Origin of the sequence: Streptomyces mutomycini (assembly GCF_001700505.1) — a bacterium.
GTDB classification, from domain to species: domain Bacteria; phylum Actinomycetota; class Actinomycetes; order Streptomycetales; family Streptomycetaceae; genus Streptomyces; species Streptomyces mutomycini.
Map to the genome: position 1 here is coordinate 1 of NZ_MAPV01000129.1, position 56,135 is coordinate 56,135.

The window sequence follows — 56,135 nt, forward strand, 5'->3', positions numbered from 1 at the left end:
CGGCGTTCACGCAGGGGCGGGCCGCGTTTCCGTTGTGCATATGTTCGGACGCGGCCGCCGGGCACCGTGCGGCTCCCGATAGGCTGGGCGGATGACGCGAGCCGAGCAGCCACCGGTCGTGAGCCCCACCTCCGACACACTTGCCGCAGACTCACGCGAGCGCGCCGTACGAGCCCTGTTGCGTGTTCCCCCGCTCAGGCGGTTGTGGAGCGCCCAGCTCGTCGGCAGTATCGGCGATTCACTCGCCCTTCTCGTGCTTGTGCTGTTGTCGCTGCAGGCGGCGGTCCTCGAGGGCTCCTTCGGAGCCGGATACCGCGGGGCGGCCTTTGCCGTCGCCGCCGTGTTCGGTGCCCGGATTCTTTCCACCGTGCTCTTCGGAGCCGTACTCCTGGGGCCTCTGACGGCACTCATGGCGCCCGCCGGTCCGGTCGACCGGCGCTGGCTGATGATCGGGGCGGACGGGCTGCGGCTCGCTCTGCTGGTCGTCGCACCCCTGTGGATCGACTGGATGCCGGACAAGGCACTCATGATGATCCTGATCACCGTCTTCGTAGCCGGTACCGGCGAACGGATCTGGTCGGTGGCCAAGGAGAGCGCGGCTCCCGCGCTGCTTCCCGCCCCGCCCCCCGAAGGCGCCGCCGTGCGCCCGCTGCCGGACCACCTCGACGCCCTGCGCAGGCTCTCCCTGCGGACCAACTTCCTTGCCGTTCCCGCGGCCGCCGCCGTGCTTGTGGTCGCCGCACTGGTCGGTGAACTGCTCGGCACCGGCTTCGACTGGTTCTCCTTCCACCAGGCCGCCCTGGGCTCCTACATCGCGGCGGGACTCTTCTCCGCCTCGGTCTCGACCCTCTACTTCCTCAAGATTCCGGCCATCCGGACGCCCCGCCCCCGCTCGCCCCTGGAGGGCCTGCGCCGGCCTGCCGCCGGGACCGGCTCCCCCAAGGGCCGCACCGGCAGCATCCCGCTGGTCGTCGCGGCATGCTCCGCGGTCGCGGGAGCCATCGCCGCCGCAGCAGCCGTCTCCGTCCTGCACGCGGCCGACCTCGACGGCGGGCCCGCCACCTTCGCTCTGCTGATCCTGGCCCTGACCGGCGGCACCGCGCTCGGTATCCGTACCGCGCCCAAGGTGCTGCCCACCCTGTCGCGGCGTCGGCTGCTGGCACTGGCGGTCGCTGTCACGGGCGTCGCGCTCCTCGCGCTCGGCCTGGTGCCCGACACCGCCACCGGCCTGCTGATCGCGCTGCTCGCCGGTTACGCGGCGGGGGTCGCCGCGCACATCGGGCACGCGGTCATCGATCAGGAGACCGAGCCCTCCCGGCAGGCCAAGACCACCGAGCACCTCCAGGCCGTCGTCCGGGTGCTGGTCGCGCTCGGCGCGGTGGGCGGTCCGCTGCTCGCCGCCGCCATCGGCCGGCACCGCCTCGGGTCCGGGGACTTCGTCTTCGCGCACGGTGGTGCGGCCTTCGCGCTGATGCTCATCGGCGCGCTGCTGCTGCCCATCGCCGTGATCGTCCTCGCGAAGACCGACGACCGCGCCGGTGTGCCGCTGCGCCGTGACCTGCGTGAGGCGCTGCGTGGCGGCGACCCCGCGGTCGCTCCTGCGGCGAACGGTTTCTTCCTTGTCCTGGAGGGCGGCGACGGAGCCGGCAAGTCCACCCAGGTCGAGGCACTCGCCGAATGGATCCGGGCCAAGGGCCACGAGGTCGTGGTGACCCGCGAGCCGGGTGCCACCCCGGTCGGCAAGCGGCTGCGCTCGATCCTGCTGGACGTCTCTTCGGCCGGCCTGTCGAACCGTGCCGAAGCACTGCTTTACGCCGCCGACCGCGCCGAGCACGTCGACTCCGTCGTCCGCCCGGCTCTGGAGCGCGGCGCGATCGTCATCTCGGACCGCTACATCGACTCGTCCGTCGCCTATCAGGGCGCGGGCCGGGACCTCGCACCGACCGAGATCGCCCGGATCTCGCGCTGGGCGACCGGCGGGCTCGTTCCGCATCTGACGGTGCTGCTGGACGTCGACCCGGAGACGGCACGTGAACGCTTCACCGAGGCGCCCGACCGGCTGGAGTCCGAGCCGGCCGAATTCCACAACCGTGTGCGGTCCGGCTTCCTGACCCTTGCCGCGGCCGACCCGGGGCGCTACCTGGTGGTGGACGCCGGGCAGGAGCCCGACGCGATCACCACGGTCGTACGCCACCGGCTCGACCGGCTCCTTCCGCTCTCCGAAGCCGAGATCAAGGCCCAGGAGGAGGCGCGCAGGGCGGCCGAGGAGGAGGCCCGGCGCAAGGCCGAAGAAGAGGCGGCCCGCAAGGCCGAGGAGGAGCGGCTGGAGGCCGAGCGGCAGGCTCAGCTCGCGAAGCTCCGTGCCGAGGAGGAGGCGCGCAGGCGCCGCGAGGAGGAAGAGGCCCGGCAGCGCGAGGCCGAACGCCAGGCGGAGGAAGCCCGGCAGCGCGCCGAGGAGGCCCGCCGCCGTGCTGAGGAGGAGCGGGCCCGTCTCGAGGCCGAGGACCGGGTGCGCGAGGCCGAGCAGGAGCGGCTGCGCCGGCAGGCCCAGGAGGAGGCGCGGCTGCGCAAGGAGGCCGAGGAACTGCGCCTGGAGAAGCAGCGCAAGGCGGAGGAGGCGCTGGTGAGGTCCGAGGAGGCGCGCCGCCGCGCCGAGGCCGAGGCAGCAGCCGCCGCCGCGCAGCGTTCCCGGGAGCAGGGCAGGTCCGAGTCCTGGGAGACCGGGCCGTCCGTGCAGGACAACGAGCTCACCGTCCCGACGCCGGTCGTCAGTCCGAACGAGATCACGCAGCCCGTGCCGGTCGCCCGGCCGGACCGCCCGGAGCGCGACGCGGACGAGACCGCTGTGACGCCGCCCGTGCGCGATGCGGACGAGACGGCTGTGACGCCGCCCGTGCGCGGTGCGGACGAGACGGCTGTGATGCGGCCCGTGCGGGACGCGGACGAGACCGCCGTACTGCGGCCCGTGCGGGACGAGGACCCGTCGGACCGTGTGCCGCCGGGCGTCTTCCGTGACGAGCGACGGGCTTCGGGTGCCGAGAGCGAGAACGAGCGCACGCGTGAACTGCCCCAGGTCGGCGATCACCCGCAGGCCGGGCGTGCGGCACAGGACGCCGCGGCCCGGGACGGCCGCCGCAAGCGGCCGCGTTCGGACTGGGCCGAGGAGACCCCGCTGGACGATCTGCCGTCCCTGGCCGACGAGCTTCTCGGCGGGCAGGACGACGACCAGGGCGGCTCCGGACGGGGCGGTCGCAAGCCGCGTCGCTGACGGGCGGACGGTGGGCCGTGCGGAGCGCCGGGACTGTCAGACCCTTCCCGCACAATAGGGAAGCGCTGGGACACCGGCGTTGCCGCACCACACCACCGGAAGGGCGGTGACCATGACCGTATGGGACGACCTGGTCGGGCAGGACCGGGTGCAGGAGCAGCTCGGCGCCGCCGCCCGGGACGCCGACGCGCTGGTCACCGCCCAGTCCGAGGGCCGGCCGGTGCCCCCGGGGTCGAAGATGACCCATGCCTGGCTGTTCACCGGCCCGCCCGGCTCCGGCCGGTCCACCGCCGCGCGTGCCTTTGCCGCGGCGCTCCAGTGCACCAGCCCCGACCGGGCCCTGGGCGGGGCTCCCGGCTGCGGCTTCTGCGACGGCTGTCACACGGCGCTGATCGGCACCCACGCCGATGTCGACGTGATCCGGACGGATCTGCTCTCCATCGGTGTGAAGGAGACCCGTGAGCTCGTCCGCCGTGCCCAGCTCTCCCCTGCCGTGGGCCGCTGGCAGGTCATCGTCATGGAGGACGCCGACCGCCTCACCGAGGGCGCGGGAAACGTCCTGCTGAAGGCCGTGGAGGAGCCGGCGCCCCGAACGGTGTGGCTGCTCTGCGCCCCGTCCCTGGAGGACGTTCTGCCGACGATCCGCTCCCGCTGCCGCCATCTCATCCTGCGTACGCCTCCGGTGGCCGCGGTGGCCGATGTGCTGATCAGGCGCGACGGCATCGACCCGGAGCGTGCCGCGTCCGCCGCCCGCGCAACCCAGGGGCACATCGGCAGGGCGCGCCGTCTGGCCACGGACGAGCGGGCGCGTGCCCGCCGTGCCGCGGTGCTCAAGCTCCCGCTCCGCGTCCATGATGTCGGCGGCTGCCTCAAGGCGGCCCAGGAGCTGATCGATACGGCGACGGACGACGCCAAGCAGGTCGCCGAGGAGGTCGACGTCAAGGAGACGGACGACCTGAAGGCGGCGCTCGGAGGTGTGGCCGGTGGCCGGATGCCACGCGGGACCGCGGGTGCGATGAAGGAGCTGGAGGACAGGCAGAAGCGCCGCAGGACGCGTACGCAGCGAGACAGCCTCGATCTCGCGCTCAGCGAGCTCACCGGCTTCTACCGCGATGTGCTGGCACTGCAGCTCGGTTCCCGGATCGCCCTCGCCAACACCGACGTGCAGGACGCGCTCGACCGGGTCGCCGAGTCGTCCACCCCCGAGCGCACCTTGCGGCGGATCGAGGCCGTGATCGCCTGCCGCCGTGCCCTCGACCGCAACGTGGCGCCCCTGCTCGCCGTGGAGGCGATGACGGTGGCGCTCCGGGCGGGCTGAACAAGGGCCGAGCGCCGGCATCGTGAAGATGCAATGGGGCCGCTGCCCCGTGTGGTCCGCAGGACCGAGTGAATTCACCCGTATGAGTAGGGAATCGGTTGGGTCGTCACGCGGCGGCTACGCTCCGGGGATGGACACCAGGCGCCTGCTCCGTACGTTCGCCATCGCGCTCGGCACTGCCGGCCTTCTCGTCTCCGGCTGCAGCAGCGGAGGGTCGGCCCCGAGTGCGTCGGCGACGGGCTCGCCCGTCAGCGAGGAGCTCGAGCCGTACTACGGGCAGAAGCTGAAGTGGCGCGACTGCGGCGTGGAGGGCTTCCAGTGCACGACGATGAAGGCCCCCCTGGACTACGCGAAGCCCGACGACGGGGACGTCAAGCTGGCCGTCTCCCGCAAGAAGGCCACCGGGCCGGGCAAGCGGATCGGCTCGCTCCTGGTGAATCCCGGTGGCCCCGGCGGGTCGGCGGTCGACTATCTCGAGCGGTATGCGGCCATCGGCTACCCCGCCCCGGTCCGCGCCCGGTACGACATGGTGTCCATCGATCCGCGTGGAGTGGCCCGCAGCGAACCGGTCGAGTGCCTCACGGGCAAGGAGATGGACGCCTACACGCAGGTGGACCAGACCCCGGACGACAAGGGGGAGATCGCCGCGCTGAACAAGTCGTTCGCGAAGTTCGCCGACGGCTGCGAGAAGCGTTCCGGCACGATCCTCCCGCATGTCTCCACGGTGGAGACGGCACGCGACATGGATGTCCTGCGCTCCCTGCTCGGCGACGAGAAGCTGCACTACGTCGGCGCCTCGTACGGCACGTTCCTCGGCGCGACCTATGCGGAACTGTTCCCCGAGCGGGCAGGCCGTCTCGTCCTGGACGGAGCGATGGACCCGTCGCTCCCCGCGATCGACATCAACCGCGATCAGACCGCCGGCTTCGAGGCGGCGTTCCAGTCCTTCGCCGCGGACTGTGTGAAGCAGGCCGACTGCCCGCTCGGCAGCACGTCCACCGCCGATGCGGCGACCGCGCTGAAGAAGCTCTTCAGGGACCTGGACTCCGAGCCCGTAGCGACGGGGGAGACCCGGCAGCTGACCGAATCCCTGGCGACGACGGGTGTGATCGCCGCGATGTACGACGAGGCCGCCTGGCCCCAGCTCCGCGAAGCCGTAGCCGCGGCGCAGCGCGGTGACGGTTCCGGCCTCCTCGCCCTGGCCGACGGCTATTACGAGCGCGGTCCGAACGGCAAGTACGCCAATCTGATGTTCGCCAACGCCGCCGTGAACTGCCTCGACCTGACCCCCGCCTTCCCCGGCCCCGCAGAGGTGGAGAAGGCGCTCCCGGAGTTCGAGGAGGCCTCTCCCGTCTTCGGCAGGGGCTTCGCCTGGGCCGCTCTGAACTGCGGTTCCTGGCCTGTGGAAGCCACCGGCACCCCGCACCGCACCGAGGCTGAGGGCGCCGCCCCGATCGTCGTCGTCGGCACCACCCGTGACCCGGCGACCCCCTACAAGTGGGCCGAGTCCCTCGCGGACCAGCTTTCCTCCGGCACCCTGCTCACCTACGAGGGCGACGGGCACACGGCGTACGGCCGCGGCAGCGACTGCATCGACACGGCGATCAACACCTACCTGCTGGACGGTACGCCGCCCAAGGACGGCAAGAAGTGCAGCTGACCTGCGGATAAGGCAGCGGCGGCGGGCGGTGCGGAGCACCCCCGGAAACTGTGTAGACTTGGCGTCGCTGCTGACCGCACCATGGTGCGACAGAGCGTGCCGCCTTAGCTCAGTTGGCCAGAGCAACGCACTCGTAATGCGTAGGTCTCGGGTTCGAATCCCGAAGGCGGCTCTGTGGAAGCCTCAGGACTCACTCGCCGTGACCTGGGGCTTTTGCTTTTGCCGGATACGGCGCCGCCCTCGGGTGCGGGCCCAGGAGTGCAGCGGTCCCAGTTCTGGTCCCAGCGGGGCCTGGGCTCTGTCTCGTGGGCGAGGCAGCGAAGAACCCGGGGGGCGAGGAACCCGCCCATGCGGCGCACGGTGCCCTCTGTGGCCGTACCGTTCGCCCTGTGGACGGATTGAAACCCGGCGACAACAACGGAGCAGTCGGCCCCCGCACTTCGTCCGGAACGAGTCGGCGCCACAGATCGCCATACGATGCCGCATCAGCGACCTGTCACGCGAGCCATCCTCGTAGTCCCGGGTCGTCGAGTGCGGCGTCGAGCTCCTCACTCAACAGCACGTGAGCCTCGTGTGTTGCGGACGCCGACTCCCGTTCGATCAGTGGCCGCTCCGGGAGAGCCCACGCATTTCTCAAGGAAATGATCTACTGCCGCACCCGAGAGGTTTCAGCCCGGGGCCTATGTTTCGGACAACTTTGCCATCCCTTTAGGTCCAAAAATGGCAATCCGCTGTGGGCCGACAAGGCGTTTTTCGGACGCGACGCAAAGATAAGTGGAATCTTAAGTACCTGTTGCGCGGCAGGAGTTGTTCGTGTTCAGCTCCATACGGTCCAGCTATCTCAACGGGACTGGCCCTTCCGGGTCTCACGATTGATTCGATTAGCGGGAAGGTTGAAGCATGTCTGAAACCACGACAGCAGCTCAGGTGGACGAGGTCGCGTTCAGCGACCTGGTCAGCAAAATCAAGGAAGCCGAACTGGCGATGACGGACGAGCAGCGCGCCGTTATCGACCCGGCCGCCGGCGAGAAGGCCCTGGAGGAGCTGGCGGGAGTCAGCCCCGAGGACCTGCAGGCATTCCTGGAGGAGAAGGCCGGCATATCGCCGGACGAGGAGGCGCAAGGCAGCGTCATGGCCGCCATCGCCACCGTGGCTTACCACTGCTGAGTTAGACAATGGCAAGCAGCGCTTCCGAGCAGAAGGCCGGTCCGGTGCACCGTCGGCCTGATCGAGTGGGTCGTGCACCATCCTCGCCCTTGACCGGAGCGCTGCCGGACGGGTCCGGTGTCAGTCGGCGCCGGATCCGTTCCTGGTTGGCCTCGCTCGGCGTGGATCACGGGCGAATCATTGACGCCCAGGAATTCGTCGCACGCAGTCGCGCGGTGATGCTGCGTTTCGAGGACGGCACCTCCTTGTTCCTGAAGGAAATGGATAATGCCGCAGGGGTTGCGATTGATGCGGCATTTCGGAATGAGGAGGCGATGTTGCGTCTGGTGCCTGTCGCCGGACTCCCCGTCGTCTCCGAACGTGCTATTCCGCGGCTCGTCGCGACCGACCCAGAGAGTGGAACCCTCGTCATGGAGGGGAAGGTCGGTTTCGCCTCACTTCGGGAGCTGGTGCAGAGTTCGCCGGATATTCCGGTGTCCGTGCTCGTGGCGATGGCCAGCGTGGTTGCCGGTATTCACCGGACACCCGTACCGGACACGCACGGACGGGACGCCTCCGGCCTGCGGAGTTTCGGTTTCCCCTTCGCCTCATTCGCCGTGCTGACCCCTGAGCAGCTGGTGGGGGGGCCAGGCATGGACTACCCGGCGTACGTTGCGGCGATGCAGGCCGTCGACACCGAGGTCGACATGCTGCGGCGCTCCTGGCAGCCCTCCTCCTTGGTCCACTTCGACCTGCGGGACGACAACATCCTCGTACGGGAGAACGCTGACGATCGTCCCGAGGTCGCCCTGGTCGACTGGGAGATGGCCGGGTACGGCGATCCCCTGCTCGATGTCGGCACGGTGGTGGGGCAATTGCTCGTGCAGTGGCTCCAGACCGTGCGCGACACCCCGGAACAGCTCGCTTCCGCAGCCGCATGGACGACCGTGAGACGTAACGCCGGTCTCTTCATCACCGCCTACGAACACGTGGCTCCGCTCTCCGAGGAGCAGCACATCGCTGTGTTCCGCTACGCCGGGCTGTTCGCCCTGATGCACGCGGCCGGACGCCTGGAACAGATCGGCTCGCTGGGCAGGATCGGGCACCTGTGTCTGTTCGTCGGGCGCCAGCTGCTGAAGAACCCGCAGGGCATCGCCGAACTATTCCTGCCGTCGAAGGGGCGGAGCAGCCGCGCATGAGCAGATACGACGCAGTGTTCGCCAGCATGGCGGAGGACATAGAGGTCCTGGACCAGGCAACTTTCCGTCACCGGGAGTGGGGTGACCTGTCCCCTGCTGCTGGGGTGGAGACAGAGCCGGGCACCCTGCCCGTGCTCGCCCACCTGTGGCGCTTCCTGTACCTGAGCTACTACGCCGGCGATGCCCGGGCCGCCCGCTGGCTGATCGACGGGGCCCCCGTGGTCCTCGGCACCACCCGGCGGGAAAATCCTGAGGTGGGCGCGCTGCTCTCCGCCGCCAACCAGGCCGTTGGTTACCCCGAGCCCGGCTGGGTGGTCACCGGGCGGGCTGACGGGAGCGTAACCGTCCTGAAGGACGGCGTGACCCTGACGGCGACCGAGGAGCAGATCGTGCCGTCCCAGGAAGGCACATTGCTCTCCCCCGGGCAGCAGGTGTCGGTGGTCATGCCCTCCGGACGTCCTTACCTGTACCCGGGCTGGTATCTGGCCGTATCCGATCACGGCATGCCGAGCCACGGGGAACTTCCCGTCGTCCGGCTGTACTTCGCGCCTCGCGACCCGCGGAGCGGGGCGACCCTGCTGAGGTCCCTGACCGGGCTGCTGTGCGGGCTGGGTGTCCCCTACCAGATCAAATCGGCCAACAACCCGGAAGGGTACGAGCGCTGCGACCCGCTTGTGCTCTATGTCTACCGGCACGACTGGGAGCGGCACCGGGCCGCGCTCGCGGCAGTCCATCGCGATCACGAGTCCCGACTCCGGGACGCCGGACCGTGCTTCGCACTCGAACTGGCCCGGGGCTGGTGGATCGCCGACGAACCCGACCAGTACGGGGGCCGCCTCATGAGTTTCGGACAGCACCGTTGTCTGCTCGCGGCCGAGGGCCTGGTGACCGCCTGGCAGGAGGGCCGCACCGGGACTGCCGGCCGCCTCGGTGCCATCCGGGAGCGGTACCGCGCGGAGGGCATCGAGCCTGCGCGCCCCTATCTCAACGCCCGCCCCTCGACCTCCATATGAGCACCCAGGAGACCGGGGGAACTTCCGGGAGCGACCGCAGCGGAAAGGGAGCGGCCAAGAGGCAGGTGGTCCGTCATCTGCCGGGACCGTTCCTGACCAGGGTCTGCATCCGGACCGACGACGGTTTTCGTTGGGGCGAGTCCTTACGTGCGGCCTCGCCGGCCTATCTGGACGCAGAGGCACTCGGCGCGGTCGCACGGTCGGTGGCCGTCACCCCGGCTGCCCCGTACGCGGTCATGCCCACCCTCGCCGACGCGTGCACATCTGTGCACGCCGAGGTGCCGACGCCCGCACTGCTCAGCGACGTCGTGTTCACCGGGGACGGGTGTGCGCGATCCTGGGTGCAGGGGGCGTTCCGTCATCTGGGCGCGTTCCTCGCCCATCTGCACGCCGTGTCGACGGAGGGCGCGGCGCTGCCCGTACGCCGGCGCGCGGCCTGGCTCGACGCGGAACCTGCGGTGGCATCCGGCATCCAGGAAGCCCGTTCGTTGCTGGCACGCACCGTACCGCCGGGTGCTGCTCTCTCCGGCCGTCCGGACAGCTCTCCGCCGTGCACCGGCCCCGGTACCACGCCTGCGCCGGCCTCGACGCTGGTGCACGGGCGGCTTTCGACGGCGTCATGCGTCCCAGGGCCCGTGCCCCGCGTGCTCGGCTGGCGTGAGGCAGGCGTCGGAGACCCCATGGGCGACTTGGCCTATCTGCTCCGCGACCTCGTCCAGTCGGCGGCCGGTACCGGCGATACGGGTGCGAAGGCAGGCTGCGCGAAGGTCGCCGTGGCCGGATACGAGGAAGCACGCGACGCCTCACTGACGCCGTGTGAGCTGGCGCGGCTGGCCTCGGCAACGGCCTCCTGCGTCCTGGACCATGCCGCACTGCGTGCATGGGCGGCATCCGACCAGCCAGGCGCACTCGCACTCCTCCGTCGTGCCGACCGGGTATTGCCCGAAATCCTCGCCGCCGTCGGGTACCGAAGGGTGACCACTGCATGAAAGAGACCGCTGAGGTACCGGAGATACAGCAGGCGCTGTCCAGGGTGAAGCTCCTGTGGGGCGTGTGCGGTTCGTTCTCCGCCATCGCCGTACCGCATGTGAACGCATGGCTGCGTGGCGTCGTGGGGGTGCGGGAGGTCCGCACCATCATGACGCGCCAGGCCCAGGACCTCATGGGACCTCGCATGATCGAGACGGTCACCGGCCATCGACCGGTCACGGACTGGGAGGACCATCGGGGCATCGGCGCCGCCCATGTCGCCCTGGGAGCGTGGGCGGACGTGTTGGTCGTGCTCCCGGCGACCGCGAACTTCCTGGCCAAGGCCGCCCACGGCATCGCGGACGACGTGCTGACCTCCACACTCCTGGCCGCTGACTGCCCCGTGGTCATCGCGCCCGTCATGAACGCCGCGATGTGGTCCAAGCCCGCGGTGCGTCGAAACGCCGAGCAGCTCCGGATCGACGGATACCACCTGGTCGAGCCCCAGGACGGTGTCTCCCTGACGGAAGGACACCAGGAAACCGGTTCCCTCGGCGACTTCAGACCCGTCATCTCTGCGGCCCTGGTCAAGGCAGCCGCCCACGCCGCGCGAGCAGAAGGACAGTGATCCCAGACATGACCAAGCTCTCACCACAGACGGTTCTCTACCGGGCGCCGTCCTTTGTCGCCGAGGTCGACACCAGTAACGAGGTGAAGATCCACTTCGAAGGCCGGGTGCTCAAGCTGGGCCAGTCCGCGCTCGGGCTGCTCGACCTCTTCCACACTCCACGCACCATCGGTCAGGCCCTGACGCTGCTCTCCGCGCGTCTCAAGGGGCCGCGCGCCACCGAGCAGGCCCTGGCCACCGTACTGGCCCTCCACCAAGCCGGCGTGCTCTGTTCCGATCCGGTGGAGGGCTTCAGCAGTCAGCCCTTCCCGAAAGGCGGCTACGACGCCGCGCTCGTCCACATTGCGATGCTGGATGATCCCGTGCGCAAGACCGCCTTCCAGCAAGGCGTGCGGGAGACCGTCCGCGAGGGCGACGTCGTACTCGATCTGGGTACAGGATCCGGGATCCTTGCCATCACCGCCGCACAGGCCGGTGCCCGCAAGGTCTACGCGGTGGAACCCGCCGGCATGGTGCACCTCGCACGCAGTATCGCCGAGCGCAACGGCGTCGCAGACCGCATCGAATTCATCCGCGGTTGGTCGCCGCAACTGGAGCTGCCCGAGCCCGCCGACGTGCTGCTCACCGACATCGTCGGCAACGAGGCACTCGATATGCAGATCTGGGAGACGCTGCACGATGCCCGCCGCCGCCTGCTGACCGACTCGCCCCGGCTGGTACCCGGCGCCCTGACGGCCTATGCGACGCTCACCCGCATCCCGGACGCCCTGCTGGACCAGCACCGTGTCTCCGACGAGCATGTCACCCGCTGGAAGGACATGTACGGCATCGACTTCGGGCCGATGGCCGAGAGTGAGTCAAGGCGTTCGATCGGCTTCTACGAGCGGCCGGAGACGGTGCAGGAGTGGGAGTTCCTGTCCGCGCCGGGCGAGTTGTACGAGGTCGACCTGTTGGGTGACGCACCCCGGCAGCTGGAGACCGCGTGCACCCTCACCGCCAATGGCGAGGGTGTGGCCAATGGCGTCACCGTTCACTTCACCGCGCGACTCGGCCCCACCACCCAGCTGTCCACCGCCCCCTGGATGGGCTGCTCCCGCAGTCACTGGTACACGGCGGTATGGGCGTTTCCCGAGCCGGTCCCCGTACGGGCGGGGCAGCAAGTCAACCTTGACTACCGGTACTTCGGGGACGGGACTTCGCACGTCGCACCCTCCGCCGCGGCCTGATTCCGATACCACCACGCAAGGAGCACCAGTGAAACTGCGCCAGAGCGTCCCGAAGATCACCGGGAACGGACCGCACCGGGAATACACGTCCGAGACCACCTACCGCCGCATCGCGCCGCACCTGCGGAGGGTGGGTGTCACCCGGGTCGCCAACATCACCGGCCTGGACCGCGTCGGCATCCCCGTCTACAACGCGATCTCCCCACGCTCCTTCGACATCATCTCCGTCTACAACGGCAAGGGCGCCACCGAGATCGACGCCAAGACCTCGGCGGTCATGGAAGCCGTCGAACGATTCGCAGCCGGACTGCCCATGCGTCCGGTCGCGGTCGCCTCGTACACGGAGCTGGAGGCTTCCGGCCGCCGGGTGCTGGACCCGCGCAGCTGCAACTTCGAGTTTCATCGCGCCTACACACTGGACACCCCGATCTGCTGGGTCGAGGGCTTCGACCTGCTGAACGAGTGCGCCGTACTCGTCCCCCAGTTTCTCGCCGGGTACTACCTGAACTTTCATGAGGTGCCCTGCTACCCCGTGTCCACCACCAATGGCATCGCATCCGGCAACTCGCTGGAGGAGGCCATCTGTCACGCCCTGTGCGAGGTCATCGAGCGCGACGACTGGACGATGGCCGACCTGGTCTCCAACCGGCTGGCCGGCTTCGCCGCCCAGGAGGACGGCACGCCCATCGGCGCGGCCATCAGCGCCTGGGCACAGGACCTCCACCCCAGCGTCGACCCGGACTCACTGCCGGAGCGCGCCCAGTTCTTCATGGACAAGTTCCATGCGGCCGAGATCGACATCGAGGTCAAGAACATCACCTCGGCCACCGGCATCCCCAGCTTCCAGGCGGTCGTCTCCGAGTTCATCAGCGACTCGTTCTCCCGCTCACACCACGGAATCGGTACCCATCCGGATGCCGAGGTCGCCGTCGTTCGCGCCATAGCCGAGGTCGCGCAGTCGCGTGTGGTGGATATCCAGGCCATGCGTGAGGACATCACCGCTGCCGGCGAGCCGGTGGAGAAGGCGCTCTACCACGTGCGGCGCAGCAACCGGGCCAATCCGGATGCATGGGCGATCAAGCCGTCCTCCCGGCCGGTCCGGCTCCAGGACGTGCCCACGCACCCCAGCTCCGACGTCATGGACGATGTCCGCACTCTGCTGGACCGGCTTCGCGCCCGCGGTCTGGACCAGGCCATCGTCGTGGACCTGTCGCCGCCGGCCGTCCCCGCGACCGTCGTGCGCGTCATCGTGCCGGGCGCGGAGTCCTGGACCGTCGACCGCAACAAGATCGGTCCCCGGGCAAGGGAAGCGTGGGACGGCACCCTGAACACCATCCGCTCCGCCTATGCGAAGCGGCAGCAGCGCACCACGGGCGAGCAGGAGAGCAACGCATGAGCATCCCCACCACCGGCGGTGTGAACGCACCACGCCTATCCGTCTTCCTCGGCCCCAGCCTGCCTGTCGAGCAGGCACGGGAGCACCTGCCCGGCGCCGAGTTCCTGCCGCCCGTCGAGCGTGGTGACATCGATGCCCTCATGGCGCGCGCCGACCCGCCCACTCATATCGGCATCGTCGACGGGAAGTTCCTCCAAAGCTTCAGCATCTCCCCCAAGGAGATCCTGAAGGCAATGGACCGCGGGGTACGGATGTACGGCTCCTCCAGCATGGGCGCCCTGCGCGCCGCGGAGCTGGACGTCTTCGGCATGACAGGCATCGGCACCGTCTACGACATGTACGCGTCCGGCGAGATCGAGGACGACGACGAGGTGGCGATCACTTTCGATTCCGAGGTCATGCGGCTGATCTGCGAACCCATGGTCAACATCAGGGTCGCCACAGCCGAGGCTGTACGCCGGGAAATCGTCGAACCCAAGTACGCGGATCTCTTCCTCGAGACGGCCAAGGCGCTGTACTTCCCCCAGCGCACTCGTGCCGCCGCCCTGCACGAGGTGAAGGGCCGGATGCCCGAGGAGCAGCGGATGGCGCTGGCCTCGTTCCTCCGGTCCCCCGAGGCGCCGGACGCCAAGGGCGAGGACGCGGCCCGGCTGCTCGACGTCATGCGGCGTGCTGCCGAGGATGTGCCACCTCCCGCTGACAGTCGAGGAGCGGCATGAGGACGGCGGTGAACAACCTGCGGGATCGCTTCCGGACTGACGGCTACGCCTTTCCCCTCGACGCGCTCACCCCTGAGGAAGCCGCACGGGCGCTGACCGACTGCCGCACCTACTTACGCGCGGTCAGCAGCGTCGGTGGGGCGATGGCCCAGTACGCGATGTTCCCCAAGATTCATCTGGTCGCGACCTGGGCCGACCGCCTCGTCCACCATCCGGCACTCCTCGGCCTGGCGGAGTCGCTGCTGGGTCCCGACCTCATGGTGTGGTCCACGAACCTGTTCACCAGGCCCGCGCACAGCGGAGGTTCGCTCGCCTGGCACCAGGACGCGGTCTACCTCGGGCTGAACGGTTACCAGGAGCATGCCGTACGGGTATGGGTAGCGCTCACCGACACCACCGCAGCCAACGGGACGATGCGCTATTCCCGCGGTTCCCATGCCCAGGGCGCCCTGGCCCACCGCTGGGGCGGCACCCACATCGAGGACATCATGCGCGGCGAGGAAGTGGCTGTGGAGGTCGACGAATCGTCGTCCGTCGCCGTGGTGCTGACCGCCGGACAGTGCTCGGCGCACCACCTGGCGATGGTCCACTGTTCGGGTGCCAACACCACCGACCACAGCCGGTACAACTTCGCCATCGACTACATCAGCCCGAAGGTGCGTCCCACTGAGGGTGAGGACAGCGCGCTGACGGTCCGAGGCGAGGGAGGCAGCGGGTTCCTGCCCGAGGCCCGTCCCCTCTCGGACTTCCACCCGGACGCGGTACGGCAGTTCTACGCCGCGACCGCCCGCAGGCAGGCCCGGATCGACCACACCGTGCGGCACCGGAGCACGACATGAGCACGAGCACGGCCGATCCCGGCACAGTGGACCGTGACTACCTCACACGGCTGCGCCCGCCCTGGTGGACGAGCGGCGGGCCGGCTCCCGCGCGCATCGACCTCGCTGCGTGGATGCCGCCGGTGGTCAATCAGGGACCCGTCGCACTCTGCACCGCCGCTGTCACCACCGCCATCGCCGGGTACTACGTGCGGCGCACGTCGCGCGAGGAGTTCACCCCGTCCGTCCTGTTCAATTACCGCGCCAGCCGTGCCCTTCGGGGTAACCCCGACAGCAACGGCTCACGCCTCGAGCACAGCTTCCGCGCCTGGGCCGAATCAGGGCTGTGCGCCGAGGAGCTCTGGCCCTTCGACCCGGCCCAGCCCGATCGCGTCAACCGAAACCCGCCGCAGCGTTGCCATGACGCGGCCCGGCACTCGTCGCCCGTGGGGCGCAGGGTGGCTGCCTCCGACGGCGCGGAACTGCACCGGACCGTCCGCCGCGCCCTGGCACTGGGCATCCCGGTGGGAGTGGAGATCCGGCTGTGCCCGTCACTGTCCATGTCGCTGATCAACGGCGGCATCATGCCCGTCCAGACCGAGGGGGAGGCATCCGTCGGCCCTCACGTGATCCTCCTGACGGGCTACGACGACGACGTCGACACCGAACCCTGGGGGCGCGGCAGTGGGCCCGGCGCCTTCCGGGTGCGCAACAGCTGGGGGGCCGACTGGGGGCAGGAAGGATATGGCCTGCTGCCCTACGCCTTTCTGACGCGCCGGCTCGTCGGGGAGACCTGGATAGTGATCGAAGAGGACTGGGAGCAGACGGCATGACGGCAGAAGCTGCATCTTCAGCGATCCCTGTGCCGCCCGCGCACCTCCGTACCCGTGTGACGGGGGTGGAGGACGAGGGCATGTTCCAGTTCTTCGGCCGACGTATCAGTGGCGAGATCCGGGCACTGTTCGACACGGCTGGGCTGCCGTTCGGTGCACCTGGTCAGAAAATTCTGGACTTCGGCTGCGGCTGTGCCCGCGTTCTCCGCCATGTGATGCCCGAGGCGGATCAGGCTCGCTTCCACGGCGTTGACGTCGACGTTCAGGCCATCGACTGGTGTCGCGTGCATCTGGCCGACAGTGCTGAGTTCACCGTCACCGGGCGCCGCCCACCGTTGCCGTTCGATGACGCGAGCATCGATGTGGTGTACGGCGTCTCGGTGTTCTCGCATATCCCGGAGGACGACCAGCGGGCGTGGCTGGCGGAGTTCACCCGCGTCCTCACCCCCGGAGGGATCCTGCTGCTGAGTGTCAATGGCGCCGCCGTCGCGCGGATGGCCACCACACCCGTACGCGAACAACTCGGCACCGAAGGTATCGCCTACGTCCACGACGGTGGCATCCCGGGCTTGCCGGACTGGTATCAGATGTGTTTTCACACCCGTGAACACGTCGAACAAAACTGGCCTACAGCGCGCTTGCGGATCATGTCGTACACGGAAAACGCGATAATGATGTGCCAAGATGCCGTCTTGCTTCGCAAAGCAGGGGGAGACCGTGAAGAAATACGCTAAGGCGGCGGCACGTTGGGCCGCCCCGGCAGTGATTCTCTTACAGGTTGTGCTGGTGTGGTCCGAGGTGCTGTCCGTCGGCCAGGCCGTCGTTGTCGGAGTGACTCTTGAAGTGCTGCTTCTCGGCGTCGTCCTGGCTGAGATCGCGCTCGCCCGTCGCACTTACCGGGTATCCCGAGCCGAGGGCGCCGACGGGCAGCAGGCCGTCGACGAGGCGCTACGGGCGGTTCTGCCGGGTCCCGTCGCCAAGGCCGTGGGCATGGAACTGGGCCTGTTGCGGTCGATGTGGACATGGCTTCGCCGCAGACGCGACATTGCGCCGGGCCAGGAACCGCTGTCGTACGGGAGCCAGATCCGGCCGGTCATGTGGGTGATGATTTGCCTGACCCCGCTGGAAATTCTTGCGATCGAACTACTCCTGCCCTGGGCAGCCGTCCGAATCACCCTGCTCGTCCTGGCGCTCTACGGCACGGTGTGGGTCCTCGGCTTCCTCGGGGCGCTCAGCAGCCGACCTCACGTCGTAGGAAACGGCGTCCTCACGCTGAGGTTCGTGCATTTCGTCAGTGTCTCCGTCCCGCTGCGGGGCGAGGTGTCGGTGCAGGAGGTACGGCACAGTGGATACAAGAAGGCCGTCAATATCAAAGACGGAATCCTCGCCATGCCGATCGGCGACTCAACGAATGTCGCGGTCACGCTGAGTGCCCCGGTCCCGGTGCGCCCGAAACCTGGTGCACCCGAGCAGGAGGTCAGCGAGATCCGGTTCAGTGCCGATGATCCAGGTGCGGCTTTGACGCTTCTCCAGGGATGTAGCCTGCAGGTCCCGAGCGAAGGACGCACCTCGGAGTAGCCCGCAGTGTTCCGGGCGCACCGTTGCCGGAAACTGAAGCACCACCGGGCGCCACTCCTCGAGCCGGCACCTGATAAATAATTGAATGGGAAGCTCTTGAGAAACCGTCAGGACGCTTCTAAAATTCTGCCATGAATATTCCCTTCTCCGTGCTCGACCTGGCACCAGTGGGATCCGGGTCGAATTCAGCGCAGGCCTTGAGAAACACGATTGCGCTCGCCGAGCATGTCGACCGCCTCGGGTATGCCAGGTACTGGATGGCGGAGCACCACGCCATGCCAGGTATTGCCAGTTCTGCACCTGCGGTCATGGTGGGGGAAATCGCTAGTCGCACCTCACGCTTACAGGTCGGTTCCGGCGGCGTGATGCTGCAGAATCATCCGCCGTTCGTCGTCGCCGAACAGTTCGGCACGCTGGAGGCGTTGCACCCGGGGCGGATCGACCTGGGCGTGGGGAAGAACTCCGGGATCGATCCGGCGGCGGTCAAGGCGCTGGGCCTGTCCGAAGGTAATTCGTCCACAGAGGATTTCGTCCGCGCGGTCGACGAGCTGCGGCAGTATTTCAACGACGAAAGTATCGCCGTTCCTGCCGCAGGCAACCGACCCCGTATGTGGATGCTGGGATCGAGCATGCGCAGCGCGAAAGTAGCCGGACTCCTGGGCCTGCGGTTCGCCTACGCCCACCACATCAACCCGACGGGGACGGCTGCCGCGCTGGCTGCCTACCGCGAGGCTTTCCGTCCCTCACGTGCGTGTACGCAACCGTATGCGCTCATCACTGCGCCCGTTATCTGCGCGGAAAGCGACGAGAGGGCCAGGCTCCTTGCGGAGCCCGGTGCGCTTGCCTTTCTGAGATTGCGGAATGCCGCACCAGGTGACAAGCCGCAACATTTTCTCCCCACTCCCCGTGAAGTGGACAGTCACGCCTACAGTCGCGAAGAGAGGGAACTGGTCGAGCAATATTTCGCTGCCCAGGTGATAGGAGGGCCGGATCAGGTTCGGGAAAGGCTGGAGGCGCTCATCAAGGCGACGCTGGCCGATGAAGTGATGGTGACATCGATGGTGCACGACCACCGGGACCTCATGCGGTCATACGAAATTCTGGCCAGTCTCCTTCCGATGCAGGTCGTGGCGGCGGATTGATCCGGCCCGGCCGACCGCCCGATCCCATCCCTGCGAGCACTCCGTTCTGCTGACATTGGCAACAGCGCGGACAGCCGGTCGGCAGCGCGACGCGGATCGCGGACGCGATGATGGGCCCGTCGACCGCGACCGATGACCTGTCTCCGCGGGCCGGGTCCGCCCGTGTCGGGGGCGTGCGGTCGTACTCCGACAGCGTGACCGGAGCGGGAGGGTGTGGGTGTTCATGACCGGTGGTACGACGACGGACGAGCGGAAGGGTACGGGGCGGTTGGCCGCCGTGGCCCAGTGGTGGCGGCGCGCCTTCTCCTACAACGGGGACGAGCGCGACACCCTGCTGGTGATCGGGAAGAGTGCTCTCGCCGCCGGTCTGGCCTGGCTGACGGCCCACGACGTCCTCGATGCCCGCTCACCCGCCTTCGCCCCGTTCTCGGCGGTGCTGATCATGCAGGTGACCGTCTACCGCTCGGTCGTGCAGTCACTGCGCTACGTCGGAGCCGTCGTCGCGGGGGTGCTGGTGCAGGCCGGCCTCGGGTTCCTCGCGGGGCCGGACCTGCTGACCTTCGTGCTCGTCGCCCTCATCGCCCTCACGATCGGGCGCTGGCACGTCCTGGGCGCCCAGGGACCGCAGGTCGCGACCGCCGCCTTCTTCGCCTTCGCGACCTACACCTCGTCGTCGGGGGACTCCCAGCGGCTGCGCGCTCTGGGGGAGATCGTGCTGCTCGTCCTCATCGGCTGTGCCATCGGCACGGCCGTCAACGTCCTCGTGTCGCCGCCACTGCGCTACCGCAGCGCCGAGTACGGCATCCACAGCCTCGCCCGGACCCTCCACGACCTGCTCGCCGAGATGTCCCCCGTGCTCGCCGAAGGGGTGCCCGACCAGGACACCACGGGTGGCTGGCGGATCCGTGCGGCACGCACCGGAGAGATGATCGCGCAGGCGAGGGCGGGACTGGTGGCCTCCAAGGAGAGTCTCCAGCTCAACCCCCGGCGTCTTCCGCGCCGTTACCGGGGACACCCCGGCTTCCAGGGTTACGAGTCCGTGCTCGGCGCCCTGGAACGCACGCTCTACCAGGTGGCCGCGGTCACCCGCGGCCTCGACCGGTCCCGCGACGAGGACGAGGCCCGCCGGCCGTTCCTGCGCCGTTACGCGGCTTTCCTGGAGTCCGCCGCCGCGGTCGCCGAGGTGCTGACGACGCTGGACGAGACGACCCTGCTCGCGCAGGCGAAACGGCTGGAGCGGCTCACCGGTGAGGCGGAGGCGCGCCGGGACGAGGTGGTGGAGGAGACCCGCCGGCTGTCTCTGCCCCTGGCCGACCCTTCGGCTCCGTACGGCATCCTCGTCACCGAGGCGACGCGGCTCCAGGAGGAGTTCCGGTACACCTGTCAGGTCCTCCTCGACGTCGCGCAGAACGCCGACGGGGCGCCGGGGGCGTCGCGGCGGTAGCCGCCGTGCCGGTCCACCGCGTGCCCTTGAACCACGGGGTGAGGGCATGTTCCCTGTCTATGCTGGGCGCGTCGCGTCGGCCGGGTACCCGCCTGGTGGGCGTGCCGGATGCGGTTCGGGCACGTGGAGCGATGCGACGCGGGGAGATGTCTTTCATGACCGTCGAGCACGAGGGCATGGCTGTGGACGCCGGGGCGGGGGACCTGCCCGGCCCGCTCGTAGATGTGGACTGGCTCTCGGGGCGTCTCGAGAGGCCGGGGACCGTGGTGCTCGACGCCTCGGTGGGTGCGCACCGCTCGGCCGCGCGGCGCATTCCGGGTGCCCGGCGCTTCGACATCGACGGGGCCATGTCCGACCACGCAGTACCGCTGCCGCACACGATGCCTCGGGCGGCGAGGTTCGCCGAGGAGATGCGGGCCCTCGGGGTGGACGGCACGGACACCGTCGTCGTGTACGACACCGCCGGGATCTACTCCGGCCCCCGGGCCTGGTGGATGATCCGCGCCATGGGTTTCGACCGAGTCGCGGTGCTCGACGGGGGGTTGCCCGCCTGGGAATCGGCCGGGCTCCCGGTCGAGGACCTCGCGCCGGGAGGCGCCGACCGTGCCGGTGACTTCACCGCCCGTCCGCGCCCCGGAGCGCTGGTCGGCAGCGACGCGGTCGTGCGCGCGCTGGCCGACCCGCACACGGCGGTCCTCGACGCGAGGTCGCGGGAGCGGTTCGCCGGTACGGCCGCCGAGCCCCGGGCCGGGCTGCGGGGAGGCCATATGCCGGGGGCGGCGAATCTCCCCTTCGGCGCGGTCCAGCGTGACGGACGGATGCTCCCCGCAGAGGAACTCCGTGCCGTGTTCGGTGAGTCGGCCGGGGGCAGGGAGCGGCTGGTCGTCAGCTGCGGGTCGGGCGTCACGGCGTGCGTCCTGGCGCTCGGGGCCGAACTCGCCGGATACGGCGAGGTGTCGGTGTACGACGGGTCGTGGAGCGAATGGGGCCTGCCGTCGGAACTGCCGGTCGTGACGGGCGCCTGACCGGCAGCCCCTCCTGCCAGCCCCTCCTGCCCGACGGCCTCCGACCGGACGCGTCCGCCGGGCCGGCTCATCGCACCGGCGCGACGCACCGTCTTGTCCTCGCCGTGCCGGTCTAACTGCGGAAACGAGCGGAGCGCCGGTCCGTCAGCGAGGAGACCAGCTCCGCCGCATCGTCCAGCACCTCCGTCTCGTGCGCGGTGAGCCGCGGGTCCGCCGCGCGCAGGGCGCTGGCCCGCGCGAGTGCGTCGGCCGGCACGCCGTCGTCGTCGTCGAACCGGGAGAGCAGTTCCGTCAGCAGGTCCCCGACCTGCGCACCGGCGGTGGACGACGGGTCGAGGGCCATCTGGGCCAGGATCAGTGAGGCCATGGCGCGGTCCAGCGCGGGCGGCCCCTCGCCGGCCACCGACCAGCCGGTCACCGTGGCGCCCTCGGGGGCCAGGATCACGTTCTCGGGGCGCAGGTCCAGGTGCAGGATCCGGTCCTCCGGCTCCTGGGAGATCCGGGGCGGGATCGTGTGCAGCTCCCGCAGGAGCCGCGCCAGCAGGCCCGCGCCCTCGGTTCCGGTGACCGTGCCGGCCAGCAGTGCCTCGGCCAGCGTCGGGCCGGTCAGCCGCTGCACCACCAGGTCCGTGGGAAGCGCGTCCTCTACCGGCGGGCCGATACGCGGGACCGGGAAGCCCGAGGCCGAGAGGTAGGACATCACGGCCAGCTCGCCGGCGGTGTCGATGCCGGGGCGGTAACGGCGCAGGACCCAGGGGCCTTCGAGTGCGTACACGTCGGCGGTGCGTCCCGAGCCCAGGAGCGGGCCTATATGCATGGGGGAAACCTACCCGCGCGGTCCCTCCCGGGGGAGTCACCAGCGCATGTGAACATCCTCCGCCCAGCCCAGCAGGTGCTCCACGGCGATCTCCGCGCCGTCGTCGGTGCGGATCCTGCCGTCGTAGTGCCCGAAGCGCTGGTCGGTGCGGTTGGCGATGAGGCCGACGTCCGTGTGCACGGACCGGTTGTGGAACGGGGTGAACGTCAGATCCACCTGTCCGGACGAGGGCGTACGAAGGGTCCAGGGGGCGAGCGGGTCGGTGACGGACCACTGCCAGTCCAGCTCCTCACCGATCTTGGTGAGACGGCCGTCCACGCACAGGCCGTTCTCGGTGGAGCCGGTGCCCTCCGTCCAGCGTCCGCCGAACTGGAGGCCGACCGTGTGCCCGTCGGTACGGCCGGATGCGGCGCCCCAGTTCCAGTCGACCGTACGCGGCCAGCGCCCGCGGCCGTGGTCCAGAACGGCCCAGGTCTCGTTGCCCTCCCCGCCGAACTTCGCGATCTCGCCGCCGATGCGCAGCCTGCCGGAGGCGGGGAGCGCGGTGTGCTTGGAGGTGTACTGGAAGCGCTGCTCGCTCCACGGCACGACCACGGAGAGGGACTCGTGGCCTTCCGGCCGGGACACCAGCAGGCCGACCTCCAGCGGCAGCCGCTCCGGGGTCAGGCAGCGGGCCCGCAGTCTCGTTCCGGCGTTCTCGTCACGGATCTCGATGCGCACCTTGCCACCGGTCGGCCGGGCGGGGCCGACGACCACGTCCTCGGAGCCGGGCGCCCCGGCGAGGGTGTCGGGGAGCCGGACGCCCCGGCCGGCGGGGACGATCGACGAACATTCGAACTCGCGTCCGCCGGGGCCGAATTCGAGCACGTAGACCGAGTTCAGCGCCAGGAAGTCGAGGTCGCTGACGGTCAGCGCCACCAGATGGGTGGGTGTGGCCACGCACCAGTGCTCCCAGCGCTTCGTCCGGCCCCAGCCCCGCAGATTGGCCCGGTGCAGCGGCTTCCTGGACCAGCCGACGGCCGCCGGATTCAGACTGCCGTCGGGCAGGCAGAGGTCGACGGGCTCGGTGATCTCGTGCTCGTGCGTCGCCATGGCCGGAGCCTATAGCGGTGTGGCGTCCAGCCCAGGCACGGCTCCGGGGCGCGCCGGGGGCGTGCCCCGGCCTCGGGAAGAGCGGCCGGGACCTTCCCGGCCTCGGGAAGAGCGGACCGCGCCCAGGCCCCGGCCTCGGCGGCGGCTGCACGGGTGCTCGGCCGATGCCCTTGGGGGCGGCTCACTTGGCGTCCGAATAGCGCTCGACGACCGCCGTGCTGAAGGGGAACCGCACCGGCGTCTCCCCGAACGCGACCCTGCCGGCCAGCTCCCCGGCCTCGCGGATCGCCTCCACGGCGGCGGGGGCCTCGTCGGCCGGGCAGTGCACGATCACCTCGTCGTGCTGGAAGAACACGAGTTCGGCCCGCATCCCCCCGGCGGCGAGCGTCCGCCGCAGCGCCGCCAGGAGCAGCAGCGCCCAGTCCGCGGCGCTGCCCTGGACCACGAAGTTGCGGGTGAAACGGCCCCGGGCCCGGGCGTTCGACGAGGCGTAGCCCGGGGTGAACCCGTACGTGCCGGTACTCTCCCCGGCCGACGGCTCCTCGCTCTCCTGCGGGATGCCCGCCTCCCCGTCCTCGCCCGCCCCCGCGGCGGGCGGGCTCGTGCGTCCGAGCCAGGTGCGGACGAGGCGGCCCTCCTCGCCGGCCCTGGCCGCGTCGTCGACGTAGGCGACGGCATCCGGGAACCGCCGCCGCAGCGCCGCCAGGTTCTTCAGGCCGTCGCCCGAGGTCTGCCCGTAGATCGCGCCCAGCAGCGCCAGCTTGGCGTGGTCGCGGTCGCCGTGGAACGCCCGGTCGGACAGGGCCTTGTAGAGGTCGCCCTCGTGTCCGGCCACCTCCATCAGCCCCCGGTCGCGGGAGATCGCGGCCAGCACACGCGGCTCCATCTGGTCGGCGTCCGCCACGACGAGCCGCCAGCCCTCGTCGGCGACGACCGCCTGGCGTATCACCTTGGGGATCTGCAGTGCCCCGCCGCCGTTGGTCGTCCATCGCCCGCTGACCGTGCCTCCCGGCTGGTACTCGGGGCGGAAACGGCCCTCGCGCACCCAGTCCTGGAGCCAGCTCCAGCCGTGTGCCGTCCAGACGCGGTACAGCTTCTTGTAGCGGACCAGCGGCTCCACCGCCGGGTGGTCGAGCTCCTCCAGCTCCCACCGCCGGGTCGACTTCACCTTGATCCCGGCCTGCGCGAACGCCTTCACCACATCGGCAGGCAGATCGGGACGCACCCGTCTCCCGAAAGCCGCCGACACCTCGTCCGCGGCCTCGGCCAGTCTGCGGGGTTCGCCGCCGCCCGCGTAGCGCTCGCCGAGGAGGTCGTTCAGCACCTCACGGTGCACGTCCGCCCGCCAGGGGAGCCCGGATCCGTTCATCTCGGCGGCGACCAGCATGCCGGCGGACTCGGCGGCCGTGAGCAGCCGCATCCTGCCCGGGTGCTCAGCCGCCTCGTGGCGGCGCAGCTGTTCCGCGTAGACCTGGAGCAGCGCCTCGAAGGGCAGGTCGGTGCCGGAGCGCGGCTCGAAGAGGGAGGACTGGGACCCGGGCTCCGCGGACCGGGGCGGCGGATCGGGCGGCACGGGCGCGTGGCGCAGCCGTGCCCAGGCCGCCGCGGCGGAGCGGGGCTCCCCGAGCCGCCCCTCGTGGCCGAGCAGCAGCAGCTCGGCCACTTCGATGTCGTAGCACCGCTCGACTCGCACGCCCGCCGTGAGCAGGCGGGGGTAGATCGCCCCGGTCGAACGCCAGACCCAGCGGACCACCTCGGGGCGTGAGCGGACGGACTCGACGAGGTCGGGCTCGGCCAGGACGGGACCGGCGGGCAGGCCATCGCGAGTCAGCGGCACGAGGAGCGCGCCGCCCCCTTCCGCGAGGGACAGAGCCCAACGTTCGGTCATGGGCCGAGTCTTGCACCCGGGACTGACAGCGGACACCTCCCGCCGGGCGGGCGCGCCCGACTGCCGCGAGGATCGGAGTGAGGTGCGCGCGGAACGCACCGGGAACGCGGCGGCGGAGGAGGAGACGGTGATGGAAGCGATCGTGTACGAGGAGTTCGGCGGCCCCGAGGTCCTGCGTCCCGCCCAGGTCGAGGACGTCCATGCGGGACCCGGCCAGATCCGGGTGGAGGTCAGGGCCGCCGGGGTCAATCCGGTCGACTACAAGATCCGCAACGGCTGGATGGAGGCGGCGTTCCCCACCCCGCTGCCCGCCACACCCGGCAGCGAGTTCGCCGGAGTCGTCGACGAGACGGGAGCGGGCGTCACGGAGTTCGCGGTCGGCGACGAGGTCCTCGGCCGGAGCGCGACCGGTGCGTATGCGGCGTACGTCCTGGCCGACGTGGGAGCCGTCGCGCCCAAGCCGGAGGGCCTGGGCTGGGCGGAGGCCGCCGCGCTGCCGGTCGCGACCGCGACCGCCGCCCGGGTGCTCGACGAACTCGCGGTGTCCGCGGGCGAGACGCTGCTGGTGCACGGGGCGTCCGGCGCGGTCGGGTCCGCCGCCGTCCAGCTGGCCGCGGCCCGGGGCGCCACGGTCGTCGGGACCGCCTCCCCGTCCAACCACGACTATCTGCGGGTCCTCGGGGCTGTTCCGGTGGCGTACGGGGAGGGGTTGGTGGACCGGGTGCGGGAGGCCGCGCCGCAGGGCGTGGCCGCGGTGTTCGACGTGGCGGGGAAGAGCGCGCTGGCGGACTCGGTGGAGCTGCGAGGCGGCACGGCCGAGCGGATCGCCACCATCGCGGACCCGGACGCGGCGCACCACGGGGTGGCCTTCTCGGCCGGCGGCGGGAGCCGTCCTGACGAGGGCAGGCGGCTCGCGGAGTACGCGGAAGCGGCGGCGGCCGGCGGTCTCCGGATCCCCGTCGAACGGACCTTCCCGCTGCGTGAGGCGGCGCGGGCCCAGGAGCTGAGCGAAGCCGGGCATGTGCGCGGCAAGCTCGTCCTGATCCCCGGGGAGCGGTGAACACCCTGCCGCCGCCTACCCTGGCCCGATGGAATCGGTGACCGACCGGGCGTGTGCCGCGGCCCTGTACGCGGACGGCGACGCGGGCCTGGACACCGGCGCGTCCCTCCTCGCCGCGGACCCGTCCGCCGACGAGGAGCTGCACCGCCGGGGTGAGGAGTTCCTCCGGCGGGCCTGGGCACGGGGCTGGCAGCCCGCCGATGTCGTACGGACCGTCCGGCGCGAGCTGGACGAGGCGGGGGCCGCGCTCGTCTCCGCCCTGATCACGGCGGAGACGGCGGGGTACGCCCGGCTGCCCGCGCGGTGGGCGGACCAGCTCGCCGCGATGCCCGCCCCGGCGCCGCGCAACCGGCCCGACCGCTTCACGTACGCGTCCGCGCTCCTGGAGCTGTACCGGCTGCTGCTGCGGCTCCCGGTCATCGAGCCCGTGGGACCGCCGCCCGGTACGGCGGGCGGTGCCGCCCACCTGCCGCCGGTCCATGGGGAACCCCGCATGCTCACCAGGATCCGGGCACTGCTCGCCAAGGCGGAGGCCACCGGTTTCCCGGAGGAGGCAGAGGCGCTCACCACCAAGGCGCAGGAGCTGATGGCCCGGCACAGCATCGACGAGGCGCTCCTCGCCGCCCGGACGCGCAGTGCCGATACGCCGGGGGCCGTCCGGATCGGTGTCGACGCCCCGTACGAGAGCGCGAAGGCCGTCCTGCTCGACTCCGTCGCCTCGGCGAACCGCTGCCGCGCCGTGTGGAACAGCGACCTCGGCTTCACCACGGTCGTGGGCTTCGAGCCGGATCTGGAGGCCGTGGAGCTCCTCTTCACCTCCCTGCTGGTGCAGGGCACCGCCGCGATGACACGGGCGGAGGCGGGGCAGCGCGCGGGCGGGCGCAAGCGGACCAAGACCTTCCGTCAGTCCTTCCTGATGGCGTACGCCCAGCGGCTCGGCAGCCGTCTCGCGGCGGACACCGCACGGGTGACCGCGGCGGCCGGTTCGGAGGGCGGTCCCGCAGGCCGGGAGGCTGACGCCGGGGCCCTGCTGCCGGTCCTGGCGGCCCGGGACGTGGCCGTCACCGGGACCGCGGAGCGGATGTTCCCGAGGACGACCACGACGCGGCTGCGCGGGGCGACGGACGCCGAGGGCTGGAACCACGGCACGGCCGCGGCCGACCGGGCCAGGATGAGTGGAGGAGGGCCGGAAATCCGCCGTTAGGTCAGCAGAGCGGCGTAAGTCGGAGTTGTCGGGGAATCCGGCTAGGCTCGGCCCATGAGCTGGCTCCGGGCGCTTAGGGAGACGGCCCGCTCGGGACTGACGATCGAGCGGCGGCGTCTCGAACCGCTCATCGCGGTGCGCGGCGCCGCCGGCCTCGCACTCGTCGTCGGCGTGAGTCTGGCGTTCTTCGGCCCGGTGATCGCCGCCGGCTCGGCGTTCGGTGCCTTCCAGGCCGCCATCGCCACCTTCCAGCGCAGCTGGCGCCCCCGGCCCGTGCTCGCCCTGGTCTCCGGAGCCAGCCTGGCCGTGTCGACGTTCGTCGGCTACGTCACGGTGTCCCACACCCTGCTGTTCCTGGCCCTGCTCATCCTCTGGACCTTCGCCGCAGGGATGAGCTGGGCGGCGGGCCCGACGGGCGGGATCATCGCGGGCTCCAACGTCTCGATCATGCTGGTGACGATCACTCTGCCCACCTCCGTAGCCGACGCCGCCGCGCACGCCGCGATGATGGCGTTCGGCGGGTTCGTCCAGGCGGCGCTGATCGTGCTGTTCCCGGTCCGCCGATGGGGCGCCCAGCGTGACGCGCTCGCCGACGCGCTGGCCGCCGAGGCCGACTACGCCCGCAGACTGCGGGACGACCCGGTCGCACCCTTCGACCCCGTACCGCTGATGACCGCGCGCAACGCCGCCGCCGTCACCCCCCGCCAGGCGCGTCGCCGCCCCGCCGACCTGCACGGTGCGCGCGGGGTCGCCGAACGGCTCAGGCCGGTCCTCGCCTCGCTGGCGGATCCGGCCCTGGGGGTCCCGGCCGAGGGGCCGGAACGCTACTGGGCGCGGGAGATCCTCGGTGCCGCCGGATCCCTGCTCGACTCGGCGGCCCGGGCGGTACGCCACGGCGATCCGGTGCGGCTCGACGAGACGGCGCTCTCCGTGCTGAAGTCCCCCGACACCGAGGTGATCCTCACCGGCCCGCCCCGCCGGGCCGCAGACCGGCTCACCTCACTGCTCGCCGACGTCATCGAGATCGCCGAGGGGACGGGTACGGACGACCGGACGCCCGGTGAGCCGCTCGTCCCGCACCGCCGCCGGCCCACACTGCTGGGGCTGGTCCCCGTCGTCCTGCGTTCCATGCGCCGCGAACTGCGCCGGGGGTCGACGATCCTGCGCCACGCGGTCCGGGTGTCGGCGGTGGCGGCGGCGGGCTATCTCGTGGGGGCCGCGCTGCCGTTCGGCCACGGCTACTGGGCACCGATGACCGCCGTCATGGTGATGCGCCCGGAGTTCGACCAGACGTACTCCAGGTCCACGGCCCGATTCCTGGGCACCGTGGTCGGCGTCGCCGTCGCCACCGGCATCGTGCAGGCCGCACACCCGAACGCGGAGTTCTCCGCCCTGCTCGCCGTCGTCAGCGCGGGCCTGATGTACCTCCTGATGCGCACCGGATACGCGGTCAGCCAGGTCTGTGTCTCCGCCTACGTCGTCTTCCTGCTCGGCATGGCGGGCGACGACTGGTCGCAGACCGTGCCCGAACGGGTCGTGCTGACCCTCATCGGCGGGCTCCTCGCGATGGCCGCGTACGCCCTCTACCCGGCCTGGGAGACCCCGCGTCTGCGTGACCGGCTCGCCAACTGGGTGGTCACGGACGGGCGCTACGCCGCCACGGTCCTCGAGCGGTACGCCGACCCGGCGTCCAGGACGCTGGACGAGGTGCGCACCGCGCTGCTCACCACCCGGGAGGCCCGCGTGGCGTGGCAGGAGGCCCTGGAGACGGCCCGGCACGAGCCCGTGCGTCACCGGGGCATCTCCCGGACCTCGGCCGCGGACGCCCAGGAGGCGCTCGCCCAGTTCGGCAGGGTTGCCATGCTCATGGAGGCCCACCTGCCCGCCACCTCCGCCACCCCGGTCCCCGAGGCCGCCGGGCTGGCGGACGTGCTGCGCCGGGCCACCGAGGAGGGGGCGAAGGCGGTGCGGGAGCGCCGGTTGCCGGACTGGACGCCGGTCAGGGAGGCGCTGGAGACCGGGGATCATCCCCCGGGGCCGTCGCCCGACCCATTCGTACGCAACGGAGCCACCCTGCTGCTCCGCGCTCTTGAGGACTTCTCGCAGGCGCTGAAGATCAGCAGCGGGCGGGCGTAGGGCGGGAGGGACGCCGGGCGTTCGGGCAGACCGGTCGACACCGCCGATCAACCAGAGGCGCAGAGAACAACTCGTAGGAGTGGGAGCCAAATTGGCGCGCTGTTCGTCTCTCCCCCATAGGAGTGTAAGAGAGTGGGCGGATCAGCGAAAAGCTGTAATCGCGTGCGCACCCCGCGTGCACGTGCATCTGCTCATGCATTGGCATATGAACACAGCTATGATCCGAGCTAGTTGACACTTGCACCTTGCAACTCGGGGAGCGTCCTGTGCACCACGTGTACAACGGCATCGCGGCCACAGAGCTTCGCGGGGTCGTCTGGCAGAAGAGCAGACACAGTAACTCTCAAGGATCATGCGTGGAGTTCGCAAAACTGCCCGGTGGGAATGTGGCGATGCGGAACTCGCGCCACCCCGACGGGCCGGCGCTGGTGTACACGCCGGCCGAGATCGAGGCACTGCTGCTGGGCGTGAAGGACGGGGAGTTCGACCACCTGGCCGCGGGCGGCTGACCGCACCGCAAGGGCTCGCGGTCCACCGCTACCCGCCCGGCTCGCGCCCCGTGGCGCGGCGCGAGCCGTACTACAGGCCGTCAGGGAGCGCGTCGACCGGCGCGGGGCGTTCCTTTGCTGTGTGGTCGGTCAGCCGGAACAGCGCCCAGACGACCTTGCCGAGCCCTCCGCCGGGCGGTGTGTCCCCGGCCGGTACGGGGGAGGGGTGCCAGCCCCAGCAGTCACTGAACGACTCGACCAGGAAAAGACCCCGGCCGGACTCGGCCGAATCCGGTGCCGCGCCCGTGACAGGGCCCCTTTCGCTGGGGTCGCGCACCGCGCACACCAGGCGTGAACTCCAGCGCATCAGATGCAGCCGTACGGAGGAGTCCTGGCGCTCACGGGCCGCGTCGGCCGGAAGGGCGTGCCGCAGCGCGTTGGTGACCAGCTCCGAAACGACCAGGGCCACGTCGTCGAAGTGGTCGCCCAGTTCCCAGGAGTTGAGCGTCGTACGGGTGAATCTCCTCGCCCCGCCCACCGCTTCGTACCTGGCCGGCAGTTTGCAGGTGGCCGAACCCGAGACCGCCGAGGGGTCGATTGGGGGAAGCCCCTGCCGTAACGGCTCGAGCGTCGTCGATCCATTCGTCCCCATACGAGGCACTCCCGGGAGTCGCGGCTGTAGCGGCACTGCTTCCTGCGGGCACTGCGGGTACAGCGGCACAACACGAACGAGCACGCAGGTGCGCGAAGGCCATGGTTCCGAATGCGCAGAGCAGATGCAAGGGCAGATGCACGTGCACGTGGCTGATCTGCCCGACAGCATGCCGGTTCGGACTCATTTCTTCCACTTCACAGTTTCGGCGCTTTGGAAAAGTCTTCTCATCTCTGTAATCGAATGAGTACGGGCTGAAGCGTTTTGGTGGCAGAATCCGGCACCGGGGTTCGGGGGAACCCCGGTGCAAGGGAAGCGATGGGGAGGGTTGGGAAGCCGGTGTCGGCAGGCGAGTCGAGTGGTTCCGTGGTGCGGCGCATCCTGCTGGGCTCACAGCTCAGGCGTCTGCGCGAGTCGCGCGGCATCACCCGTGAGGCGGCCGGCTACTCCATCCGCGCCTCCGAATCGAAGATCAGCCGCATGGAGTTGGGACGGGTGAGCTTCAAGGCCAGGGACGTCGAGGACCTGCTCACGCTGTACGGAGTCACGGACGAGGCGGAGCGGGATTCGCTCCTCGGTCTGGCCCGTGAGGCCAATGTGGCGGGCTGGTGGCACAGCTACGGCGATGTGCTGCCCGGCTGGTTCCAGACGTATGTCGGTCTGGAGGGAGCGGCCTCGCTCATCCGGATCTACGAAGTCCAGTTCGTCCACGGGCTGTTGCAGACCGAGGCGTACGCCCATGCGGTCGTCGCGCGCGGCATGCCCGGTGCGCCGACGGCGGAGATCGACCGCAGGGTGGCGCTGCGGCTGGCGCGGCAGAAGGCGCTCGTCTCCGAGCGCGCGCCGCGCTTCCACGCCGTGCTCGACGAGGCGGCGCTGCGCCGTCCGTACGGCGGGCGCGAGGTGATGCGTGCGCAATTGCGGCACCTGATTGAAATGTCGGAGCAGCCGAATATCACCCTCCAGGTGATGCCCTTCAGCTTCGGTGGTCACGCAGGTGAGAGCGGAGCGTTCACGATGCTGCGTTTTCCGGAATCCGATCTGTCGGACATCGTCTATCTGGAGCAGCTGACAAGTGCGCTGTATCTGGACAAGGCAGAAGAAGTCGCCCAGTACGAAAAGGCCATGGTCCGGCTCCACGAGGACTGCCCGGGGCCCGAAGAGAGCCGGGATCTTCTCCGAGGTCTCCTTCAACTGACGTGATTCGCCAGTACCATGACTTTCCGACAGGAGTCTGCGCCTGCAGTAAGGGATTGCATGTCCTTCCCCAGTGAACTGGCCCGCCAGTACATCGACGGTGAGTGGCTGACCGGCAACGGCGCGTGGGACATCATTGATTTCAATCCTTACAACGGCGAAAAACTGTGTTCCGTCACCGTGGCCACCGCGGCGGAAGTCGACCTCGCCTACCGGGCGGCCGAACGGGCGCAGCGGGAATGGGCGGCGGTAAGTCCTTATGGGCGCCGGGCGGTTCTGGAGAACGCCGTGCGCCTCGTCGGGGAGCGCAGCGGGGAAATCGTCGAGCTGATCATCGATGAGCTGGGCGGTACCCGGGCCAAGGCGGAATACGAGGTGCGCGCAGCACTGGAGTTCCTGCATGAGGCCGTCGGGCAGGCGATCCGCCCGGTGGCCCGGCTGCTGCCCTCGGCCGCCGACGGCAAGGAGAACAGGGTCTACCGGCTGCCCGTGGGGGTCATCGGTGTGATCAGTGCCTTCAACTTCCCCTTCCTCGTCACGATGAAGACCGTCGCCCCGGCGCTGGCGCTCGGCAACGCAGTCGTGGTGAAGCCCCACCAGAACGCCCCGATCGCCGGCGGGGGGCTGGTGGCCCGGATCTTCGAGGACGCGGGGCTGCCCGCGGGGCTCCTCAACGTCACGATCACCGACAGCGCCGAGATAGGCGACTCCTTCATCCAGCACCCCGTGCCCAAGGTGATCTCGTTCACCGGTTCGGACGTGGTGGGCCGCCATGTCGCCGCGGTCGCCGCAGGGCAGTTCAAGCGGACCGTCCTCGAGCTGAGCGGCAACAGCGCCCTGGTGGTGCTGGAGGACGCGGACCTCGACCACGCGGTCCGGGCGGCGGTCTACAGCCGCTTCCTGTTCCAGGGGCAGGTCAGCATGGCGGCCAACCGCATCCTGGTGGACCGGTCCGTCGAGAAGGACTTCACCGAGCGGTTCACCGCGGCGGTGGCGGCCCTCCGCTCAGGAGATCCGCGCGACCCGGACACCCGTATCGGGCCGGTCATCAGCGCGTTCCAGGCCGAGGCGCTCACCGCGCTGGTCGACGGCGCGATCGAGGCCGGCGCCACCGCGCTCGTGCGGGGCCGTACGCGAGGCAATCTCGTCGAACCGACCGTACTCACCGGACTGCCGGAGGGGTCACCGCTGCTGGAGCAGGAGATCTTCGGCCCCGTGGCACTGCTGGTGCCGTTCGGCGGTGAGGACGACGCCGTACGCCTGGTCAACGACAGTCCCTACGGCCTGAGCGGCGCCGTCCACACGGCGGACGCCGAGCGCGGCGTGCGGTTCGCCCGGCGTATCCGGGGCGGGATGTTCCATGTCAACGGCGCCACCGTGCAGGACGATCCTGCGGTCGCGTTCGGGGGCGAGAAGAGGTCCGGCATGGGACGGCTGAACGGCGAGGCCGCGGTGGAGGCGTTCACCACCCGGAAGTGGATCTCGGTGCAGCACGGCCGAACAGTATTTCCTTTCTGACGCCGGCGGATCGAGGACAGGACCTGACCTGATGGGTCCGTACGTTGAAGGCACGAGCGAGCGCCCACGCGAGCAAGCAGGCAAGCCGCCGGGCCCGCTCGCAGACAGTCGTCACGTCCGGAAGGCAGACATCATGGTCACTCACGTTCTCGCAGAGGCCGGCGACGAGCGCGGCGAACTCCTCGCCTTCGTCGAGGCGCAGCGCGGCGCGCTCAGGCGCTCCGTGGCCGGCCTCACCGAGAAGCAGGCGGCGAGCCGCCCCTCGGTCAGCGAGCTCTCCCTCTCAGGGCTGCTCAAGCACGTCGCGGAGGGGGAGCTGAACTGGCTGCGGATGGCGCAGCAGCGTCCCAACGACAAGGAGAGGAACGCGGAGACGTGGTCCGACGGCTTCCGGCTCGTGGGCGACGAGACGGTCCCGCAGATGCTCGAGTTCTGGGCCCGGGTCGCCGCTGAGACGGAGGCGTTCATCCTCGATGACGTGGACAGCATGAGCGACACCTTCCCGCTGCCCGCGGCACCCTGGTTCCCCGAGAACGGGCGCTGCTCCATGCGCTGGCTGCTGGTCCACCTGGTCGAGGAGACCGGCCGTCACGCGGGGCACGCCGACATCCTGCGTGAGGCGCTGGACGGCAGGACGGCCCTCGACCTGGTCGCGGAAGAGGCGGGCTACTCTGGGCGAGGTTGAGTACGAAGGATGGGTGGTATGTCGGCGATCCGTCTCCTGGTCCTGGGCGCCGTGCGTCAGCACGGCCGCGCGCACGGTTACCAGGTGCGCAACGACCTGGAGTACTGGGGCGCCCACGAGTGGTCCAACGCCAAGCCCGGGTCGATCTACCACGCACTCAAGCAGATGGCGAAGCAGGGACTGCTGCTCGCCCATGAGGTCGCCCCGTCCACGGCCGGCGGCCCGCCCCGCACGGAGTACGAGATCACCGACCGCGGTGCCCAGGAGTTCTTCACTCTGCTCCGGGCCTCGCTGACCTCGTACGACCAGGGCGTGGACGTCCTCTCGGCGGGTATCGGCTTCATCGTCGACCTGGAGCGGGCCGAGGCGGTGTCGCTCCTGCGTGAGCGCGTCGCCGCCATCGAGGGCTGGCGGGCCTCGGTCACGGAGCACTACACGCCGGCGGACGGCCCGGAGTCGATCGGGCACATCGGCGAGATCATGAACATGTGGGTCCATTCGGCGGACGCGGGTGCCGAGTGGACCCGTGGCCTGATCGCGCGGATCGAGGCGGGGGCGTACACCTTCGCAGGCGAGGGCGAACCTTTCGTCGGTGTGCTCTCCCTAGGGCAGGAGAACCCCTACGCCACTGGGGTGCCCGATCCCGGGGATGCTCACTAATCAAGTTTGACGAATGATGCCACGAGGTTTACCTTCTCCTTGCTAGTCAAGTTTGACTACGCGATTGGAAGGGCTGGTGGCGCAGTGAGCGAGGCAATCGTCGTCGACGGAGTGCACAAGCGGTACGGAGAGAAGAGGGCCCTGGCCGGCCTCGACCTCACCGTCCGGCGCGGAACGGTCCATGGGGTGCTCGGCCCCAACGGGGCCGGCAAGACCACGGCGGTCCGTGTGCTGACGACCCTGCTGCGGCACGACGGGGGCCGGGCCGAAGTCGCCGGGTTCGACGTACGGTCCGAGGCCGCCGAGGTCAGGCGGCGGATCGGACTGCTGGGGCAGCACGCGGCGGTGGACGAGGAACTCGGTGGCCGGCAGAACCTGGAGATGTTCGGCCGGCTGTACCACCTGGGCGCACGCCGGGCGGGCCTGCGGGCCGACGAACTGCTGGAGCGGTTCGGGCTCTCGGACACCGGGCGCAAGGCGGTCAAGCAGTACAGCGGAGGCATGCGGCGCCGGCTCGACCTGGCCGCTTCCCTGATCACCGACCCGGAGGTGCTGTTCCTGGACGAGCCCACGACCGGACTCGACCCGCGTGGGCGGGCCGAGGTGTGGAGCGCCGTGCGTTCACTGGCCGGCGGCGGCACCACCGTCCTGCTGACCACCCAGTATCTGGAGGAGGCCGACCAGCTGGCCGCCCGGATCTCCGTGATCGACGACGGCAGGGTCATCGCCGAGGGCACGGCCGACCGGCTCAAGGCGATGGTGGGCGGTGACCGCGTCGACGTGGTCGTCCGCGACGCCCACCGGCTCGGCGAGGCAGCCGCGCTGCTCGGTGACGGGGCGACCGTGGACGTGGACCGGCGGCTGATCGGCGCGCCCGCCGCGGACCGCATGCGGACCCTGACCCGCACCGTACGGGTGCTGGAGGAGGCAGGCATCGAGGCGGAGGACATCGCGGTGCGCCGGCCCACGCTGGACGAGGTCTTCCTGTCCCTCACCGGAGGCGGCAGCGGGACCCGCACACCCACGGACGCGGAGGTGGCGGCATGAGCACGGCGACGGCGGGACCGGGACGCCTCGGCTGGGCGCTGACCGACTCCTGGACGATGACCCGGCGCGAACTGGCGCACTGGGCACGGCAACCCGTCCAGGTGGTCGTCGGTCTGGTCTTCCCGGTGATGCTGCTCCTGATGTTCAACTACCTCGTCGGCGGTGGCAGCGGGGTCGACGGGGACCACACCGAGTTCCTGGTCCCCGGCATGCTGGCGCTCACCATGGCCTTCGGCCTGGAGGGCACGATGCTGGCCGTCACCCAGGACCTGAACAAGGGGGTCATCGACCGGTTCCGGTCCATGCCGATGGTCTCGGGAGCGGTCCTGGTCGGGCGGAGCGCCGCCGACATGCTCCAGTCGGTGGCCGCGCTCGCCGTGATGACCGGAGTCGGATACGCCCTGGGCTGGCGCTGGCACAACGGAGCGGGCGCCGCACTGGCCGCGCTGGGACTGCTGCTCCTGCTGCGGTTCGCCATGCTGTGGATCGGCATCCACCTCGCGATGGTCGCGGGCAGACCCGAGATGGTGCAGGCCGTGCAGATCCTGGTCTGGCCGGTGGGCTTCCTCTCCAACGTCTTCGCGTCACCGGAGTCGATGCCGGGCTGGCTGGGCACAGTCGTGGAGTGGAACCCGATGTCGGCCACGGCGACGGCGGTACGCGGCCTGTTCGGCAACCCGGGCGGCCCGACGGGCTCCTGGGCCGCCGAGCACGCCGAACTGCTCGCGGTCCTGTGGCCGGTGGCGCTGATCGCCGTGTTCCTCCCGCTGGCGGTAGGGAGGTTCGCGCGGCTCAGCCGCTGACCGCTCTTCGGCGCGTCAGTGGTGGAAGGCCGTCCGGACCCCCGCGCCCCGGTGCAACGGATGGGCCTGGGCGCGCAGTTCCGGCAGGAGTCCGCGCAGGTCGTCCACCAGCATCTCCGCGAGGTCCGAGGAGAAGCCGTTGCGGCACACGACACGCAGCACCGACAGGTCCTGGCGGTTGGCGGGGAAGGTGTACGCGGGCACCAGCCACCCGCGCTCGCGCAGCCGCCTCGACACGTCGAAGACGTCGTACGCCTTCACGTCGGGCATCGTCGTCAGGGCGAACACCGGGAGTTCGCCGCCCCGGGTCAGCAGCCGGAAGTCGTCCAGGGACTCGAACTCCGCGGCCAGCCGCAGCGCGATGTCCCGCGACGCCTGCTGGACGGCGCGATAACCCTCCCGGCCCAGCCGCAGGAACGTGTAGTACTGCGCCACGACCTGTGCGCCGGGCCGGGAGAAGTTCAGCGCGAAGGTGGGCATGTCGCCGCCCAGATAGTTGACCCGGAAGACCAGCTCCTCCGGCAGTTCGGCGGGGGACCGCCACAGGGCCCACCCCACCCCCGGGTAGACCAGGCCGTACTTGTGCCCGGAGGTGTTGATCGAGGACACCCTGGGGAGCCGGAAGTCCCACACCACGTCCTCGTCGAGGAACGGCGCCACCATCGCCCCGGACGCCCCGTCCACATGGACGGGGATGTCGAGCCCGGTGCGCTCCTGCAGATCGTCCAGCGCCGCGCAGAGCTCCGCGATCGGTTCGTAGGAACCGTCGAAGGTGGAGCCGAGGATCCCGACCACGCCGATGGTGTTCTCGTCGCACAGTTCGGCGGCAGCCTGCGGGTCGAGATGGAAACGCTCGCCCTCCATCGGGACCTGGCGGGGCTCCACCTCCCAGAACGTGCAGAACTTCTCCCAGCAGACCTGCACGTTGACGCCCATCACCAGATTGGGCCGGGCGGACGCCGGATAGCGGTCGGCGTTCCGGGCGGACCAGCGGCGCTTCAGAGCCATCCCCGCCAGCATGCATGCCTCGCTGGATCCCGTGGTCGAGCAGCCCACCGTGGACCCGGGGTCGGGGGCGTTCCAGAGGTCGGCGAGCATCGCCACACAGCGCCGTTCCAGCTCGGCGGTGCGCGGGTACTCGTCCTTGTCGATCATGTTCTTGTCCCGGCACTCGCTCATGAGCACGCCGGCCTGGGGTTCCATCCAGGTGGTGACGAACGTGGCGAGGTTGAGCCGGGAGTTCCCGTCGAGCATCAGCTCGTCGTGGATGAGCTGGTAGGCGGTCGACGGCGGCAGCGGGCCGTCCGGCAGACGGTGCGTCGGCGGCGCGGCGACCATCGGCGCGGTCGGGTCGGCCTCCCCGAAGAACGGGTTCAGCGCGAGCCTGCGGTGCTCGTCGGTCGGCGCGGCCTCGCCGTGCGAACCCTTGTGGAGCGGCATGGGCGGTCCCCTCAGTTCTCGGCGGCGAGTCCGGCCTTGATGGCGCGGGTGAATTTCACGACCCGTTCGGCCTGGACCCGCGCTGCGGTCAGGGTCTGCTCGGCCACAGGGATGTCGCCCTGCCCCGACACGTGGGAGGTGCCGTACGGATTGCCGTCGACGAACTTCGAGGGGTCCGTGTAGCCGGGAGGGACCAGGATGCCGCCGAAGTGGTGGACCGTGTTGTACAGCGCCAGCAGGGTGGATTCCTGACCGCCGTGGGCGGTACTGCTGGCGGTGAAGCCGCTGTAGACCTTGTCGGCGAGCTTCCCGGCCTGCCAGAGGCCTCCCAGCGTGTCGAGGAACTGCTTGAGCTGGGCGGTGACGTTCCCGTAGCGGGTGGGTGTCCCGAAGATCACCGCGTCCGCCCAGACCATGTCGTCCGGCGAGACCTCCGGGATGCCGGCGGTCGCCCTCGCGTGTTCGGCCCAGACCGGATTCGAGTCGATGGCCGCCTGCGGGGCGAGCTCGGCGGCCTTGCGCAGGCGTACCTGCGCACCGGCATTCTCGGCGTCCTTCGCGACGGCCTCGGCGATCGTGGAGATGGTGCCGGTGGAGGAGTAGTAGATGACGGCGACGTTGACGGACGTGGGCATGCGGGAGCCTCCGGGAAAAGGACGTGGACGGACCGGGGAGCGGGGGGAGGTGGTGCGGATCAGGACGCGCTGATCACGGCCGCCGTCCCGTAGGCACAGACCTCGGTGCCCACGTCGGCCGCCTCACTCACGTCGAAGCGCATCATCAGCACCGCGTTCGCGCCGCGCGCCCTGGCCTGGTCGACGAGCCGCTCCATGGCCTGGTTGCGGGTCTCTACGAGTGTCTTGGTCAGCCCTTTCAGCTCACCGCCGACCATCGACTTCAGACCTGCGCCGATCTGGCTGCCGAGGTGGCGGGAGCGGACCGTGAGTCCGAACACCTCACCGATGACCTGCGTCACCTGAAAGCCCGGTACGTCGTTCGTGGTGACGACCAGGACGTCCGCACGGGGCGTCTGCCCGCCGCCGTATTCCTCAATGCCCATGACGTGGCACCTCCTGCGGCAAGCTTTGCCCCGGTTCGTACCGCGCGCATCCTTGCTTACGCCAGTGGAACCCAGGCGTCCGCCGCAGCGTTGATAGCTTGGGGCGGCCACGCAGCCGCGCACACCGACCAACCCTGGAGCCCGGACCCTTGAATACGCTTGCGCTCGGCCCGAGCTGGCTGGACCCGGATTATCTGCTCAACACCTTCGGGCTGCCCGGACTCCTGCTCATCGTGTTCGCCGAGTCCGGACTGCTCATCGGCTTCTTCCTGCCCGGTGACTCCCTGCTGTTCACCACAGGACTTCTGGTGACGACCGGAGACCTGAAGTACCCCCTGTGGCTCGTCTGTTTCCTGGTCGCCCTGGCGGCGATCATCGGTGACCAGGTCGGCTATCTCTTCGGCCGCAAGGTGGGGCCGGCCCTCTTCAAGCGGCCGGACTCCCGTCTCTTCAAGCAGGAGAACGTCGAGAAGGCCCACGAGTTCTTCGAGAAGTACGGACCGAAGTCGCTGGTGCTGGCCCGCTTCGTCCCCATCGTCCGGACATTCACGCCGATCATCGCCGGTGTCAGCCGGATGAACTACCGCTCGTTCATCACGTACAACATCATCGGCGGCATCCTCTGGGGCGTCGGCGTGACGGTACTGGGCGCGGCCCTCGGCAAGATCGACTTCGTGCACGAGAACATCGAGATGATCCTCATCCTGATCGTGCTCATCTCGGTGGTGCCGATCGTGATCGAGTTCCTGCGGGCCCGCAGCAGGTCGAAGAAGGAAGGCGCCGCGCAGCAGGGCGACGACCGGGGCCCCTCGGGCGACGGCCCCACGGCGGGCCACCACGGCGGAGCGGGCGACGACGGCCAGGGCCCCGCCGCCCACCAGTACACCGCTGACCGTACGGGCCAGTACGGCGGCAGCCCGTACGGCACGGACCAGGCCGGCCCGTACGGCACGGACCAGGCCGGCCCGTACGGCGGCGGTCAGGACGCCCAGTACGGCGGCGGTCAGTACGGCAGTGGTCAGGCGAGCCAGTACGGCGGCGGTCAGTACGGCAATGGCCAAGCGGGCCAGTACGGCGGCCAGGACGCCCGGTACGGCGACGGTCGTAGTGCTCAGTACGGCACGCATCAGGGCGGTGGACAGTACGGCGCCGCGGATCAGGGCGGTCAGTACAGCGGCGGCCAGGGACAGTACAGCGGCGGACAGCAGTACGGTCAGTACGGCGCCGCTCAGGGCGCCCAGTGCAACAGCGCTCAGGGGCAGCAGTACGGCGGCGAACAGGGCGCCCAGTACGGCGGTGGCCAGTACAGCGCCGAGCAGGCCGGCCAGTACGGCGGCCAGGGCACTCCCTACGGCCACGGTCAGCCGGCGCAGTACGACGCCCCGGGGCAGGCCGGTCAGTACGGCGGAGCCCAGGGCGGTCAGCAGTACGGCGAAGGCCAGGCCGCCCCGTACGCCGGGAGCGGGCCCTACGGCGACCGGCCCCCGGCCGGCCGGGGCGACGGCCAGGACGACGACCCGGACCAGTACGGGTGGCAGAACAGGCGCTGACCCGCCGCGCACGCACCGACGGCGCCCCGGTCCCCATGAGCATGAGGGGGCCGGGGCGCCGTTCGTGTGCCGGCAGCGGTCAGAAGCCGCGGGTCCGCTTGGCGGCCCGCCGGGAAGCGCCCCCGACCGCGCCCGGCACCCGCATGAACAGCCGGGAGATCTCACTTCCCAGATTGACCCCGATGGCGATCGCGAGGGCCGTGGCGACAGCGGTGAAGAGCGAGGTGAGCCCCGTGTCCACCTCGTTCTGCGCCACGCCGAGCAGACCGAAGTAGGTCGCCGAACCGGGCAGCAGCGGGCCGATCGCGGCCGTGATGTAGGGCAGCGACGAGGTGTAGCGGTAGCGGGAGAACAACTGGCCGAACAGCCCCACCAGGCCGGCCGCCACCGCTGTCGCCGCCACCGGCGAGATACCGCCCTCGCGGGCCATCGCCCCGAAGATGACCCAGGCCACGCCTCCGTTGAGGGTCACCGCGAGCACCGTGGAACGATCCTGCTGGAGCAGGATCGCGAAGGCCAGGGTGAGGGCCATGGAGGCCAGGATCTGGAGCACCGGCCTGTCGTTGGCGATGAACCTCGCCTCCGGGTTGAGCTCGGCGCCGAGCTGGACCCCCAGATAGAGCATCAGCAGGACGCCGCCCACGATGCCGATGAAGAAGTACATGACCTCCAGGAGCCGGGCCCCCGCGGTGAGGTAGTAGCCGGTCAGGCCGTCCTGCACCCCGGCGACCAGGGCACGCCCGGGCAGCAGTGCGAAGAGCCCACCGGTGATCACCGCCGAGGGCCGCACGTCCGTGGAGTGGGTGAGGGTCAGCGCGATGCCCATCGCGGCGGGAGGCATGGCCGCGACCATGAACTGGTAGAACTCGGGCAGCCCGCGCCCGGCGCAGAGCCAGGCCAGCCGGTCGCCGAGCATCGCGCCCGCCGCCGCCACGAGGAAGACCAGTACACCACCGCCGACCAGCACCGATGCCGAGCCCGCGAGCAGACCGGCGGCGGCCGTCAGCACCCAGCCCGGATACGGGTGCCGGTTACGGCGGATCTCCGCCAGGCGCCGGTAGGCCTCCTCCAGCGAGACCTCGACGTGTTCCGCCGAGGTGATGTCGTCGATCAGCCGGAACACGGCTGCCAGCCGGGTGTAGTCGGTGCCCCGGCGGCGTACGGTACGGCTGGCCGTGATGGGGTCGTCGACCAGTGACGGCTGGTACGAGATGGACAGCAGTGTGAAGGTGACCGTCGGCTCGGAGCGGTCGAGCCCGTACGAACGCGTCACCGCGAACATGGCCGCCTCGACGTCCTCGGCACCCTCGCCGCCCGCCAGAAGCAGCTCCCCGATACGCAGGGTGAGGTCGAGCACGCGCGGTACGGCGGGTCCCGCGTCGTCGGTCCTCTGCACGCTCTCGGGCGCCGGACGTTCGGTCACCGGCATGCGCAGCATGGTGCGCATCCGGTCCTGCCAGGGGGCTTCCTTGGTCAGCCGGACCATCGGAATGCCGTGCGCGGGGGTGAACGAGGGCTGCTGGTGCTGGGCGCTGTACCCGCTCGGCGGGACGAAGGCGGAGGTGAGCGTGTCGGATCCCGAACCGCCTCCCGGCCCGGAAGCGGAACCCTGGCCGGAACCGGACGACACGGTCGGATCGGTGTGCAGACCTGCCGGAAGGGCGAATTCCGATGTCGGATGCTCCTCCTCGGGCGGGCCCGCGGGCTGCCCGACACCTACGGGCGGGACGAAGGCGCTGTGTGCCTCGTCGGACTGGGGCTTCTGGTCCTCGGGACCGCCCTGTTCCGCCACCACTCGACCTCGTTCCTCCTCGACCGCTCGTTCCGGGAGCGCTTCTGCCCAGTATGGGCACGGACATGGGTGGCCACACGCAACGGGCGGCGCACCGGTGAAGGTGCGCCGCCCGTTGTCCGTACGGTCAGCTGGGCCAGTGGGCCCCATGTGCCGTTACCCGCGCCGTCCCGCCCGTAAGCGGAAGCCGGAAGGGGAACGTCAGTGCGCGCCGCCCTGCGCCTCGAGGCGCTTGTAGGAGGCCTCGATCTCGGCCTCGGCCTCGGCGCGGCCGACCCAGTCGGCGCCCTCGACGGACTTGCCCGGCTCCAGGTCCTTGTAGACCTCGAAGAAGTGCTGGATCTCCAGGCGGTCGAACTCCGACACGTGGTGGATGTCGCGCAGGTGCTCCACCCGGGGGTCGGACGCGGGGACGCACAGCAGCTTGTCGTCGCCGCCGGCCTCGTCGGTCATCCGGAACATGCCGATGGCGCGGCACTTGATGAGGCAGCCGGGGAAGGTCGGCTCCTCGAGGATGACGAGCGCGTCCAGCGGGTCGCCGTCCTCGCCGAGGGTGTTCTCTACGAAGCCGTAGTCGGCCGGGTAGCTGGTCGAGGTGAAGAGTCGACGGTCCAGGCGGATCCGACCGGTCTCGTGGTCCACCTCGTACTTGTTCCGCGAACCCTTCGGGATCTCGATAACGACGTCGAACTCCACGGGTGGCTCCTCCATGATCAACACATACGACTGGTGGTTAAGTGTCCCTCACGCAGATGAGTGCTCGCGAAAGGGGCTGGTCAACGGTGGCCGAGCCGGTGAAGAGACCGACGGACGGACCGTTGAACAGGTGGGGCAAGTGGAAAGTCCCGAAGTACCTGAAGCGTGGGAGCGGACGGGACGACCTCCGGCTCGTCGCAGGCTCCGCTGTGCTCGGCCTGGTGGTCGCCGCCGGTGCCGTCCTGGCCGCCGGTCCCTGGGACTCCGGTCAGCGTAAGGCCGAGCGGGTCCGGGCGGCCGTCCTGCAGCGTGCAGGTGGCGCACATCACGAAGGGACGGCGCCCGACGGGCCCGCGCCCGCTCCCAGCGCGCCCGCCGTCCTGAGCGCTCCCGGCGCCACGGCCGGGCTCACCGCCCCGGCCGGCGCGAGCGCTCTGGAGACCGCACTCGGGCCGCTGCTGGACGCGCCCGCCCTCGGTTCCGTACGCACCGCCGTGGTCGTCGACGCGTCCACCGGCAAGCAGTTGTACGCGCGGGGCGCGGCCACCCCCATGACCCCCGCGTCCACGGTGAAGATCGCCACGACCGCCGCCGCGCTCTCCGCGCTCGGCCCCGCCCACCGCATCGCCACGACGGTCACGCTGTCCCCGGACTCCCGGACGCTCACACTCGTCGGCGGCGGCGACCCCACCCTCGACAAGGCGGCCCTGCGCGCCCTGGCCACCGACGCGGCGGGCTCCCTGCGCGACGGCGATGCCGGGCCCGTGCGGCTGACGTACGACACCTCGCGCTACTCGGGTCCGGCCCTCCACCCCATCGGCCCCAACGAGAACATCGCGCCCGTCAGCGCACTCATGGCCGACGAGGGCCGTCTCGACAAGAGCGACCGGGGGCCGGCTCTCCGTACCGACGACCCCGCGGGTGACGCCGCGCGCGTTTTCGCCGGTCTTCTCGACGACGCCGGTGTCGCCACCCGGTCCGGCCCCTCGTCAGGGCGGTCTCCGGCCGGAGCCCGGACGGTGGCCACGCATCTGTCCGAGCCGCTCTCCGCACTGGTCGAACGGGCCCTGACCAACAGCGACAACGACATCGCCGAAGCGCTGGCCCGGCAGACCGCGCTGAAGGCGGGGGAGCCGGCCTCCTTCGCCGGGAGCCGCCGCGCCGTCACCGCCCGGCTCGAGGCGCTCGGCCTGCCGCTGGCCGGCGCCCGGCTCGCGGACGGCAGCGGTCTCGACCGCGCGGACAAGGTGACGGCAGGCCTCCTGGCGGAGCTGCTCGCGCTCGCCGCCGGACCGGACCACCCGGAGCTCCGCCCCGTCCTCACCGGCCTGCCCGTCGCCGGATTCACCGGCACACTGGGCGACCGCTACACCGCGACGTCCCCGGCGACCGGTCTGATCAGGGCCAAGACGGGCACCCTCACCGGGGTGAACAGCCTCGCCGGAACCGCGGTCGACGCACAGGGCCGGCTGCTCACCTTCGCCTTCCTGGCCTCGGGCAGCACATCCCCGGCCGAGGCGGAGGCGTCGCTCGACGCCCTGGCCACCGCTCTCGCCGAAGGCACCCGGTGAGCGCGGCTGACACCCCACCACGGAGCGGCCACCTCACGTACGGTTGACGCATGACGAGCATCGGTGGTGCCGAGATGGTCGACTGGAATCTCGCGGTCGCGACTGCGACCCGGTTCGTGCGGCCGGGTCCCGAGATCAGCCGTGAGGAGGCCCGCGCCGTCGTCGCGGAGCTCCGCCGGCATGCCAAGGCCTCCGAGGAGCACGTCCGTTCGTTCACGCGGATGATCCCGGACGGGCACGAACCCGAGGACACGCCGGTCCTGGTCGTCGACCGGGCCGGCTGGATCAGGGCCAATGTCGCCGGTTTCCGTGAGCTGCTGGGTCCGCTGCTCGGGAAGATGCAGGACCGGCGGGGCAGCGGCCCTGGCAACGCCGTGCTGGGTGCGGTCGGGGGCAAGGTGACCGGCGTCGAGCTGGGGATGCTGCTGTCGTTCCTGGCCTCCCGGGTCCTCGGGCAGTACGAGACCTTCGCGCCCGCCACCCGGGAGCTGCCCGCTTCGGCCAAGGGGGGCGGCCGGCTGCTGCTGGTGGCCCCCAACATCGTTCACGTGGAGCGTGAACTCGAGGTCGATCCGCACGACTTCAGGCTGTGGGTGGCCCTCCACGAGGAGACGCACCGCACCCAGTTCACCGGTGTTCCCTGGCTCCGCGACCACCTGCAGGGCGAGATCCAGTCGTTCCTCGAAGAGACCGACGTCGACCCGATGACCGTGCTCGAACGCCTTCGTGAGGCCGCGCAGGCCTTCTCGGGCGGAAGCCGTCCCGAGGGCGAACGCGGGGAGGAGGGCGACGGCGGCGGGCGCAGCCTCGTCGAGATCGTCCAGACGCCCTCCCAGCGCGAGATCCTGGGCCGCCTCACCGCCGTGATGTCCCTGCTCGAAGGCCACGCGGACTTCGTGATGGACGGGGTGGGCCCCGATGTGGTGACCTCCGTCGCCGAGATCCGGGAGAAGTTCCAGCGCCGCAGGGCGCGCGGCGCGAGCCGGCTCGACCTGGCACTGCGCAAGCTGCTGGGGCTCGACGCCAAGCTGCGGCAGTACCGCGACGGCGAGAAGTTCGTCCGGGCCGTGGTGGACGAGGTCGGTATGGACGGTTTCAACCGGGTGTGGACCTCTCCCAACACCCTCCCGACCAAGGCCGAGATCGCCGCACCGGCGGACTGGGTGGCGCGGGTGCACCGTAAGGCAGATTCGTGATCTTGGCCGGTGCGGCGGCAGAAGATTGCCCCTCCAATCACCCATCCGAGGGACCGTAGGGGCATGGGAAGGCGTGCAATGCTCGATGAACAGCTTGGCTCTGTCACCATCGACGCACTCTGAGTGACGGGACTTCGTCCCGCGCGCTCCGACGCACCCCTGAAACCTCACCCGAAGGGCACCGGACATGGGTCCCCATCCTGCGGTCGCGGCGATACGCCTGGCGGTCCGCCGCGTACTCCACGACGTCGTCACCGAACACAACCGTCACACCGAACAGGCCGGGCACGCCGAGTTCGCCGAAGCGGGGGCGGGCGCGAGGCGTTCCGCGCTTCCCGAGCGGCCCGGCACCCCGCTGGTGCTCGTCGCGTGCTCCGGGGGCGCCGACTCCATGGCTCTCGCCTCCGCCCTCGCCTTCGAGTCGCGCAAGCTTCCCGTCCGCGCCGGCGGCATCACCGTCGACCACAATCTGCAGCCCGGCTCCGGACTCCGTGCCGACGAGGTCGTCGCCCGCCTGGCCGACATGCGGCTCGACCCGGTCGAGGCCGTCGCCGTGCGGGTCGGCCGCGACGGCGGGCCCGAGGCCGCCGCCCGTGACGCCCGCTACGCAGCCCTGGACGCCGCGGCGGAGCGCCTGGGCGCCGCCGCCGTACTCCTCGGCCACACCCGCGACGACCAGGCGGAGACCGTCCTGCTGGGCCTTGCCAGGGGTTCGGGTATCCGGTCCCTCTCCGGGATGGCCGCCGCGTCCGGCCCCGCCGGCCGCTACCGCAGGCCCTTCCTCCAGCTCGACCGGCAGACCGCCCGCAAGGCCTGCCTGGTCCAGTCGATCCCCGTCTGGGACGATCCCCACAACATCGATCCCGCCTACACCCGCTCCCGGCTCCGCCACGAGGGTCTGCCCGCCCTCGAGAAGGCGCTCGGAAAGGGTGTCGTGGAGGCCCTCGCCCGTACGGCACAGCTCTCCCGCGACGATGCCGACGCCCTGGACACCTGGGCCGCCGAGGCCGCCGGCTCGGTCCGGGACGACGACGGCCGGCTGGAGTGCGCCAAGCTTTCCGTGCTGCCGCCCGCGGTGCGCCGCCGGGTGCTGCGCCGGGCCGTGATCGACGCCGGATCCCCCGCGGGTTCGCTGTTCGCCCGTCACATCGAGGAAGTCGACCGGCTCATCACCGGCTGGCGGGGCCAGGGAGCCATCAACCTGCCCGGCCGCGTCGAGGTGCGGCGGCAGGGTGGCAGACTGGTGATTCGGCAGAGCTGAAGCGCAAGCGGCTGAAGTGCAGGCGAAACGCCGGTCCGGCCCGGGGAACAGTCCGGAGCCGGCAGGGCAGAGAAAGAGACGCGGGTGAACGAGAAGGACATGGGTACCGACCTTCAGTCGGTGCTCCTCACCAAGGAAGAGATCGACGCGAAGCTCGTGGAGCTGGCAGCGAAGATCGACGCGGAGTACGCGGGCAAGGACCTGCTCATCGTCGGCGTGCTCAAGGGCGCGGTGATGGTCATGGCGGACCTGGCCCGCGCGCTGTCCACCCCCGTCACCATGGACTGGATGGCCGTCTCGTCGTACGGCGCCGGCACCCAGTCCTCGGGCGTCGTCCGGATCCTCAAGGACCTCGACACCGACATCAAGGGCAAGCACGTCCTGATCGTCGAGGACATCATCGACTCCGGCCTGACGCTGTCCTGGCTGCTGACCAACCTCGGCTCGCGTGAACCCGCGAGTCTGGAGGTCTGCACGCTGCTCCGCAAGCCGGACGCCGCGAAGGTCGCGATCGACGTGAAGTGGGTCGGCTTCGACATCCCCAACGAGTTCGTCGTCGGCTACGGGCTGGACTACGCGGAGAAGTACCGCAACCTTCCCTTCGTCGGCACGCTCGCTCCTCACGTCTACGGCGGCTGAGGCAGCGGCCCGACCGGGCCGGGCCCGGAACGGCCGAACCCGGCCGGACTCCGGGGAACCCTCGCGGCGTTCGGGCCGTTGGAGCCTTCGAAGACGGGTTTGTCGTACCTCCCCTGCGGTCACGGGTGACAATGCTGGGGTACCGTCCGAAGAACAGTCTTTTCTCACAGCAGCATTTACCTACGGGCAGGAGGGACGGGGCGACTTCGCTCCGTATGGATGGACGTGAAGCGATACTTCCGTGGGCCGGTCATGTGGATCGTGCTGGCCGTCCTCGCCGTGGTCGTGCTGATGCAGGTCGTCGGCTCGTCCGGCGGCTACAAGACGGTGGACACCGGCAAGGTGATCCAGGCGATCAGCAAGAACCAGGTGGAGCAGGCCAAGCTGACCACCGGTGACGAACAGATTCTGAAGATCGAGCTGAAGGACAAGGAAAAGCTCAAGGGCGAGTCCGGCAGCAAGTTCCAGGCGAGCTACATCGGGAACCAGGGCGTCGAGCTGGCCGACACGCTGCAGAAGAAGTTCGAGAGCGGTGACATCGAGAAGGGTTACACCGTCTCGCCGTCGAAGCAGTCCCCGTTCGTCTCGATCCTCCTCTCGCTGCTGCCCTTCGTCCTGATCGTGGTCGTGTTCCTGTTTCTGATGAATCAGATGCAGGGCGGCGGCTCCAAGGTCATGCAGTTCGGCAAGTCCAAGGCCAAGCTGATCACCAAGGACACGCCGAAGACGACGTTCGCCGATGTGGCGGGGTCGGACGAGGCCGTCGAGGAACTGTACGAGATCAAGGAATTCCTCCAGGAGCCGGCGAAGTTCCAGGCCGTCGGCGCCAAGATCCCCAAGGGCGTCCTGCTGTACGGACCGCCCGGTACGGGTAAGACGCTGCTCGCTCGCGCCGTCGCAGGCGAGGCGGGCGTCCCGTTCTACTCGATCTCCGGTTCCGACTTCGTCGAGATGTTCGTCGGTGTCGGTGCCTCCCGTGTCCGTGACCTCTTCGAGCAGGCCAAGGCGAACGCCCCGGCGATCGTCTTCGTCGACGAGATCGACGCTGTCGGACGGCACCGCGGTGCCGGCATGGGCGGTGGCCACGACGAGCGCGAGCAGACGCTCAACCAGCTGCTCGTCGAGATGGACGGCTTCGACGTGAAGGGCGGCGTCATCCTGATCGCCGCCACGAACCGGCCGGACATCCTGGACCCGGCGCTGCTGCGTCCGGGACGTTTCGACCGGCAGATCGCCGTCGACCGGCCGGACATGCTGGGCCGCCTCGAGATCCTCAAGGTGCACCAGAAGGGCAAGCCGGTCGCGGAGGACGTCGATCTCAACGCGGTCGCCCGTCGTACGCCCGGCTTCACCGGTGCCGATCTGTCGAACGTGCTGAACGAAGCGGCGCTCCTCACGGCGCGCAGCAACAAGAAGCTGATCGACAACCACATGCTCGACGAGGCCATCGACCGCGTCGTGGCGGGACCGCAGAAGCGGACCCGGATCATGTCCGAGAAGGAAAAGAAGATCACCGCGTACCACGAGGGCGGACACGCCCTGGTCGCGGCGGCCTCACCCCAGTCGGACCCGGTCCACAAGATCACGATCCTCTCCCGCGGCCGCGCCCTCGGTTACACGATGGTGCTCCCGGAAGAGGACAAGTACTCCACGACGCGTAACGAGATGCTCGATCAGCTGGCGTACATGCTGGGCGGGCGCGCGGCCGAGGAGCTGGTCTTCCACGACCCGACGACCGGTGCTGCGAACGACATCGAGAAGGCCACTGCCACGGCCCGCGCGATGGTCACGCAGTACGGCATGACGGAGCGCCTGGGTGCGATCAAGTTCGGTGGGGACAACACCGAGCCGTTCGTGGGCCGGGAGATGGGCCATCAGCGCGACTACTCGGAAGAGGTCGCGGCGCTCGTCGACGAAGAGGTCAAGAAGCTCATCGAGACCGCGCACAACGACGCGTGGGAAATCCTCGTCGAGAACCGCGACATCCTCGACGCCCTGGTCCTCGAGCTTCTCGAGAAGGAGACGCTCGGCAAGGAGCAGATCGCCGAGATCTTCGCCCCGATCGTGAAGCGTCCCGCCCGCCCGGCGTGGACCGGATCCGCCCGGCGTACCCCGTCGACGCGGCCGCCGGTGCTCTCTCCGAAGGAGCTCGCCCTCACCAACGGCTCTGCCAATGGTTCGGGCACTCCGGAGATCGCGCCGACGGACATCGACATCACGAAGAACACCGGCACCTCCACGGAGGCGCTCCCCGAGGATCGCCCCGAGAGCTAGCCCCCTGACCGATCCGGTGTGGCCCCTGTCACGGGGGCCCCACCAGGCCCGGAATGGATGCCGCGCCCCCCAGGTTCTAGCCTGTGGGGGCGCGGCTATTTCGTATGCCTGCGTTGTGCCTGCCGTACTTCCGTGAGGGCCGGGCGGGTCCGCGCATGTGACTGCACAGAGGAACGAGGCACAGATGACCGACCCGGTGACGCTCGACGGGCAGGGTTCGATCGGCGTATTCGACGAGAAGCGGGCCGAGTCCGCCGTACGGGAGCTTCTCATCGCTGTCGGGGAGGACCCCGACCGCGAGGGGCTGCGCGAGACTCCGGGCCGGGTGGCTCGTGCGTACAAGGAGATATTCGCGGGCCTCCACCAGGAGCCGGAGGACGTCCTGACGACGACGTTCGACCTCGGCCACGACGAGATGGTGCTGGTCAAGGACATCGAGGTGTTCAGCACCTGTGAGCACCACCTGGTGCCGTTCCACGGCGTCGCGCACGTCGGCTACATCCCGGCGACCAGCGGCAAGATCACGGGGCTGTCGAAGCTGGCCCGGCTGGTCGACGTGTACGCCCGGCGGCCGCAGGTCCAGGAGCGGCTGACCACGCAGATCGCGGACTCGCTCATGGCGATCCTGGAGCCGCGCGGGGTCATCGTCGTCGTCGAGTGCGAGCACATGTGCATGTCGATGCGAGGTATCCGCAAGCCCGGAGCCAAGACCATCACGTCCGCCGTCCGCGGTCAGCTGCGTGATCCGGCCACGCGCGCGGAGGCGATGAGCCTCATCATGGCGCGCTAGTCAGCGCGGCAACGGTCGGAGGGGCCCGGGCCGGGGCGGTGGCGAGTCCGGGCCGCGGCAAGTCGTGGTGGTGAGCACGGCCGTTCAGCCGGATTCATCAGGAGGGACTCGTCGCGGGCCTTGTCCGACGGGGTGAGAGACCCTCAGGCGGCCTGGGCGGTGTTCCGCTCGTCGTCGCCGTCTTCCGGGAGCTTGCAGACCCGCTCGAGGAAGACCGCGGCGGCGACGACCGCGATACCGGCCAGGACCGCCAAGCCCGCGTAGATGGCCTGATCCCGCCGGGGCGGTACGTCGAGGGAGCCGAGCAGGAAAACGCCCGTGCCGCCGTACATCCCCGCGACGAGAGCGGCGACGAGCGCGCTGGCCTGGCCGAAGACCAGGGCGCGCGCCGCCATCATCGGATCCACGCCCTTCGCCCCGGGGCGGCGCTCCCGCTGCGCGCGCAGCCGCGCCCGGATCGACAGGGCCGTGGCGAGCAGGACGGCGGCGATCACGGCCAGCACGACGGGCGCGGCGAGCGGCACGCTCGGCAGCGTCCCCAGCGAGTCCCAGAGGCGGGCGGCGCCCCAGGACAGCACGCCGGCTCCGGCGAAGAGTCCGGCCAGGAGGCCGAGCCGTAGTTGCTTCACCGAGAGTGCCGCCCTTCGTCGCCGTTGCCTGTGCAGATTGCCTGTGACCGATCGCCGGTGCCGGGGTGCCTGTGCCGTCGCCCGCGTGGGTCGACCAGGGACCCACCAGGGGCCCGTCGGCCATGGACCCGTCGACCAGGTACCGGTCGTCCTTGAGCCTAACGACTATTCGGGGAGGCGAAGTTCCAGGTCGGGCCGGGGAAGCACTCCGTCGCGGCCGATACCGGCCAGCAGGTCGGCGACGGGTCCGGCGCCGGGCAGCAGCGCCTCCGGGTCCACGTCGTGCCAGGGGGCGAGGACGAAGGCGCGTTCGCGGGCGCGCGGGTGCGGGAGGGTCAGCAGGGGGTCCTCGGAGACCACCTCGGCGTACGACACGATGTCGACGTCGATCGTGCGCGGTCCCCAGCGCTCCTCGCGGACCCGGTCGAAGGCCTCCTCGATGGCCTGACCACGCTCCAGCAGGGAGGAGGGGGGCAGGGTCGTCTTCACGACGATCACCGCGTTGAAGTACGACGGCTGGGAGCCGGCCTCGACGCCCCAGGGCTCCGTCTCGTAGACCGGGGAGACCGCTTTGACCCGCAGGCCGGGGGTGTCCTCCAGGGCGTCGACGGCGCCCTGGAGGGTCTCCAGCCGGTTGCCCAGGTTGGAGCCGAGGGAGATCACGGCCAGTTTGGGGTTGGAGAGGGTGACGTCTGCCGCGTCGACCTGCTCGACCACGGCGGCGGGAACCGGCTGTACGGTCGGGTCGCTCTGCCCGTCGGTGGAAAATGCAGTCATGCTCGGCTCCGGGTGATGGTGATGGTCACGTCGTCGAAGGGGACGGTGATCGGTGCGTCCGGCTTGTGGACGACGACCTCGACCTCCTCGACCCCTTCGTGCTTGAGGCACTGCTGCGCGATGCGTTCCGCGAGAGTCTCGATCAGGTCGACCGGCTCACCCTTGACGACGCCGACCACCTCTTCCGCGACCACGCCGTAGTGGACGGTCTTCGACAGATCGTCGGCGGCTGCCGCGGGGCGGGTGTCGAGACCGAGCACCAGATCCACGATGAAGGTCTGGCCCTCTTCCCGTTCCCTGGGGAAGACACCGTGGTGCCCACGGGCCTTGAGGCCGCGCAGCGCGACACGATCCACGCGAATCACTCCTGCTGTTGGTCGTCCTGGGAGGCACCTGACCGCGTGCGGGCGGTGGAGTGCCGTCTTTCGAATCTACCCGCGAGCACCGACAGCTCCCGCCCGCGGGGGCACGAACCGGCCCGGCAGGGTGCGGGAAGCCGCGTCTACCCCGTGATCGGGGAGCCCAATCCCCGTGATCCGCGCGGTCCGCTCAGGCGGCCGGTTCTTCGTCCTCCTCCTCACCGGTTTCGGCCAGTACGGGAGAGCCGTGGTGGGACCAGAGCTTCCAGCCCTCCGGTGTGCGCCGGAACACATTGGTGGCCACGACGAGCTGGCCGACGAGCGGGCCGAGCGCGTTGCCCTCCTCCGCGGGGCCACCGCTGAGGATGTTCTCGGTACAGGTCACCAGGGCGGTGTCGCCGGTCATCGCGACCCCGACATCGGTCAGGAAGAACTGGATGTACTCGGTGTTCGCCATGATCAGCGCATAGCTCCGCAACACCTCGCCGCGGCCGGTGAGCACCGGCCAGCCCGGGTGGACGCAGGAGACGGTGAGGTCCTCGCCGGGCAGCCAGAGGCCGGAGAGCGCGTCGAAGTCGCCACGCTCGAGCGCCTCGTAGAAGTCGGTGTTGGCCTGCTCGACCGCCGCGATGTCGGCGGCGGCCTCCTCGTGCTCGTCGCGCGCGGCGCTCACGCCGCTCCCTCGACGGCGCGGGCGACCCGGACCGCGTCAGCCGTGGGCCGTACCGCGTGCACCCGCACCGCCCACGCGCCCGCGGCGGCGGAGAGGGCGGAGACCGCGGCCGTCGCGGCGTCCCGTTCGCGGGCGGGCGGCGGGGCCGCGCCCTCGCCGGCCAGGACGTGGCCGAGGAAGCGCTTGCGGGAGGCTGCCACGAGCAGTGGTCTGCCCAGGGAGCGCAGCCGGCCGAGGTGCGCGACCAGGGCGAGGTCCTGGGCGGCGTCCTTGGCGAAGCCGAGCCCCGGGTCGATCACCAGCTTCTCGGGGTCCACCCCGCCCTCGATCACGGCCTCCATGCGCTCCCGGAGCTCCGCGACGACCTCGCCCACGACGTCCCCGTACACCGCGCGGCTGTTCATCGACTCGCTGAAACCGCGCCAGTGCATGACGACGAACGGCACTCCGGCCGCCGCCACGACCGGGATCATGCCCGGGTCGGCGAGGCCGCCGCTCACGTCGTTGACCAGGGCCGCACCGGCGGCGACGGACTGTTCGGCCACGACGGCCCGCATGGTGTCGACGGAGACGGTGACGCCCTCGGAGACGAGACCCCGCACGACGGGGATCACCCGTCGCAGTTCCTCGGCCTCGTCCACCCTGCTCGCGCCGGGGCGGGTCGACTCGCCGCCCACGTCGATCAGATCCGCGCCCTCGTGCATCAGTTCGAGGCCGTGCTTGATCGCTGCCGTGGTGTCGAACCAGTGGCCACCGTCGGAGAAGGAGTCGGGCGTCACGTTGACGACTCCCATGACCGCGCAGCGGTCCCACTCCGGCAGACCCCGCACCGTGCCCCGTGCTCGCAACGTACTCATGCGACCAGCCTAAGGCGCTCCACGGGAAGCCCGCCGCCGCGATCCCGCCGCCATGATCCGTTCGTGCCGCGTTCAGCCGGACGGACGCTCCGGCCACCCCGGTGAGCGGGGTAGTCGCCTCAGCGCGGGCCGGCGCCCGCCACGGTCTCCACGGCGACCTCGGCGCGCGGCACGTCCTGAGCGTCCGCGTCGATCGAGCGGCGCAGCGCCTCGTGGAGACGGGCCGGGGTCAGCACACCGAGGAAGCGGCCGGTGCCCTCCTTGTCGATGACGGCGATCCAGCCCGCGTCGTGCTGCAGCATCGTGGCGAACGCCTGCTTCAGCGGAGCGCCGAGCGGAAGCCATGCCTCCATGCGCCGGGCGTGCTCACGGACCGTGCCCTCGGCCGTCGACGAGTCGCCCGCCGGAATCCAGCCGTGCAGCTTGTCCTGGCCGTCCAGGACGACCGCCCAGCGCGCACCGTCGGCCCGCAGCCGCTCGGTCGCCCCCGCCAGCGGATCGTCGAGATGGACGACGGGCGGCTGGTCGAGGTCGCTCTCCTCGATGGGTGTGACCGAGAGCCGCTTGAGACCCCGGTCCGCCCCGACGAAATCGGCGACGTACGGCGTCTTCGGAGCCCCGAGCACCGTGGCCGGGGTGTCGAACTGCTCGATGCGCCCGTGCCCGTACACGGCGATCCGGTCGCCGAGCCGGACCGCTTCCTCGATGTCGTGGGTGACGAACAACACGGTCTTGCGGACCTGCGCCTGCAGTTTCAGGAATTCGTTCTGCAGCCTTTCCCGTACGACCGGATCGACCGCGCCGAAAGGCTCGTCCATCAGCAGAACCGGCGGGTCGGCCGCCAGGGCGCGTGCCACGCCGACCCGTTGGCGCTGACCGCCGGAAAGCTGCTCGGGATAGCGGCCGCCATAAACGGACGGATCGAGTCCGACGAGATCGAGCAGTTCGGCGGCGCGCTTCCTGCCCTTTTCCCGTCCCCAGCCCAGGAGATGGGGAACGGTGGCGGTGTTCTCCAGGACGGTCTTGTGCGGGAAGAGCCCGACCTGCTGGATCACGTACCCGATACGGCGGCGCAGCCGGACGGGGTCGATGGTGGATATGTCGTCCCCGTCGAGGAATATCCGGCCGTCGCTCGGTTCGATCAGGCGGTTGACCATTTTCATGGTGGTGGTCTTGCCGCAGCCGGAAGGCCCTACGAGCGTGACCAGTTCACCCTCGGCGACCTCGAAGGAAAGGTCGTCGACGGCTGTGGTGCCGTCCGCGTACCGCTTGGTGACGTGCTCGAAACGGATCATGATTCCCCATTGTGGCGCGGGCTCTGTGAAGGCCATGTTGCCGGAATACGACAGCCTCGGCGATTGTCGGTGGTCGAGGATAGGGTCACCCAGGACCGGATCCGGACCGGCATCGCGAGGACAGCAGGAGGTGGGGGACGGATGGCCGAGCAGAACTGCCTGGTGGCGAACGACTGGATCTGCGGAGAGTATCTGCGCTCCCGCAGCGCCGAGTTGACCGAAGCGACCGTCCAGCACATCTGGATCACGGCGGCTTCCGTGCTGATAGGGCTGGCGGTGGCATTTCCGCTCGCGCTGCTCGCGCGCAGGGGCCGGCATTTCGCGGGCCCGGTGCTGGGCCTGACGACCGTGCTCTACACCGTGCCGTCCCTGGCGATGTTCTCGCTGCTGCTGCCGCTCTTCGGGCTGTCCGCGGCGCTCGTGGTCACCGGCCTGGTGCTCTATTCGCTGACCATCCTCGTGCGCAACATCCTGGCAGGGCTCGAAGCGGTCCCGCAGGAGGCCAGGGAAGCCGCGAAGGGCATGGGATACGGGCCCGTCCGGCTCCTCTGGGAGGTCGAGCTCCCGCTCGCCCTGCCTGCGCTGATGGCCGGGCTGCGGATCGCCACGGTGTCGACGGTCGCGCTGACCACGGTCGGCTCCCTCGT

Annotated in this window: 51 protein-coding genes and 1 tRNA gene (1 of these 52 running past the window's edge); 37 read left to right on the forward strand and 15 right to left on the reverse strand. The window is 70.2% G+C overall.

From position 1 onward, the window contains the following. The first annotated feature begins 91 nt into the window (after positions 1 to 91). The 19 genes from tmk to BFF76_RS19185 all read left to right on the forward strand — a co-directional run bounded on the left by tmk (position 92) and on the right by BFF76_RS19185 (position 21,382). Positions 92 to 3,268 carry a dTMP kinase gene (tmk, locus tag BFF76_RS19095; protein ID WP_079122419.1) on the forward strand — a complete coding sequence of 1,059 codons (3,177 nt, stop codon included), beginning with the start codon at positions 92 to 94 and terminating at the stop codon, positions 3,266 to 3,268. Between the two features lie 112 nt (positions 3,269 to 3,380). Next, positions 3,381 to 4,586, forward strand: coding sequence for a DNA polymerase III subunit delta' (locus tag BFF76_RS19100; RefSeq protein ID WP_031090920.1), 1,206 nt, complete (start codon positions 3,381 to 3,383; stop codon positions 4,584 to 4,586). 130 nt (positions 4,587 to 4,716) lie between these two features. Beyond that, on the forward strand, positions 4,717 to 6,246 hold the full coding sequence (locus BFF76_RS19105; RefSeq protein ID WP_031090921.1) for an alpha/beta hydrolase: 1,530 nt from the start codon (positions 4,717 to 4,719) through the stop codon (positions 6,244 to 6,246). A 98-nt stretch (positions 6,247 to 6,344) separates the two neighbouring features. Continuing rightward, positions 6,345 to 6,418 (forward strand) — tRNA-Thr (locus BFF76_RS19110). Between the two features lie 728 nt (positions 6,419 to 7,146). After that, positions 7,147 to 7,413, forward strand: coding sequence for a thioviridamide family RiPP peptide (gene tvaA, locus BFF76_RS19115; protein ID WP_107418454.1), 267 nt, complete (start codon positions 7,147 to 7,149; stop codon positions 7,411 to 7,413). Between the two features lie 89 nt (positions 7,414 to 7,502). Continuing rightward, a complete protein-coding gene (locus BFF76_RS19120) occupies positions 7,503 to 8,591 on the forward strand; it encodes a phosphotransferase family protein (protein ID WP_158709571.1) in 1,089 nt (362 codons plus the stop codon). Further along, positions 8,588 to 9,604: a T3SS effector HopA1 family protein gene (locus BFF76_RS33035; RefSeq protein WP_167359510.1), complete on the forward strand. Its 1,017-nt coding sequence runs from the start codon at positions 8,588 to 8,590 to the stop codon at positions 9,602 to 9,604. Before BFF76_RS19120 ends, BFF76_RS33035 begins: the two co-directional genes overlap by 4 nt. Beyond that, the gene (locus BFF76_RS32395) at positions 9,601 to 10,593 is read left to right on the forward strand and encodes a phosphotransferase family protein (RefSeq protein ID WP_141695626.1); all 993 of its coding nucleotides are present in this window, start codon (positions 9,601 to 9,603) and stop codon (positions 10,591 to 10,593) included. Before BFF76_RS33035 ends, BFF76_RS32395 begins: the two co-directional genes overlap by 4 nt. Next, positions 10,590 to 11,201, forward strand: coding sequence for a flavoprotein (locus BFF76_RS19135; protein ID WP_051834497.1), 612 nt, complete (start codon positions 10,590 to 10,592; stop codon positions 11,199 to 11,201). The genes BFF76_RS32395 and BFF76_RS19135 overlap by 4 nt, the downstream gene beginning before the upstream one ends. Positions 11,202 to 11,209: 8 nt before the next feature. Further along, complete coding sequence (locus BFF76_RS19140; RefSeq protein ID WP_234316663.1) at positions 11,210 to 12,427, forward strand: 50S ribosomal protein L11 methyltransferase; 1,218 nt, start codon at positions 11,210 to 11,212, stop codon at positions 12,425 to 12,427. Positions 12,428 to 12,455: 28 nt separating this feature from the next. Continuing rightward, positions 12,456 to 13,823 (forward strand): YcaO-like family protein, encoded by a 1,368-nt coding sequence (locus BFF76_RS19145; RefSeq protein WP_065848698.1) that lies wholly within the window; start codon positions 12,456 to 12,458, stop codon positions 13,821 to 13,823. Next, positions 13,820 to 14,542, forward strand: a complete 723-nt coding sequence (locus BFF76_RS19150; RefSeq protein WP_079122421.1) for a TfuA-like protein — start codon at positions 13,820 to 13,822, stop codon at positions 14,540 to 14,542. Before BFF76_RS19145 ends, BFF76_RS19150 begins: the two co-directional genes overlap by 4 nt. After that, positions 14,539 to 15,381, forward strand: a complete 843-nt coding sequence (locus BFF76_RS19155) for a phytanoyl-CoA dioxygenase family protein (RefSeq protein WP_051834499.1) — start codon at positions 14,539 to 14,541, stop codon at positions 15,379 to 15,381. Before BFF76_RS19150 ends, BFF76_RS19155 begins: the two co-directional genes overlap by 4 nt. Continuing rightward, positions 15,378 to 16,193 carry a C1 family peptidase gene (locus tag BFF76_RS19160; RefSeq protein ID WP_031090940.1) on the forward strand — a complete coding sequence of 272 codons (816 nt, stop codon included), beginning with the start codon at positions 15,378 to 15,380 and terminating at the stop codon, positions 16,191 to 16,193. The genes BFF76_RS19155 and BFF76_RS19160 overlap by 4 nt, the downstream gene beginning before the upstream one ends. Continuing rightward, positions 16,190 to 16,927, forward strand: coding sequence for a class I SAM-dependent methyltransferase (locus BFF76_RS19165; RefSeq protein ID WP_078850506.1), 738 nt, complete (start codon positions 16,190 to 16,192; stop codon positions 16,925 to 16,927). Before BFF76_RS19160 ends, BFF76_RS19165 begins: the two co-directional genes overlap by 4 nt. Next, entirely contained in the window at positions 16,911 to 17,771 is an 861-nt protein-coding gene (locus BFF76_RS19170; RefSeq protein WP_244167302.1) for a hypothetical protein, read from the forward strand. The genes BFF76_RS19165 and BFF76_RS19170 overlap by 17 nt, the downstream gene beginning before the upstream one ends. 131 nt (positions 17,772 to 17,902) lie before the next feature. Next, entirely contained in the window at positions 17,903 to 18,913 is a 1,011-nt protein-coding gene (locus BFF76_RS19175; RefSeq protein ID WP_031090946.1) for an LLM class flavin-dependent oxidoreductase, read from the forward strand. A gap of 223 nt (positions 18,914 to 19,136) precedes the next feature. Then, positions 19,137 to 20,357 (forward strand): FUSC family protein, encoded by a 1,221-nt coding sequence (locus BFF76_RS19180; protein WP_065848709.1) that lies wholly within the window; start codon positions 19,137 to 19,139, stop codon positions 20,355 to 20,357. 155 nt (positions 20,358 to 20,512) lie between these two features. Further along, positions 20,513 to 21,382: a sulfurtransferase gene (locus BFF76_RS19185; protein ID WP_079122422.1), complete on the forward strand. Its 870-nt coding sequence runs from the start codon at positions 20,513 to 20,515 to the stop codon at positions 21,380 to 21,382. A 112-nt stretch (positions 21,383 to 21,494) separates the two neighbouring features. Here the strand turns inward: BFF76_RS19185 and BFF76_RS19190 are convergent, their stop codons facing one another. The 3 genes from BFF76_RS19190 to BFF76_RS19200 all read right to left on the reverse strand — a co-directional run bounded on the left by BFF76_RS19190 (position 21,495) and on the right by BFF76_RS19200 (position 25,179). Continuing rightward, complete coding sequence (locus tag BFF76_RS19190) at positions 21,495 to 22,199, reverse strand: phosphotransferase family protein (RefSeq protein ID WP_031090952.1); 705 nt, start codon at positions 22,197 to 22,199, stop codon at positions 21,495 to 21,497. Between the two features lie 36 nt (positions 22,200 to 22,235). After that, positions 22,236 to 23,291, reverse strand: a complete 1,056-nt coding sequence (locus BFF76_RS19195) for a DUF2804 domain-containing protein (protein WP_065848699.1) — start codon at positions 23,289 to 23,291, stop codon at positions 22,236 to 22,238. A gap of 181 nt (positions 23,292 to 23,472) precedes the next feature. Then, positions 23,473 to 25,179, reverse strand: coding sequence for a bifunctional 3'-5' exonuclease/DNA polymerase (locus tag BFF76_RS19200; RefSeq protein WP_065848700.1), 1,707 nt, complete (start codon positions 25,177 to 25,179; stop codon positions 23,473 to 23,475). Positions 25,180 to 25,309: 130 nt separating this feature from the next. On the opposite strand from BFF76_RS19200, the gene BFF76_RS19205 reads away from it, so the two are divergent. From BFF76_RS19205 to BFF76_RS19220, 4 genes are all read left to right on the forward strand, one after another. Continuing rightward, entirely contained in the window at positions 25,310 to 26,239 is a 930-nt protein-coding gene (locus tag BFF76_RS19205) for an NADP-dependent oxidoreductase (RefSeq protein ID WP_065848711.1), read from the forward strand. Positions 26,240 to 26,267: 28 nt separating this feature from the next. Further along, positions 26,268 to 27,443, forward strand: a complete 1,176-nt coding sequence (locus tag BFF76_RS19210) for a DUF2786 domain-containing protein (RefSeq protein ID WP_053929449.1) — start codon at positions 26,268 to 26,270, stop codon at positions 27,441 to 27,443. A gap of 54 nt (positions 27,444 to 27,497) precedes the next feature. Beyond that, positions 27,498 to 29,579, forward strand: a complete 2,082-nt coding sequence (locus tag BFF76_RS19215) for an FUSC family protein (RefSeq protein WP_031090960.1) — start codon at positions 27,498 to 27,500, stop codon at positions 29,577 to 29,579. A 266-nt stretch (positions 29,580 to 29,845) separates the two neighbouring features. After that, positions 29,846 to 30,088: a DUF397 domain-containing protein gene (locus tag BFF76_RS19220; RefSeq protein ID WP_031090961.1), complete on the forward strand. Its 243-nt coding sequence runs from the start codon at positions 29,846 to 29,848 to the stop codon at positions 30,086 to 30,088. A 70-nt stretch (positions 30,089 to 30,158) separates the two neighbouring features. Here BFF76_RS19220 and BFF76_RS19225 read toward each other — a convergent pair whose 3' ends face one another. Beyond that, the gene (locus BFF76_RS19225; protein ID WP_078958826.1) at positions 30,159 to 30,719 is read right to left on the reverse strand and encodes an ATP-binding protein; all 561 of its coding nucleotides are present in this window, start codon (positions 30,717 to 30,719) and stop codon (positions 30,159 to 30,161) included. A 318-nt stretch (positions 30,720 to 31,037) separates the two neighbouring features. On the opposite strand from BFF76_RS19225, the gene BFF76_RS19230 reads away from it, so the two are divergent. The 6 genes from BFF76_RS19230 (at position 31,038) to BFF76_RS19255 (ending at position 36,629) form a co-directional block, all read left to right on the forward strand. After that, positions 31,038 to 31,922: a helix-turn-helix domain-containing protein gene (locus tag BFF76_RS19230; RefSeq protein WP_051834500.1), complete on the forward strand. Its 885-nt coding sequence runs from the start codon at positions 31,038 to 31,040 to the stop codon at positions 31,920 to 31,922. Positions 31,923 to 31,976: 54 nt separating this feature from the next. Then, positions 31,977 to 33,434, forward strand: coding sequence for an aldehyde dehydrogenase family protein (locus BFF76_RS19235; RefSeq protein WP_031090969.1), 1,458 nt, complete (start codon positions 31,977 to 31,979; stop codon positions 33,432 to 33,434). 133 nt (positions 33,435 to 33,567) lie between these two features. Continuing rightward, positions 33,568 to 34,119, forward strand: coding sequence for a DinB family protein (locus BFF76_RS19240; RefSeq protein ID WP_031090971.1), 552 nt, complete (start codon positions 33,568 to 33,570; stop codon positions 34,117 to 34,119). Between the two features lie 18 nt (positions 34,120 to 34,137). Further along, a complete protein-coding gene (locus BFF76_RS19245; protein WP_065848701.1) occupies positions 34,138 to 34,779 on the forward strand; it encodes a PadR family transcriptional regulator in 642 nt (213 codons plus the stop codon). 84 nt (positions 34,780 to 34,863) lie between these two features. Further along, entirely contained in the window at positions 34,864 to 35,826 is a 963-nt protein-coding gene (locus BFF76_RS19250; protein WP_031090974.1) for a daunorubicin resistance protein DrrA family ABC transporter ATP-binding protein, read from the forward strand. Then, entirely contained in the window at positions 35,823 to 36,629 is an 807-nt protein-coding gene (locus BFF76_RS19255; protein WP_065848702.1) for an ABC transporter permease, read from the forward strand. Before BFF76_RS19250 ends, BFF76_RS19255 begins: the two co-directional genes overlap by 4 nt. Positions 36,630 to 36,644: 15 nt before the next feature. Here BFF76_RS19255 and gad read toward each other — a convergent pair whose 3' ends face one another. Genes gad through BFF76_RS19270 form a run of 3 tightly spaced genes read right to left on the reverse strand, consistent with a single transcriptional unit; the run spans position 36,645 to position 39,129 of the window. Then, a complete protein-coding gene (gad, locus tag BFF76_RS19260) occupies positions 36,645 to 38,069 on the reverse strand; it encodes a glutamate decarboxylase (protein WP_031090979.1) in 1,425 nt (474 codons plus the stop codon). Positions 38,070 to 38,080: 11 nt separating this feature from the next. Further along, positions 38,081 to 38,704, reverse strand: coding sequence for an NAD(P)H:quinone oxidoreductase (wrbA, locus tag BFF76_RS19265; RefSeq protein ID WP_031090980.1), 624 nt, complete (start codon positions 38,702 to 38,704; stop codon positions 38,081 to 38,083). A 59-nt stretch (positions 38,705 to 38,763) separates the two neighbouring features. Then, a complete protein-coding gene (locus BFF76_RS19270; protein ID WP_031090982.1) occupies positions 38,764 to 39,129 on the reverse strand; it encodes a YbjQ family protein in 366 nt (121 codons plus the stop codon). A gap of 149 nt (positions 39,130 to 39,278) precedes the next feature. On the opposite strand from BFF76_RS19270, the gene BFF76_RS19275 reads away from it, so the two are divergent. Continuing rightward, on the forward strand, positions 39,279 to 40,679 hold the full coding sequence (locus BFF76_RS19275; RefSeq protein WP_065848703.1) for a DedA family protein: 1,401 nt from the start codon (positions 39,279 to 39,281) through the stop codon (positions 40,677 to 40,679). Between the two features lie 79 nt (positions 40,680 to 40,758). On the opposite strand, the gene BFF76_RS19280 is transcribed toward BFF76_RS19275, so the two are convergent. Further along, positions 40,759 to 42,474, reverse strand: coding sequence for a threonine/serine exporter family protein (locus BFF76_RS19280; RefSeq protein WP_053929447.1), 1,716 nt, complete (start codon positions 42,472 to 42,474; stop codon positions 40,759 to 40,761). Positions 42,475 to 42,672: 198 nt separating this feature from the next. Further along, positions 42,673 to 43,167: an inorganic diphosphatase gene (locus BFF76_RS19285; protein WP_031090989.1), complete on the reverse strand. Its 495-nt coding sequence runs from the start codon at positions 43,165 to 43,167 to the stop codon at positions 42,673 to 42,675. An 86-nt stretch (positions 43,168 to 43,253) separates the two neighbouring features. On the opposite strand from BFF76_RS19285, the gene dacB reads away from it, so the two are divergent. From dacB to folE, 6 genes are all read left to right on the forward strand, one after another. After that, on the forward strand, positions 43,254 to 44,738 hold the full coding sequence (dacB, locus tag BFF76_RS19290; RefSeq protein ID WP_053929446.1) for a D-alanyl-D-alanine carboxypeptidase/D-alanyl-D-alanine endopeptidase: 1,485 nt from the start codon (positions 43,254 to 43,256) through the stop codon (positions 44,736 to 44,738). A 50-nt stretch (positions 44,739 to 44,788) separates the two neighbouring features. Then, complete coding sequence (locus BFF76_RS19295) at positions 44,789 to 45,934, forward strand: zinc-dependent metalloprotease (RefSeq protein ID WP_031090995.1); 1,146 nt, start codon at positions 44,789 to 44,791, stop codon at positions 45,932 to 45,934. A 187-nt stretch (positions 45,935 to 46,121) separates the two neighbouring features. Continuing rightward, positions 46,122 to 47,195, forward strand: coding sequence for a tRNA lysidine(34) synthetase TilS (gene tilS / locus BFF76_RS19300; protein ID WP_065848704.1), 1,074 nt, complete (start codon positions 46,122 to 46,124; stop codon positions 47,193 to 47,195). 99 nt (positions 47,196 to 47,294) lie between these two features. Continuing rightward, entirely contained in the window at positions 47,295 to 47,834 is a 540-nt protein-coding gene (hpt, locus tag BFF76_RS19305) for a hypoxanthine phosphoribosyltransferase (RefSeq protein WP_014155504.1), read from the forward strand. A gap of 219 nt (positions 47,835 to 48,053) precedes the next feature. Next, complete coding sequence (ftsH, locus tag BFF76_RS19310) at positions 48,054 to 50,108, forward strand: ATP-dependent zinc metalloprotease FtsH (protein WP_031091000.1); 2,055 nt, start codon at positions 48,054 to 48,056, stop codon at positions 50,106 to 50,108. 184 nt (positions 50,109 to 50,292) lie between these two features. After that, on the forward strand, positions 50,293 to 50,898 hold the full coding sequence (folE, locus tag BFF76_RS19315; RefSeq protein WP_031091001.1) for a GTP cyclohydrolase I FolE: 606 nt from the start codon (positions 50,293 to 50,295) through the stop codon (positions 50,896 to 50,898). A gap of 143 nt (positions 50,899 to 51,041) precedes the next feature. Here the strand turns inward: folE and BFF76_RS19320 are convergent, their stop codons facing one another. From BFF76_RS19320 to BFF76_RS19345, 6 genes are all read right to left on the reverse strand, one after another. After that, positions 51,042 to 51,527 carry a DUF3180 domain-containing protein gene (locus tag BFF76_RS19320; RefSeq protein ID WP_031091003.1) on the reverse strand — a complete coding sequence of 162 codons (486 nt, stop codon included), beginning with the start codon at positions 51,525 to 51,527 and terminating at the stop codon, positions 51,042 to 51,044. 165 nt (positions 51,528 to 51,692) lie between these two features. Continuing rightward, the gene (gene folK / locus BFF76_RS19325; protein WP_031091005.1) at positions 51,693 to 52,304 is read right to left on the reverse strand and encodes a 2-amino-4-hydroxy-6-hydroxymethyldihydropteridine diphosphokinase; all 612 of its coding nucleotides are present in this window, start codon (positions 52,302 to 52,304) and stop codon (positions 51,693 to 51,695) included. Next, entirely contained in the window at positions 52,301 to 52,660 is a 360-nt protein-coding gene (gene folB, locus BFF76_RS19330) for a dihydroneopterin aldolase (protein ID WP_031091007.1), read from the reverse strand. The genes folK and folB overlap by 4 nt, the downstream gene beginning before the upstream one ends. 193 nt (positions 52,661 to 52,853) lie before the next feature. Beyond that, the gene (locus tag BFF76_RS19335; protein ID WP_031091010.1) at positions 52,854 to 53,336 is read right to left on the reverse strand and encodes a nuclear transport factor 2 family protein; all 483 of its coding nucleotides are present in this window, start codon (positions 53,334 to 53,336) and stop codon (positions 52,854 to 52,856) included. Next, positions 53,333 to 54,193, reverse strand: a complete 861-nt coding sequence (folP, locus tag BFF76_RS19340; RefSeq protein WP_031091012.1) for a dihydropteroate synthase — start codon at positions 54,191 to 54,193, stop codon at positions 53,333 to 53,335. The genes BFF76_RS19335 and folP overlap by 4 nt, the downstream gene beginning before the upstream one ends. Before the next feature lie 119 nt (positions 54,194 to 54,312). Next, positions 54,313 to 55,488 (reverse strand): ABC transporter ATP-binding protein, encoded by a 1,176-nt coding sequence (locus BFF76_RS19345; RefSeq protein WP_031091013.1) that lies wholly within the window; start codon positions 55,486 to 55,488, stop codon positions 54,313 to 54,315. Between the two features lie 141 nt (positions 55,489 to 55,629). On the opposite strand from BFF76_RS19345, the gene BFF76_RS19350 reads away from it, so the two are divergent. Beyond that, a protein-coding gene (locus BFF76_RS19350; RefSeq protein WP_031091015.1) for an ABC transporter permease crosses the window boundary here: on the forward strand, positions 55,630 to 56,135 show its 5' portion. The gene runs 214 nt beyond the window's last position; only the first 506 of its 720 coding nucleotides appear in the window; its start codon is at positions 55,630 to 55,632; the stop codon falls past the right edge of the window.

What these genes read in the sequence shown, in the direction of transcription:
- tmk (WP_079122419.1), top strand. Translation starts at nt 92, where the DNA reads ATGACGCGAGCCGAGCAGCCACCGGTCGTGAGCCCCACCTCCGACACA.
- BFF76_RS19100 (WP_031090920.1), top strand. Translation starts at nt 3,381, where the DNA reads ATGACCGTATGGGACGACCTGGTCGGGCAGGACCGGGTGCAGGAGCAG.
- BFF76_RS19105 (WP_031090921.1), top strand. Translation starts at nt 4,717, where the DNA reads ATGGACACCAGGCGCCTGCTCCGTACGTTCGCCATCGCGCTCGGCACT.
- tvaA (WP_107418454.1), top strand. Translation starts at nt 7,147, where the DNA reads ATGTCTGAAACCACGACAGCAGCTCAGGTGGACGAGGTCGCGTTCAGC.
- BFF76_RS33035 (WP_167359510.1), top strand. Translation starts at nt 8,588, where the DNA reads ATGAGCAGATACGACGCAGTGTTCGCCAGCATGGCGGAGGACATAGAG.
- BFF76_RS32395 (WP_141695626.1), top strand. Translation starts at nt 9,601, where the DNA reads ATGAGCACCCAGGAGACCGGGGGAACTTCCGGGAGCGACCGCAGCGGA.
- BFF76_RS19135 (WP_051834497.1), top strand. Translation starts at nt 10,590, where the DNA reads ATGAAAGAGACCGCTGAGGTACCGGAGATACAGCAGGCGCTGTCCAGG.
- BFF76_RS19140 (WP_234316663.1), top strand. Translation starts at nt 11,210, where the DNA reads ATGACCAAGCTCTCACCACAGACGGTTCTCTACCGGGCGCCGTCCTTT.
- BFF76_RS19150 (WP_079122421.1), top strand. Translation starts at nt 13,820, where the DNA reads ATGAGCATCCCCACCACCGGCGGTGTGAACGCACCACGCCTATCCGTC.
- BFF76_RS19155 (WP_051834499.1), top strand. Translation starts at nt 14,539, where the DNA reads ATGAGGACGGCGGTGAACAACCTGCGGGATCGCTTCCGGACTGACGGC.
- BFF76_RS19160 (WP_031090940.1), top strand. Translation starts at nt 15,378, where the DNA reads ATGAGCACGAGCACGGCCGATCCCGGCACAGTGGACCGTGACTACCTC.
- BFF76_RS19165 (WP_078850506.1), top strand. Translation starts at nt 16,190, where the DNA reads ATGACGGCAGAAGCTGCATCTTCAGCGATCCCTGTGCCGCCCGCGCAC.
- BFF76_RS19175 (WP_031090946.1), top strand. Translation starts at nt 17,903, where the DNA reads ATGAATATTCCCTTCTCCGTGCTCGACCTGGCACCAGTGGGATCCGGG.
- BFF76_RS19180 (WP_065848709.1), top strand. Translation starts at nt 19,137, where the DNA reads ATGACCGGTGGTACGACGACGGACGAGCGGAAGGGTACGGGGCGGTTG.
- BFF76_RS19185 (WP_079122422.1), top strand. Translation starts at nt 20,513, where the DNA reads ATGACCGTCGAGCACGAGGGCATGGCTGTGGACGCCGGGGCGGGGGAC.
- BFF76_RS19190 (WP_031090952.1), bottom strand. Translation starts at nt 22,199, where the DNA reads ATGCATATAGGCCCGCTCCTGGGCTCGGGACGCACCGCCGACGTGTAC.
- BFF76_RS19195 (WP_065848699.1), bottom strand. Translation starts at nt 23,291, where the DNA reads ATGGCGACGCACGAGCACGAGATCACCGAGCCCGTCGACCTCTGCCTG.
- BFF76_RS19200 (WP_065848700.1), bottom strand. Translation starts at nt 25,179, where the DNA reads ATGACCGAACGTTGGGCTCTGTCCCTCGCGGAAGGGGGCGGCGCGCTC.
- BFF76_RS19205 (WP_065848711.1), top strand. Translation starts at nt 25,310, where the DNA reads ATGGAAGCGATCGTGTACGAGGAGTTCGGCGGCCCCGAGGTCCTGCGT.
- BFF76_RS19210 (WP_053929449.1), top strand. Translation starts at nt 26,268, where the DNA reads ATGGAATCGGTGACCGACCGGGCGTGTGCCGCGGCCCTGTACGCGGAC.
- BFF76_RS19215 (WP_031090960.1), top strand. Translation starts at nt 27,498, where the DNA reads ATGAGCTGGCTCCGGGCGCTTAGGGAGACGGCCCGCTCGGGACTGACG.
- BFF76_RS19225 (WP_078958826.1), bottom strand. Translation starts at nt 30,719, where the DNA reads ATGGGGACGAATGGATCGACGACGCTCGAGCCGTTACGGCAGGGGCTT.
- BFF76_RS19230 (WP_051834500.1), top strand. Translation starts at nt 31,038, where the DNA reads ATGGGGAGGGTTGGGAAGCCGGTGTCGGCAGGCGAGTCGAGTGGTTCC.
- BFF76_RS19235 (WP_031090969.1), top strand. Translation starts at nt 31,977, where the DNA reads ATGTCCTTCCCCAGTGAACTGGCCCGCCAGTACATCGACGGTGAGTGG.
- BFF76_RS19240 (WP_031090971.1), top strand. Translation starts at nt 33,568, where the DNA reads ATGGTCACTCACGTTCTCGCAGAGGCCGGCGACGAGCGCGGCGAACTC.
- BFF76_RS19245 (WP_065848701.1), top strand. Translation starts at nt 34,138, where the DNA reads ATGTCGGCGATCCGTCTCCTGGTCCTGGGCGCCGTGCGTCAGCACGGC.
- BFF76_RS19255 (WP_065848702.1), top strand. Translation starts at nt 35,823, where the DNA reads ATGAGCACGGCGACGGCGGGACCGGGACGCCTCGGCTGGGCGCTGACC.
- gad (WP_031090979.1), bottom strand. Translation starts at nt 38,069, where the DNA reads ATGCCGCTCCACAAGGGTTCGCACGGCGAGGCCGCGCCGACCGACGAG.
- wrbA (WP_031090980.1), bottom strand. Translation starts at nt 38,704, where the DNA reads ATGCCCACGTCCGTCAACGTCGCCGTCATCTACTACTCCTCCACCGGC.
- BFF76_RS19270 (WP_031090982.1), bottom strand. Translation starts at nt 39,129, where the DNA reads ATGGGCATTGAGGAATACGGCGGCGGGCAGACGCCCCGTGCGGACGTC.
- BFF76_RS19295 (WP_031090995.1), top strand. Translation starts at nt 44,789, where the DNA reads ATGACGAGCATCGGTGGTGCCGAGATGGTCGACTGGAATCTCGCGGTC.
- tilS (WP_065848704.1), top strand. Translation starts at nt 46,122, where the DNA reads ATGGGTCCCCATCCTGCGGTCGCGGCGATACGCCTGGCGGTCCGCCGC.
- hpt (WP_014155504.1), top strand. Translation starts at nt 47,295, where the DNA reads ATGGGTACCGACCTTCAGTCGGTGCTCCTCACCAAGGAAGAGATCGAC.
- ftsH (WP_031091000.1), top strand. Translation starts at nt 48,054, where the DNA reads ATGGACGTGAAGCGATACTTCCGTGGGCCGGTCATGTGGATCGTGCTG.
- folE (WP_031091001.1), top strand. Translation starts at nt 50,293, where the DNA reads ATGACCGACCCGGTGACGCTCGACGGGCAGGGTTCGATCGGCGTATTC.
- folK (WP_031091005.1), bottom strand. Translation starts at nt 52,304, where the DNA reads ATGACTGCATTTTCCACCGACGGGCAGAGCGACCCGACCGTACAGCCG.
- folP (WP_031091012.1), bottom strand. Translation starts at nt 54,193, where the DNA reads ATGAGTACGTTGCGAGCACGGGGCACGGTGCGGGGTCTGCCGGAGTGG.
- BFF76_RS19345 (WP_031091013.1), bottom strand. Translation starts at nt 55,488, where the DNA reads ATGATCCGTTTCGAGCACGTCACCAAGCGGTACGCGGACGGCACCACA.